Origin of the sequence: Geodermatophilus telluris (genome assembly GCF_900102745.1) — a bacterium.
GTDB classification, from domain to species: domain Bacteria; phylum Actinomycetota; class Actinomycetes; order Mycobacteriales; family Geodermatophilaceae; genus Geodermatophilus; species Geodermatophilus telluris.
Window position 1 is genome coordinate 115,344 of record NZ_FMZF01000003.1, and the last position, 55,891, is coordinate 171,234.

Below are 55,891 nucleotides of genomic sequence, written 5' to 3' on the forward strand. Positions count from 1 at the left end.
CCTCCGACAGCGCGAGCAGCTCCTCGAGCCGCGGCGCCGGCGGCCCGCTGGCCAGGTAGCTGAACAGGTTCATCCACCAGCCGGCGACGTCCTCGGCCTCCGAGCGCGGGGTGAGCCGGCCGGTGGCGGCGAGCGCGACCACCGTGCCGTGGCAGTGCAGCAGCGCGGTGAAGACCGCGGCGTCCGGGCTGTGCGCCGGGTCGGCGGCGCGGGCGAGGTCGGCGCGGACGTGGGCCCGCAGCCACGCCTGCAGCTCCCCGGCGTCGGCGAACCGACGGCCGGCCAGCGGGCGGTCGCGTCCGGCCAGGTCGAAGTGGTCGGCGGGGTCGGGGACGGCCTGCTCGGCCAGCGCGTCCACGCCGTCCGGGTCGGCGAGGAAGCGCTCGGCGAACCCGTCCCACGCCATCCGGGTCCGCTCCGGGTGGGCACGGAACAGCTCGGTGTAGTGCGCCCACGCGAGCTCGCGGGCGAGAACCGGGGCGAGGTCCGCGCGCAGGTCCAGCCGGCCGGGGCCGAGGGCCTCCTCGATCGCCGTCGGGGTGAAGAAGCGCAGCGGGACGGGCGGGCCCGGCCAGACGTAGCCGAGCTTGGAGCGGTAGGGCACGCCCCGGCGGGACCCGACGTGCAGCACCGGCTCCCGCCCGGAGGCCCGGTAGCGCAGCCGGCCGTCGTCGCCGCGCTCGAACTCCCCGCCCCGCCCGCTGGTGAGCAACACGACGAGGTCGACGAACGCCAGCCCGGCGCCGCGCACGAGCACGTCCTCGCCGGGCCGCAGCGCCGACAGGTCGAGGTCGGCGGTGTAGCCCGGGGGCACGTAGCTGAGCCCGCGGGCCGCGGCCCACCGCTCGGTGGCGCGCTCGGCGGTGGACGGCCGCGCGTCGAGGTGGCCCTGGGCCAGCAGGACGGCGTCGACGGCGAGCACCCGGCCGTCGGCGAGCACGACGTCGGCGCCGTCGGACCGGGGTCGCACGTCGACCGCCCGCTGCCGGTGGCGGTGCACCCGCACCTCCGGCTCGCCGGCGGCCACCACCTGCTCCAGCACCCAGCCGAGGTAGGCGTTGACCAGCGGCCGGGACGGGAAGGACGTCGGGGTCAGCCGCCGCGCCTCGGCGCCGACCGGGTCGTCCCCGGGCAGCCCGCGGCCGACCTGCTCGACCCACTGCCACAGCGTCGTCCCCTCCCCGACCGGCCCGTCGACGACGACCGAGCGGTCGGGCAGCACGGTGACGTCGGCGACCAGGGAGTTGGCCCACAGCAGGCGCGGCTGCTCGGCCCGCCAGACGCGGCCGCCACCGGGCGGGTGCGGGTCGACCAGGTGGACCTCGAGAGGCCGGCCGTCGCGCAGCTCGGCGGCGTTGGCGACCAGGCGCTCGAGCACGCCGACGGCGGTCGGGCCGGCGCCGACCACGCACAGGACGGCGGGGCGGGGGGACGGGAGGGGCATGGGGGGAGCTCCGGGCCGGGGGACGTCGCGGACGGGACGGCGGTCAGCGAGCCGGGCACAGGGCGCTGCTGGTGCGGCGCAGGTCGATGTGCCGGCGTCGCGACAGGGCCGGTCGGCGCACGCGTCCCCTCCCCTCCTCAGCCGGGACCAACAGCCGGCCGGCGCCCGGGCTTCCCGCGGTCACCGCGGGCCTCCGCACGCGGCAGCCCGGGCCGGCGCGGACGGGCCGGCGAGCGGGCGCGGGTCGTCGGCCGGCTGCCAGCGGCCGTCCCGGCGCGCGTAGGCCACCTGCGGGCCGGTGGCGAGGTGGGCGGCGAGGGCGGCGAGCAGCCGGTCGACGTCGGCCGCGGTGGTGCCCACGCCCACGCTGGCCCGCAGCGCGCCCTCCGGCACGCCCAGCCGGGCGAGCAGCGGGTGCGCGCAGAACCGGCCGTCGCGGACGCCGATGCCGTGCTCGGCGGACAGGAACGCGGCCACCAGTCCGGGGTCGGCGCCGTCGACGGTGAAGGAGACGACCCCGGTCGGCTCCGCCGAGTCGGCCCAGATCCGCAGCACGCGCACACCCGGCAGCGCGGCCAGGCCGTCGACCAGCCGCGCGCGCAGCGCCCGCTCGTGCCGCTCGAGGGCACCGGCCGGGAGCGCCGCCAGCGCGGCGCACGCCTCGGCCAGCGCCACCGCACCCAGCACGTTCGGCGAGCCGCCCTCGTGCCGGTGCGGCGCGGGTGCCCACACCACGTCGTCGACGGCGACCTCGGTCACCGCCCCGCCGCCGGCCAGGTGCGCGGGGGCGGCGTCGAGCCAGTCGCGGCGGCCGACCAGCGCGCCGGCGCCGAAGGGGGCGTAGAGCTTGTGCCCGGAGAAGGCCACCCAGTCCGCGGCGGTGGCGGCGAGGGAGAACCGGCGGTGCGGCACCAGCTGGGCGCCGTCGACGGCGACCCGGGTGCCGGCCGCGTGCGCCAGGGCCACGACCTCCGCGAGCGGCAGCGCCTCGCCGGTCACGTTGGACGCCCCGGTGACCGCCAGCAGCGCGTACCGCCCGCGGGACAGCGCGTCGGCCAGCGCGCGCAGGGTGGCGGTGACGGTGGCCCGCACCGGCAGCACGGTGGCCGGGCCGCGCCGCTGCCAGGGCAGCAGGTCGGCGTGGTGCTCGCCGTCGAGGACCAGCACGGAGGCACCGGCCGGCACCGCGCCGGCGAGCAGGTTGAGCGCGTCGGTGGTGTTCCGGGTGAGGACGCAGACGTCGTCCGCGCGGGCGCCGACGAAGCCGGCCACCGCCTCGCGGGCCGACTCGTACAGCGCGGTGGAGACCTGCGAGAGGTACCCGGCGCCGCGGTGGACGCTGGCGTAGAGCGGCAGCACCTCGGCGACCCGGTCGGCGACGGCGGCCAGCGCCCGGGTGCTGGCGGCGGAGTCCAGGTCGGCGTAGCGCACGCTGGCACCGGTCACGAGCGGGACGGTGGTGTCGGCGCCGACCAGCGGCAGCAGCGGGGACTCCCCCGCGGGGGCGACCGGACGGTCGAGGACGGCGGTGGGCACGCGGCACTCCTGGTGGGCCGGGGACCCGGGGAGCGGGTCCGCGCTTGCGGACTGCCGGGCGGCAGCCGCCTGGTCGTCACCCGGGGCACCCCGTCGCGGAGGAGGGTTGCCGGCCAGCGAGCCGGGGCTTCGCGCTGGCACTCTTGACCGAGGTCGAGCCTGCCAACCGGGATACATACCCGTCAAACCCGATCGGGATGGTGTAGTTCACTGTGCGGCATGGGCACGATCGCCGTCGTCGGCAACCCCAGGCCCCGTTCCCGCACCCGCGCCGCGGCCGAGCTGGTGGTCGAGCGGCTCACCGGCGCCCCGCCGGACGTCGTGGTCGACGTGGTCGACCTCGGCCCGGGGCTGCTCGGCCGGGGCGACCCCGCGGTCGGCGCGGCCGTCGAGGCGCTGACGGCGGCCGACGTCGCCGTCGTCGCCAGCCCCACCTACAAGGCCACCTACACCGGCCTGCTCAAGCTGTTCCTCGACCAGGTCGGCACCGGCGACCTGGCCGGCGTGGTCGCCGTGCCGCTCATGCTCGGCGGCGGGCCGACCCACGCCCTGGCGCCGGAGCTGCTGCTCAAGCCCGTGCTGGTCGAGCTCGGCGCGACCGCGCCCACCCGCGGGCTGTACCTGGTCGAGAAGAGCTGGGACGACCCGGCGGCGCTGGACCCGTGGCTGGCCACCGCCGCGCCGCAGGTGGCCGCGGCGCGGCGGCGCTGAGGTCCCGCGGGACCGTCAGGGCAGTGGCGCCAGGCCCAGGTGCTCGCGCAGGGTCGTCCCCTCGTACTCGGTGCGGTGCACGCCGCGCTCCTGCAGCAGCGGGACGACGCTGTCGACGAAGGGGTCCAGCCCGCCGGGCACCAGGTGCGGCACGAGGATGAAGCCGTCGCTGGCGTCGGACTGCACGAGGTCGTCGATCTCCGCGGCCACCGTGTGCGGGCTGCCGACGAACGACTGCCGGCTCTGCACCTCGGTCATCAGCTCCCGGATGGAGTAGCCCTTCTGCGCAGCGAGCTCGCGCCACTGCCGCGCGGTGGCCAGCGGGTCGCGGTACGTGCGCACCTGCGCCCGGCCCTGGGCCACGTGGGTCTCCCCCACCAGCGGGTCGACGTCGGGCAGCGGCCCGTCGGGGTCGTAGCCGGACAGGTCGCGGTTCCACACCTGCTCGAGGAACCGCAGCGCCGTCTGCCCGGACACCTGCTGGCGGCGGATCTCGTGGGCCAGCTCCGCGGCCTCGGCGTCGGTGTCGCCGACGACGAACGTGGCCGCCGGCAGGATGAGCAACTGGTCGGGCGTGCGCCCGTACCTCCCCAGCCGGCCCTTGACGTCGCGGTAGAAGGCCTGGCCGGCCTCCTTCGTGCCGTGCCGGCTGAAGATCGCGTCGGCCGACGACGCGGCGAACTCCCGCCCCTCCTCCGAGTCGCCCGCCTGGAAGACCACGGGCCGGTCCTGGGGGCTGCGCGGCACGGAGAACTGCCCGGCGATGTCGAAGTGCGCGTCGGTGTGCGCGAACGCGCCGGGGTGCGGGTCGCGCAGGAAGACGCCGGCCTCCTGGTCGGCCACGACCTCGTCGCCGCGCCAGGAGTCGAACAGCTCCCACGTCGTCTGCAGGAACGTGCGGGCCCGCTCGTAGCGCTGGTCCTGCGGCAGGAAGCCGCCCCGGCGGAAGTTCTCGCCGGTGAAGGCGTCCCACGAGGTGACGACGTTCCAGGCGGCCCGGCCGCCGGTGAGGTGGTCGAGGCTGGCGAACTGGCGGGCCACCTCGAATGGCTCGTTGAACGTCGAGTTGATCGTCCCGGTCAGCCCGAGCCGCTCGGTGACCGCGCCCAGCGCGGCCAGCACGGTGAAGGTGTCCGGCCGGCCGACGACGTCGAGGTCGTAGATGGCCCCGTTCTGCTCCCGCAGCCGCAGCCCCTCGGCGAGGAAGAGGAAGTCGAACCTCCCCCGCTCGGCGGTCTGCGCGAAGTGGACGAACGAGCCGAAGTCGATCTGACTGCCCGACGCCGGGTCGCTCCACACGGTGGTGTTGTTGACGCCCGGGAAGTGCGCGGCGAGGTGCACCTGCTTGGTCATGTCCGGTCCTCTCAGGCGGCGGCGTAGCGGTTGGCCGGGCGCGGCAGGCCGAGCAGCCCGCGCAGGGTGCCCGCCTCGTACCCGGTGCGGAACACGCCGCGGCGCTGCAGCTCGGGCACCAGGCCGCGGGTGACCGCGGTGAGGTCGTGCGGCAGGGCGCCGGGGCGCAGCCGGAAGCCGGTGAGCCCGGCGGCGGCCCACTCCTGCAGCAGGTCGGCCAGGCCCGCGGGCGTGCCGGTGAAGACGTGCGCGTCGCTGCGGAACTCCGCGCCCGCGCGCTCGTCGAGGCGGTCCCGGCGGGCGCGGGCGGCGGCCGCGTCGTCGTCGAGGAAGACGACGACGTCGCCGAACACGTGCACCGGCTCCCCGGCGCGGCCGGCGGCCTCCTGCGCCTGCCGCACCTCCGCGACGATCGCGCGGGCGTCGCCGGCGTCGCGCGGGGTGACGAAGCCGAGGTCGGCGGACGAGGCGACCAGCTCGTAGGGGATGCGCTGGTGCGCCAGCGCCGCGACCGGCGGCTGGCCCTGCGGTGGGCGGGGGGTGATCGAGGGGCCCTTGACCGAGAAGGAGCGGCCCTGGAAGTCGACGTAGTGCAGCTTGTCGCGGTCGACGAACCGGCCGGTGGCGACGTCGCGGATCTCCGCGTCGTCCTCCCAGCTGTCCCAGAGCCGGCGGACCACCTCGACCCAGTCGGCGGCCTCGTCGAACGCGTCGCGCAGCACCCGCTGCACCGCCGGGTCGTCGCGGTCGACGCGGGTCAGCTCGGGGAACTCCCGCCGGCCGACCAGCCGGGCCTCGTGCTGCGCCAGCGACACCCGCACCTGCACGCCGGCGCGCCCGCCGCTGACGAAGTCGAGGGTGGCGATCGCCTTGGACAGGTGGAACGGCTCGGTGTGGGTGACCAGGGCGGTCGGCACCAGGCCGACGGTGCGGGTGAGCGGCGCGACGCGGGCGGCCACGAGGACGGCGTCGAGCCGGCCGCGCACCCGGTCGGTGCGGTCGTCGGGCCGGAACCGGTCGTCGGACTGCAGCGCGAAGGAGTCCTCCAGGGTGACCAGGTCGAGCAGGCCGGCCTCGGCCTCGCGGACCAGGTCGGTCCAGTAGCCGGCGGTGAACAGCTCCGCCGGGCGGGCGTCGGGCTCGCGCCAGGCGGCCGGGTGCCAGCCGGCGCCGTCCAGGGCGACGGCCAGGTGCAGGGGGTCAGGCACGGGAGGTCTCCTCCAGCCGCTCGTCGGCGCAGGGCAGGTCGGTCGCCCGGGTGGGCTCCAGGGTGACCGAGCCGCCGGGGCCCGGCACGCCCGGGGACGGCGACCGGTCGGGGGCGGTGGGGGCGGCCCGCCCCGGCACCAGGCGGGGCGGGAGGACCGACCAGCGGGACGGCGGCCTGGTCGTCACCCGGGGCACCCCGTCCCAGCGGAGGGTTGCCGGTCAGCGAGCCGGGGCTCGCCGCTGACGCTCAGGACCCGGCCCACGACCCAGGACGGCGGCCGCCATCCCGTCAGTTCCGATCGACTTGGTGGGGATGAGAGGCGGCGCACACTCCCCCGCCGCCGTCGGGACGGTCCGGTGGCCGTGGCCGCAACCCTGGACCGCGCCGGGGCGGCACACGAGACTGGCCGGGCACCGGAACCTCCAGGAGGCGCGCGTGGAACTCGGCATCGACCTCGGCACGACGACGACGGTCGTGAGCGACGCCCGCCGCGGCGTCCTGTTCGAGGGACCCACCGTGATGCTGGTGCGGCGCGGGGCCGGCCGCCGGGACCGGGTCCTCGCCGTCGGCACCGAGGCCGCCGACCTCCTCGGCCGCGCCCCGTCCCGGTTCACCCCGGTGCGGCCCCTCGACGACGGCGTCGTCACCGACCTGGAGACCGCGCGCGTCTACCTGCGGGCGGTCCTGCACGCGGCCGGGCAGCGCCCGTGGCGGCTGCCGGTCCGCGCCGTCGTCACGGTGCCCGTCGGCTCCTCCGCGCTGGAGACCCGGGCGCTGCTCGAGGCCGCCGAGGAGGCGGGCATCCGCCCGGTGACCGCGCTCGACGCGCCGATCGCCGGTGCGGTGGGCTGCGGTGTCGACCCGATGGAGCGGCGCGTGCACCTGGTGGTCGACGTCGGCGGCGGGACCGCGGAGGCGGTCGCGTTCTGCTACGGCGGGGTCCTCGCCTCCCGCACCGGCCGGACCGGCGGGGAGGAGATGACGCTGGCCGTCGCGCGCTGGCTGCGCGAGGAGCACCAGCTGCACGTGGGCGACCTGGAGGTGGAGGCGCTCAAGGTCCGGTTCGGCTCCGACGGCGACGGGCCGCTGGTGGTGCAGGGCCGCGACGGCGTCGTCGGCCGCCCGCGGCTGGCCACGGTGCGGGCCGCCGAGGTGGCCGAGGCGGTCCGCCCGGTCACCGACCAGGTGGTCCGGACGCTCGCCCCCGTCCTGGACGACCTCCCCCCGCAGGCCCTCTCCGACGTGATGGCCGAGGGCGTGCTGGTGTTCGGCGGGGGCTCGCTGGTCCCGGGCCTCCCCCAGGAGCTGGAGCGCGCGCTGGGCCTGCCGGTGACGACGGCCGCGGAGCCGCTCACCTGCGTGGCCCAGGGCGCCGCCCGGGCGCTGCGCAACCGGCCGCTGCTGGCCGCCTACGGCCGCCGCTGACGCTCAGGGCGCCTGCACGGGCCCCGTGGCGAGCACGTCGGCACGGTGGTCGAGGTAGTACCGCAGCCCCTCCTGGGCCACGGTGGCCGCGTCGCCCTTGCGGGCCTCCGGCGCCTGCACCAGCGAGGTCACCACGATCTCGGGGGCGTCGCTGGGAGCCGCCGCCGTCATCCAGTAGTCGTACTCGTCGGGGCCGAGGCCGCCGTCCTGGGCGGTACCGGTCTTGGCGCCGACCGGCGCGGGCAGGGTGCCGAGGCGGGTGGCGGTCCCGCCGGTCACGACCTGGCGCATCCCCTCGCGGACGGGGCCGAGCGCGTCGGCGAAGGGCAGCGGCGCCGGGGCCGGCGCGGGGACGGCGGTCCAGCTCCCCTCCGCGCCGACCGCGAGGCCGAGCCGGGGGGTGACCAGGGCGCCGGTGGCGACGGCCGCCGTCCACCGGGCGTTCTGCAGCGGCGTCACCTGGATCTCGCCCTGCCCGATGCCGAGGATGACGGTCGACCCGCCGTACCAGGTGCCGCCGTCGGCCGCCACGGACTCCGGGGTGCCCAGGTAGCCGGCCGACTCCCCGGGCAGGTCGATGCCGGTCGGCTGCCCCACCCCGAGCGCCGCCGCGGTCTCGGCGATCGCCTCCGCGCCTAGCGCCAGCGCCAGCTTGTAGAAGTAGACGTCGTTGGACCAGGCGATCGACTCGACGAGGTCCATCGGCCCCATCGGCTTCCAGTTGCCGAACGTGTGGCCGCCGTAGGTGAAGTCGGCCCCGGTGGGCACGGCCCGGTACGGGTCGAGGACGCCGTGGGCCTGGTTGGCCGCGGCCACCACCAGCTTGAACGTCGACCCGGGCGGCAGCGCCGCCTGGGTGGCGTGCTCCAGCGTCGGGGAGCCCGGCGCCTCCGCCAGCGCCGTCAGCGCGCCCGTATCGGCCGGTGGCCCGTACACGCCGTTGTCGAAGGACGGCGCGCTCGCCATCGCCAGCACCTGCCCCGACCGGGGGTCCATCGCGACGGCGGCGGCGACGTGCCCGTCGGCCCGCCGCTGGGCGTCCAGCGCCGCGACCAGCCCGTCGTACAGCTGCCGCTGCAGCCCCAGGTCGAGGGAGAGCCGCAGGTCGGCACCGGGCACCGGCGCCACCCGCTCGGCCAGCGCGACCGGCACGCCCGACGGGTCGACGTAGAGGCACTGGCGGCCGTTGACGCCGCGCAGCACCGCGTCGTACTGCAGCTCCAGCCCGGCCCGCCCGACGAACTCCCCCGCCGGCAGTCCGGCCCAGCGCTGCTCGGACTCGGGCGTGGCCACCCCGACGAAGCCGAGCACCGGCCCCAGCGCCGCGCCCTGCGGGTAGGACCGGCGGGGCTCGGGGACGACGAGCACGCCGGTGATCCCGGCGGCGGTCACCGCCTCGCCGGTCGGGCGGGGCACCTCGGCCACCGGCAGCGAGAGGGTGGTGGGCTCCGCGGCGTCGATCTCGGCCTGCAGGTCACCGGGCACGCGGCCGGTCAGGGCGGCCAGCCGGTCGACGGCCGACGGGGTGTCGCGCAGCAGGGCCGGCACGACGAGCACCCGGTCCACCCCCGTGCCGGTGGCCGAGGCGTCCACGGCGAGGGGCGTGTCGTGCCGGTCGGTGATCGCGCCGCGGGGGGCGGGCAGCCGGACGCAGCGGGTCATCTGCTCCTCGCCGGCCAGCGTCAGCTCCTCGCCGCGGGTCACCTGCAGCCGCCAGCCGTAGACGCCGAAGGAGACCAGCAGCGCCGACAGGGCCAGCGCGGCCAGCCGGACCAGCCGCGGGCGCCTGCTGCGCCGGCCGGACCGCGCCCACAGCCGCCGGCGGGCACCGTCGCGGCGGACGCCGAGGACCACGCCGATGGCGGCCAGGTGCACCACCAGCGCCGTCCCGCCGTAGCTCAGCAGCGGGAACGGCACGCCGGCCAGCGGCAGCAGCCCGAGGTTGGCGCCCACGGAGACGACGGTCTCCACGCCCATGAGGACGGCCAGCCCGCCGGCGACGAGGGCGCCGTGCGCCGTGCGGGACCGCCGGCTGGCCAGCGCCAGCCGCCACACGAGGACGACGACGGCGAGCACCACCCCGGCGCCGGCGACCAGCCCCCACTGGCCGACGAGGCTGGCGGGGGCGAGGTCGGTGTGCCCCTCCGGGAGGTACTCCGCGCGCAGCTCCCGGAGCGGGTCGCCGCTGCGGCCGAACAGCCCGGCGGAGCCCAGGGTGATGTGCGCCTGGCGCAGCGCCCAGCCCGAGCCGGTCGGCGACTCGTGGGCGCCGACCAGGAAGGTGCCCAGGCGCTGCAGCTGGTAGGGCTGCAGCAGGCTGATCATCAGCGGTGCGGAGACCGCGACCGCGGCCACCAGCGGCACCAGGAAGCGGGCGGGCACCCGTCCGATGACCAGCATCGAGCCGGTGAGGACGACGAGCAGCATCGTCGTGCTCAGGTCCGGCTGCAGCAGCGTCAGCCCGGTGGGCGCGGCAGCCAGCAGCACGGCCAGCGCGAAGCGCTGCCAGGCCGGCCGGCCCGAGCCGAGGACGCCGGCGAGGACCAGCAGCAGCCCGAGCTTGGCCAGCTCCGAGGGCTGGAAGGTGAACGGGCCGACGACGATCCAGCGGGTGGCCCCCTTGGCGGACACGCCCGTCACCAGGACGCCGACGAGCAGCACCACGGCCGCGCCGTAGGCGACCCGGCCCAGGACGTCGAGGTAGCGCACCCGCACCCGCCAGCACGCCGCCAGGGCGACGATCCCGCCGACGGCGATGGCCGCCTGCCGCCCCGCGAGCTCGGTCTCGCCGATGAGCACCAGGTTGGCCAGCCCGAGGCCGACCAGGGCGAGCGCGGCGACGACGGCGAGCAGGTCGAACAGGGCGCTGCGGCGGTCCCGGCGCTCCTGCCGGGTCCGCCGCCGGCGACCGGTGTCCTCCCCCGGCTCGTCGGCGGTCTCCGGCGCGGCCCACAGGACGCGGCGCTGGCGGCGGGTCCACCGCCGGCTGCGCTCCTCGTCCACCGGCCCGCCGGCGTCCCACCCGTCCCGCACGCCCGTCCCCCCGTCAGCCGGTCGGTGCGTCGGTCCGGCAGGAGCCCACGGACAGCGGGGCGGACGCCGCGGCGGCGGGCTCCTCGGTGACGGCCAGCACCGCCACGGCGGGAGCGGCGGGCAGCGCGACGACCCCGACGGCCTCGGCCCGCGTGCCGGCGGCGGGGACGGCGACCGACCCGCCGGGCGCGGTCGACGTGGCGCCGGTGCAGCGGTCGACGAGGGTGTAGGTCCAGCTCACCTGCCGTTCCCCGCTGCCCGGCACGAGGCGCACCTGCACCCGCACGGTGCACGGCGCGCCGGGGGTGCAGGCGGCGAGGTTGCGCAGGTCGACGGCGGCGACGTCCCCGGCCGCCGCGGGCGCGGGCGGGGTCACCGGCAGGCCGTCGGGTTCCGGCGCGGCCGTCGGCTCGGCGCCGCTGCGGCCGGCGTCGAGCAGCACCTCGACGTCGGCGGCGATGTCGTCCCGGAGCACCACGACCTCGACGACCACCACCGCGCTGAGGAGCACCACGGACAGCAGCCACCCGCCGACCCGCCGCCACCCGCTGCCCGACGGCTCGAGGGAGGACCGGCGCGCCGGGACCGCGCGCCCCGGGGTCGCCGGAGGGAGGGCCCGTGCCGCTGCCGGGCCGGCCACGACGGCCCGCACCAGCGCGGCGAGCTCGGCGCGGACGGCGGCGCGGTCGGACCCGCGGGCCGCCTCCTGGAGCCGTTCGGCCGCGGCGGGGACGCCGGCCACCGGCAGGTCGGCCGCGGCGGCGTCGAGCCGGGCCAGCAGGTCCGCCGCCGCGCCCTCCGCCGGGCGGCCGCGGGGCCGCGCGGCCGCCGCGGTGCTGGCGAGCAGCTCGGCCAGGGCCGCCGGGGAGAGACCCGCGGTCGGGTCGAGGTGCACCCGCCCGTCGGTGTCGACGAGCACCCGGTCGAGCGGGTCGGGACCGCCCGCCCCGGCGTCCTCCGGGGCGCCCGCGGCCTCGGCCAGCAGGTCCGCGCCGAGCTCGACGGCCTGCGCGGGCGTGAGCCGGGCCAGGGCCGTCAGCCGGGCGAGCCGGACACCGGTGGGGTCGGGGTGCGGCGGGCCGTGCGGGCCGGGAGGGGGCGGGACGTGGTCGGGCGCGGGCTGGTGGGGTGCGGGCAGGTCGGGTGCGCGGTGGTCCTGCTCCTGCGCGCGGCGACCGGACGCCCGGTCGATCGTCAGGTCCGCCACCCGCCGTCACCCCACCGCGTCCGCTCCCGGGCTGTCAGGGGGCCCAATCTGGGACACCGGACCCGCGGCTGTCACCCGGTTCCGGCGCGCCGTCGGGCGGTTTCCCGGCGCGTCGCGACCACGGGCCCGGTGCACCTCCGACGGAGGTCCCGCCCGTCCAGCAAGCCGCGTAACGAACGGCGCGGACGGCGGACTCCGGGTGCATGACGCGCACCTCGCCGCCGGCGCTGGTCACCACGCGGCACAGCTGGCACCTCGTCGCCGAGCACGTCCTCGCCGCCGGGCAGTTCGCCGCCTCCGGCACCGTCCGGCTGCGCCCGCACCCCGGCGGCCTGGCCACCACCGCGGGGGTCGGGGGCCGGCAGCTGGCCGTCGTCGGCGACCGGCTGGTCGTCACCGACGGCGGCACCCGGCACCAGCACCCGCTCACCACGCTCGGCCGGGCGGCGGAGGACGCCGGCGTCGCCCTCGGCCTGCGCGGCAGCTACGCCCCGGCCACCGTGCCCGACCCGGACGCGCCGCTGCCGGTCGACGCGGCCGCCGCCCACCGGCTGGCCGGCTGGTACGCCCTCGGCGACACGGCCCTGCGCCGCCTCACCGCCGGGCTCGGCGCCCCGGCCGAGCCGGTGCTGTGGCCCGAGCACCTGGACCTCGCGCTCACCGTCGACGCCGTGAACCTCGGGGTCTCCCCCGGTGACGACGCGACGCCCGAGCCGTACCTCTACGTCGGCCCGCACGAGGGGCCCACGTCGGGCGACCCGTTCTGGAACGCCCCCTTCGGCGCCCTGGTCGGCGCCGACCGCATCCGCACCCCCGACGACGCCGTCGCCGCCTTTTCGGCGGGACGGGACCGGGCACTCACCGACAGGAGCAGGACGTGAAGGGTCTGCAGGGCAAGACGGCACTGGTCACCGGCGGCAGCTCGGGCATCGGGCAGGCCATCGCCATCCGCCTCGGCGAGGAGGGCGTCGACGTCGCGATCAACTACGTCGGCGCGCCCGAGGGCGCCGAGGAGACCCGGGAGGCGATCGAGCACGGCGTCGAGATGTGCGTGAAGGAGATGTCGGCGGCCGGCACCCACCCGATCCTGGTCGCCGCCGACGTGTCCTCCGAGGACCAGGTCGGCGCCATGTTCGAGCAAGTGCACCGCGAGTACGGCCGGGTCGACCTGCTGGTCAACAACGCCGGCATCCAGGTCGCCGCCGACAGCGAGGAGCTCGACGTCGCCGCCTTCGACCGGGTGCTCGCGGTCAACCTGCGCGGCGCGTTCCTGTGCAGCCAGCAGGCGATCCGCGGCTGGCTGCGCGCGGGCTCCCCCGGCTGCGTCGTCAACGTGTCCAGCGTCCACCAGGTGATCCCGAAGCCGCGGTTCGTCGGCTACTCGGTGTCCAAGGGCGGCATGCAGAACCTCACCCGCACCCTGGCGCTGGAGTACGCCGCGCGCGGCATCCGCGTGAACGGCATCGGCCCCGGCGCCACGGTGACCCCGATCAACCGGTCGTGGATCGACGACCCGGTCAAGCGGCAGATGGTGGAGAGCCACATCCCGATGCGGCGCGCCGGGGACGCCGAGGAGATGGCCGCGGTGACCGCCTTCCTCTGCTCGGACGAGGCCGCCTACGTCACCGGGCAGACCGTCTTCGTCGACGGCGGCCTGACGCTCTACCCGTCGTTCGAGACCACCTGGTCGTCGGAGTGACGACGCTGCACACCCCGCCGTCGGCCGAGGAGCGGACGGCGGGGTGGTTCCCCTCGCGCTGGGGCCCCGACGACGAGGCCGGTGCGCTCAACGAGATCACCCCCGAGGTCGTGCGCGCGGCGGTCGGGCTGGTGCGCACCGGCCGGGTGCTCGACCTCGCCCACGTGCTGCACGCCGACGTCCCCGCCTTCCCGGGACGCACGTTCCGCTCGTACCTGACCACGAACGCGCACTTCGTCAACCGCCGCCGGCCCGGCGGCGGCCCCGGGGGCTGGGGCCGCAACGCGGTGAACTGGGTGGTCGAGCAGGTGACCGCCACCCAGCAGATGGGCACCCACGTGGACGCCCTCAACCACCTGCAGGTCGGCGACCGCACCTACAACGGGCACCGGATCGCCGACGTCGCCGAGGAGTGGGGCACCAATCGCCTCGGCGTCGAGACGCTGCCGCAGGTGGTCACCCGCGGCCTGCTGCTCGACGTCGCCGCGGTCCGCGGGGCCGACGCCCTCGGCCCCGGCGACGTGGTCACCGTCGCCGACGCGCAGGCCGCGCTCGGCGACCGGTCGCTGCGCCCGGGCGACGCCGTGCTGGTCCACACCGGCTGGGGCCGCCTGTGGGGCGAGGACCCCGGCCGCTACTCCGCCGGGGAACCGGGCCCGGGGACGGCGCTGGCCGGCTGGCTGGCCGAGCACCGCGTCGCGCTCACCGGCTGCGACACCTGGAGCTACGGGCCGGTCCCGCCCGAGGACCCCGACGAGCCCTTCGTCGTCCCCCAGACGCTCAACGTCCGGCACGGCGTGGTCGTGCTGGAGAACCTGCGGCTGGCCGAGGCCGCCGCGGCCGGGCTGCGCGAGTTCTGCCTCGTCGTCAGCCACGCCAAGCTGCGCGGCGCCACCGGCGCCTGGGTCACGCCCCTGGCGATCAGCTGAGTCGCCGTTCCCCGAGGAGGTCACCATGGCCCAGCACGTCGACGTCGTCGTCATCGGGTCGGGAGCCGGCGGTGGTGCCGTCGCCTGGGCCCTGGCTCCCACGGGGAAGCGGGTCCTGGTCCTCGAGCGCGGCGACTGGCTGCCGCGGGAGGTCGAGAACTGGGACCCGCGGGCGCTGTGGGCGGACCGGCGCTACGCCAACAGCGGGCAGTGGACCGACGCCGCCGACGGGCGCCGGTTCACCCCCAAGCAGCACTACTACGTCGGCGGCAACACCAAGTTCTACGGCGCGATCCTCTACCGCTTCCGCGAGCGGGACTTCGGGCCCGTGCAGCACGTCGACGGCGTCTCGCCGGCCTGGCCGATCACCTACGCCGACCTCGCGCCCTGGTACGACCGCGCCGAGCAGCTCTACCAGGTGCACGGCACCCGCGGCGAGGACCCCGACGAGCCGCCGGCGTCCGGTCCCTACCCCTGGCCGGCGATCAGCGACGAGCCGCGGATAGCCCAGCTGCGCGCCGACCTGACCGCCGCCGGCCTGCACCCGTTCTCCCTGCCGAACGGCATCCTGCTCGACGAGGCGCACCCGCAGCTGTCGGCGTGCGTCCGATGCGCCACCTGCGACGGGTTCCCCTGCCTGGTGCACGGCAAGGCCGACGCCGAGGTGATGACGGTGCAGCCCGCGCTGCGGCACCCGAACGTGACCCTGCGGACCCGCGCGCGGGTGGTCCGGCTGGAGACCGACGCCGCCGGCCACCGGGTGTCGCGGGTCGTCGTCGACCGGGACGGCGAGCGCGAGGAGTACACCGCCGACGTCGTCGTCCTGGCGGCCGGGGCGATCAACTCCGCCGCGCTGCTGCTCGCCTCGGCGTCCGACCGCCACCCCGACGGCCTGGGCAACGGCTCCGGGCACGTGGGCCGGCACCTCATGCTGCACAACAACTCCGGGCTGGTGGCGTTCTCGAAGACGCCGAACCCGACCCGCTTCCAGAAGACGATCGGGGTGAACGACCTCTACTGGCGCGACCCGTTCGACCCGGACTGGGAGTACCCGGTCGGCTCGATCCAGATGAACGGCAAGAGCGATGCGGTGCTCATCGGCTTCGACGTCCCCGACGCCCGGGACCCCGCCGACCTGGCCCGCCACTCGATCGACTTCTGGCTCACCACCGAGGACCTCCCGCTGGACGAGAACCGGGTGACCCTGGACGCCGACGGCGGGATCCGGCTGGCCTACCGGCGCACCAACGCCGCCGAGGTCGCCCGGCTGCGGATGCGGCTCACGGGCCTGCTCGACGCGATCCGCTGCGAGCAGGACGTGTACGACAACCGCCAGTACGCCGGCGGGCAGCTCGGCATCGGCGGCGTGGCACACCAGAACGGGACGATCCGCTTCGGCCCGGACCCGGCCACCGCGCCGCTCGACCTCGACTGCCGGATGCACGAGGTCGAGGACCTGTACGTGGCCGACTCCTCGTTCTTCGTGTCGAGCACCGCCGTCAACCCGACCCTGACGATCATCGCGAACGCGCTGCGGGTCGCCGACCGGGTCGCCGAGCGGCTCGGGGTCCCGTCCGCGGCGCGCGCCGTGCCGCAGCCGCGGACGGAGCCGGCGCCGGAGTCCGCCGGGGCCGCGACGGCCTGACCGCGCAGGACCTCCCGAGGGACCTCCCGCGACGAGTCGTGCTCTGCCCACGGGGGGTGGGCAGAGCACGACGTCCCGGTCACGGACGGTGGGTCCCGGTCACGGACGGTGGGTCCCGGTCACGGACGGTGGGAGGTCCCCCCTCGGGGGGAGGTCAGGGCCACCCGCCAGCGTCAGGCCGGTGGCCGTCCCGGCACGCTCTGCGCCCGGCGCGGCGCCGGCACCCGGCCCGCTTCCGGGCCTGCCGCGTCCACGTCCGGGCCGGCCCGCCCGAGCAGGCCCAGGGCCAGGACCGGGTAGACCAGCACCGACAGCAGGCCGGCGCAGACCAGCGCCGCCCCGGTCACCGGGTCCAGCCGGCCGGTGGCCTCGCCGATCTGCACCGCGGTCACCAGGAAGGGCAGCGAGGTCGCCTGCAGCAGCCCGACCGCGGCCGCGCCCCGCCGGCCCAGCGCCGGGACGTGCAGCAGCGCGGGCAGCCCGCGCACCAGCAGCAGGACGGCGAGGAACACCGGCACCCGCAGCAGGGCGCTGGGCTCCTCGACCAGCCCGCGCAGGTCCAGCCGCACGCCGCTGGAGACGAAGAAGACCGGGATCAGGAAGCCGAAGCCGAGCGCCTCGAGCTTGGTGCGGAAGTGCGGGTGGGTGGCCGAGTCGCGGTCGAGGACGCCGACCAGCGCGCCGGCCAGGAACGCACCGAGCAGCAGCTCGAGTCCCAGCCGCTCGGCCAGCACGACGAAGGCGAACAGCAGCACGACCACCAGCCGCACCCGGATCTCCGCCGTCGTGTCCTGCAGCCGGACCAGGACGTCCCCCAGCCGCATCCCCATCCCGACCCGGCCCAGGACCACCGCGAGCACCGCCACGAGCACGCCGAGGCCGGCGAGCACGGCCGCCGTCGTCCCGGCTCCCCCGCCGGAGGTGGAGAACAGCAGGGTGAGCAGCACGATGGCGGAGAAGTCGGCCACCGAGGCGCCGGCGATCGTGGTCTGCCCGACCGGCGAGGTCACCGCCCCGGCGTCCTTGAGCACCGGGACGACCAACCCCAGGGCGGTGGAGGTCAGCGCGACGGCGAGGAAGAGCGGGCTCGCGGTCCAGCCGAGGGTGTGCGCGCCCAGCCCGACGAGCACGGCCAGCGCGAGGCCGACCGCGTAGCCCAGGCCGGCGGTCCCCAGCGACCGCCCGCGCAGCCCGCGCAGGTCGATCTCCAGGCCGGCGAGCAGCAGCAGGAACGCCAGCCCGACGAGGGCCAGCACCTGCACCGGCAGGTCGACCTCGACCCAGCCGAGCACCGACGGGCCGAGCACGACGCCGGCGACGATCTCCAGGACCACCGACGGGACGCGCAGCCGCGGCGCCCAGCCCAGCGCGAGCGGCACGGCCGCGGCCACCGCGGTGACGACCAGCAGGTTCGTGAACGACACGTCGGGCACGGTGGGCTCCTCAGATCCCCGCCGCCTCGAGGGCGTGCAGCCACACCTCGGCGACGGTCGGGAAGGACGGGACGGCGTGCGCGAGGTCGGCCAGCGGCACGCGGGCGACGAGCGCGACCGTGGCCGAGTGCAGCAGCTCCTGCACCCCGCTGCCGGTGATCGTGACGCCGACGAGGACGCCGGCGGCGTCGTCGACGACCAGCCGTGTCGTCCCGCTGAGCCCCTCGCCGAGTACGTAGGAGCCGGGGACCTCCCCGGTGTCGACGTCGACGACGCGGACGGTGAGGCCGCGCTCCCGCGCCTGCGCGGCGGTCAGCCCGACGGCGCACACCTGCGGGTCGGTGAAGGTCACCCGCGGGACGGCGTCGCGGCTGGCCCGGTCCCGGGTGTCGCGGCCGGTGACCACGTCGGCGGCGACGCGCGCCTGGTACTTGCCCATGTGGGTGAGCGGCGCCAGCCCGGTGCAGTCCCCGACGGCGTACAGCCACTCGCCCGGGACGCCGGCGGCGCGCATCCGGTCGTCCACCTCCACCGGGCGTCCCGGCTCCAGCCCGACCGTCTCCAGGCCGAGGTCGCCGGTCCGTGGGCGGCGGCCGGCGGCGACGAGCACCTCGTCGGCGGCCAGCTCCTCGCCGGTGTCCAGCGTCGCGCGCAGCGGCCCGTCGGAGCCCTCGCGGCGGACCGCGGTGAGCCGCGCACCGAGCCGGACGGCGATCCCCTCGGCCTCGAACGCGTCCCGCACCTGGTCCCCGGCGAACGGCTCCTCCCGGGCGAGCAGGCGGTCGGCGCCCTCGACGAGGGTCACCTCGGCCGCGCCCAGCCGCCGGAAGGCCTGGGCCAGTTCCAGGCCCACGGCGCCGCCGCCGAGCACCAGCAGCCGCCGGGGCACCTCCTTCGCCGCGGTGGCCGACCGGTTGTCCCACGGGCGGACGTCGGCCAGCCCGGGCACCGGGGGCAGCACCGCCGGGGACCCGGTCGCGAGCACCACCGCCCGGCGCGCGGTCACGGCCGGGCCGCCCGCGACCTCGACGCGGCGCGGCCCGGCGAGGCGGCCGGTGCCGCGCAGCAGCCGGACCCCGTGGTCGGCCAGCCACCGCTGCTGCCCGACGTCGTCCCAGGACGAGGTCATGGCGTCGCGGTGGGCGAGCACCGCGGCGACGTCGGGCGGTGCTCCGGCCCCGACGCCGGGCACCCGCGCCGCCGCGGCCCGCACGTCACCGGGCCGCAGCAGCGTCTTGCTGGGGATGCAGCCCCAGTAGGAGCACTCGCCGCCCACCAGCTCCTGCTCCACCAGCACGGTGTCCAGCCCGCGGTCGGCGCAGCGGCCGGCCGCCACCTCCCCCGCGGGACCGCCCCCGACCACGACGACGTCGACCTCGAGCACCTCGAGCACCTCGAGCACCTCGAGCACCTCGGACACGCGGACCTCCTCGACCGGTTCCCGTCCCGTCCGTCCCACGCCGCGGCCGGGCGTTACGCGTAACGGCACCCGGGTCGGCGCGACTGCACAGGCACGACCGCCGACCCCGGGAGACCGCCATGAGCTCCACCCCGATCGCCGACCTCGCCTTCCTCTCCGACCGGCACTCCTGCGCCCTGGTCGACCGCACCGGCACCGTGGAGTGGTTGTGCTTCCCGCGCTTCGACGGCCCGGCGGTGTTCGCCCGCCTGCTCGACGACGACGCCGGCCACTGGTCCGTGCACCCCGACGGCGACTGGACGGCGGCCCGCCGCTACGCCGGCCGCTCGCTGGCGCTGGAGACCACCTTCCGCACCGCCGGCGGCGAACTCGTGCTCACCGACGCGCTCGGGCTCGGGCCGGACAACGGCGGCCACCGCATCGGCACCGACGCCCCGCACGTCCTGGTCCGCCGGCTGGCCTGCACCGCCGGCGCGGTCGACGTCGTCGTCGAGTACCGGCCGCGGCCCGAGTACGGGCTGATCGTGCCGCTGCTCTCGCACCTCGACGGCGGGGTCGCCGCGCGCGGCGGCGCCGACTGGCTCGTCCTCACCCTCCCGGGGGCCGCGGCGCTCGAGGACGGGCAGGCCACCGCCCGGCTGCGGCTGCACGCCGGCGACGTCGTCCACCTCGCGCTGCAGCGCAGCACCCTCGGCGACCCCGAGCCCGCGCACGTGTGGTCCCAGCCGGAGCTCGCCGCGCTGCTCGACCGCACGCTGGAGGCGTGGGAGTCGTGGAGCGCGCTGCACCAGACCTACGACGGTCCCTGGGCCGACCTGGTGCACCTCTCGGGCCGGGTGCTGCAGGGCCTGTCCTACCAGCCCAGCGGCGCGGTGGTCGCCGCCGCGACGACGTCGCTGCCGGAGGGCGTGGGCGGGGAGCGCAACTGGGACTACCGCTACTCGTGGGTGCGCGACGCCAGCTTCACCATGGAGGCGCTGTGGGTGGCGGCCTGCCCCGACGAGGCCGAGGACTTCTTCGCCTTCATGACCACCGCCGGCGCCGGCGGCATCGGCCCGGACACCTCGCTGCAGATCATGTTCGGCGTCGCCGGCGAGCACGACCTCAGCGAGCGGACCCTCGGCCACCTGCGCGGCTGGCGGGACAGCCGGCCGGTGCGGGTCGGCAACGGCGCCTGGGACCAGCGCCAGGTCGACGTGTACGGCGAGCTGCTGGGCGCCGCCGCCCGGCTGCGCGACCAGCTCCCCGGGCTCGACGCGGAGACCCGCGCGTTCCTCGCCGCCTGCGCCGACACCGCCGCCGTCCGCTGGCGGGACCGCGACCAGGGCATCTGGGAGGTCCGCGGCGAGCCACAGCACTTCCTGTACTCGAAGGTCATGTGCTGGGTGGCGCTGGACCGGGCCATCGTGCTGGCCCCGCAGCTGGGCTGCGAGGACCGGGTCGACGCGTGGCAGAAGGCCCGCGAGGAGATCCGCGACACCGTCCTGCAGCAGGGCTGGAGCGAGGAGGCCGGCGCCTTCGGCCAGTACTTCGGCTCCACCGCGCTGGACGCCTCCAACCTCATGCTGCCGATCGTCGGGTTCCTGCCGGCCGACGACCCGCGGATGCTCGCCACCATCGACGCGATCGCCGACCGGCTCACCGACGACCGCGGGCTGGTCTACCGGTACCACACCGAGGAGGGCGTCGACGGGCTGGCCGGTGAGGAGGGCACCTTCCTGCTGTGCACCTTCTGGCTGGCCCAGGCCCTCGCGCTGGCCGGGCAGGTGGAGCGGGCGCGGGAGGTCTTCGAGCGGGCCGTCGGCTACGTCGGTGACCTGGGCCTGCTGGCCGAGGAGGTCGACCCGGCCACCGGCGAGCTGCTCGGCAACGTGCCGCAGGCGTTCAGCCACATCGGCCTCGTCAACGCGGCGTGGGCGATCGACCAGGCCGAGCAGGCCCGGAGGTGAGTGCCCTGACGGGACCTCCGTCCCTGACGCCGCCGCCCCTCGCTCACCAGGATGGCCGCAACGTCCTCCCGTCCCCGGTCGTCGTGGTGCGAGGAGCAGGTCCATGCAGCAGCAGCCGGGGCTACCGGCGGTCGTCGCCGCCGTCCGGGAGGGCGGCAGCGACGCCCAGGCGGAGCTGCTCGGCCGCCTGCGGGCCGGCGACCGGCAGGCGTTCGCCGAGCTGGTCGACGCCTGGTCGGGGGTGCTGCTGCGCGTGGCGCTGCTGTACGTGTCCACCCGGGCCTCCGCCGAGGAGGTCGTCCAGGACACGTGGCTCGCCGTGATCGGCCAGCTGGACCGGTTCGAGGGCCGGTCGTCGCTGCGCACCTGGGTGTTCCGGATCCTGGAGAACCAGGCCCGCAGCCGCGGCAGCCGGGAGGCCCGCACGGTGCCGTGGTCGACCGCCTTCCTCCCCGACGGCGACGGGGCCGACGGCGGCCCGACCGTCGACCCGGCGCGATTCCGCGGCAGCGAGGACCGCTGGCCGCGGCACTGGACCGACGCCGGCCTGCCACGGCCGTGGCAGCCGCCGCCGGAGGAGGCCGTGGTCGCCGGCGAGGTCCGCCGGGAGCTGCGGACGGCCCTCGCCGAGCTGCCCGAGCGGCAGCGGACCGTGGTGGAGCTGCGCGACGTCCTCGGCCTGACGTCGGAGGAGGTGTGCGAGCGGCTCGGGATCAGCGCCGGCAACCAGCGGATCCTGCTGCACCGGGGCCGCGCGCGGCTGCGGGCGCGGCTGGAGGACGTGTACCGCGGGGCACGGGGGGAACCGGACGATGGTGGCTGAGAACCCGGCACCGGCACCCCGCGCCGCTGCCGACGACGTCCTGGAGGTCGCCTGCCAGGAGTTCGTCGAGCTGGTGACCGAGCACCTCGAGGGCGCGCTGCCCGAGCCGGTCGACCGGGCGGTCCGCGCGCACCTGGAGCTCTGCGACCCGTGCGTGGTCTACCTCGAGCAGGTCCGCAGCACGGCCGCCGCGCTGCGGACGCTGCCCCTGCCGACGCTGCCCGCCGCGGCCCGCGAGCGGCTGCTCGACGTGTTCACCGCCCTGCACGGCGACCCCGCGGAGGGCGGCACCGGCTCCTCCTGACCACCACCACCGGTCCCGCGCCCCGGCGGCGCCGCTCCGGGCCGGGACGGGACGCACCCTCCGGCAGGGCCGGAGGACCCTGCCTGGCGACGCGCGGCAGGACTGCACTGGCCGGGTGAGCACCCGCACCGTCCCGGAGGGCCGGGCGGCCCCCGGCACCCGCCCGGGAGCCGGTCCCGTGCGGTCACGCCCGCAGCGGCTGACGACCGACCCGGTGCGCGTGGCGCTCGGTCTCGTGGTGCTCGGCACCGGCGTGCTCATCGCGCGGCGGGGTCAGCTGCCGGTCCTCGAGCGGGACCTGTTCCGACTCGTCAACGACCTGCCGGCCGCCGTGCTGCCCGCCGTCTGGGTGGTCATGCAGCTGGGCAACGTGCTCGCCGTCCCGGTGCTGGCGGTCGCGGCCGCCCTCGGACGCCGCCTCCGCGCCGCGCGCGACCTCCTGGTGTCGGGGCTGGCCGCCTACGTGGCCGCCGACCTGGTGAAGGCCCTGGTCGGCCGGGAGCGCCCCGGGGGCCTGCCGGTCGGCGCGGTGCTGCACGAGGGTCCGGCCGGTGGCGCCGGCTTCGTCTCCGGGCACTCCGCGGTGGCCGCGGCGCTGGCCACGGCCGCCGCCCCCTACCTGACCCGGCGGGGCCGCCGGGTGGCCTGGACCCTGGCCTGGACCGTCGCGGTGGCGCGGGTCTACGTGGGCGCGCACCTGCCCCTGGACGTCGTGGGGGGCGTGGCCCTCGGCTGGGCGATCGGCTCGCTGGTGCACTGGCTCGCCGGGGTCCCGACGCGGCAGGTGCGGCCCGCACGGGTCGAGGCGGTGCTGCGGCGCTTCGGGCTGCCGGTGACCGGCGTGGCGCCCGCCGCGGTGCGGGCCCGCAGCTCGCAGCCCTTCGAGGCGGTCGACGCCGACGGGCGCCGGCTCTACGTCAAGTACCTGGCGCCGGACAGGCACGAGCGCGACCGGCTGTACCGGTGGTGGCGGGTCTTCGCCGTGGGGGACGTGAAGGACGCCGACGCCCTGGCGCCGCTGCACCACCAGGCCGAGCACGAGGCGGTCGCCGCCCTGACGGTCGAGCGGCGCGGGGTCCGGGTGCCCTCGGTGCTGCTGGCCCGCGGCGCGGACCGGGACGCCGTCGTCGTCCAGGAGTACGTCGTGGGCCGGCCGCTCGACGAGCTGGCCGCCGGCGAGCTCACGCCGGGCCTGCTCCGCGAGGTGTGGGGGCAGGTCGCCCGCACGCACGCCGCGCGCGTCGCGCACCGCGACCTGGTGGCCGCCAGCGTGCTGGTGGACCCCGCGGGCCGGCCGTGGCTGGTCGACTTCGGCAACGCCCGGACCGGCGCCACCGACGACGAGACCGCCGTCGACGTGGCCGAGCTGCTCGCGTCGTTGGCCGCCGCGCCCGGCTCCCCGGCCGAGCCGGCCGTGCTGGTCGCCACGGCGGTCGACGTCCTCGGCGACGCCGCCGTCGCGGCCGCACTGCCCTCGCTCACCCCGCTGGCGCTGTCGTGGGAGACCCGGCGGCGGCTGCACGACGACCCCGCCCGGCTCCGCGCGGTGCGGACCGCCGTCCACGCCCGACTGGACCTGCCCGACCCGGACCGTCCCGCCTTCCCGCCCGCGGGACCGGCCGCACGGGTGCTCGTGACCGCCGGGTGTGCCGTGGCCCTCGCGGGGCCCGTGCTCGTCGCCGGGGCGGGGGCCACGGCCGGCAGCATCGGCCCCCAGGGCTGGCGGTGGCTGGGCGGTGCCCTGCTGCTGGCCGGGGCGGCGTCCCTCGCCCGCGCGACCGCCGTCCGGCACGCCGCCGACCGGCGGGTGTCGGTCGGCCGGGCACTCGTGCTCACCCTCGTCGCGCGCAACGTGGGGCTGGTCCGCGGCCGCGACGGCGAGCGCCGGGCCCGGGCGCGGCTGCTGGAGCGCGCCGGGCTGCTGCCGCCGGACGCGCACGCGGCGGCGGTCCGGACGGCGCTGGCCGGCCTCGGCGGGTCGGCCGTGGTGGCGGTGACGGCACTCGCGCTGGCCGCCGTCGACGGCTCCGTCCCCACCTGGCGGTCCCCGGCCACGGTCCTGGCGGCGGCCGCCACGGGCGCGGCCGCGTGGGTGCTGACCGGCGCCGGGCAGCTCGCGGCCCGCCGCGCCGGCTCCGACCCCGCCCCGCCGCGGGTGCCGCGGCCAACGGGGCCGCGCGAGGACCGGGCGGCCCTGTTCGGCTGGGCGGCCCTGGCCACGGCGCTCGAGGCCACCGTGCTGGCCTGCGCGCTGTACGCGGCCGGCGGCCGGGTACCTGTCCTCGCCGTCGTGGCCGGCTACGCCGCCCTGCGGCTGCTGTGGACGGCGCTGCCGGCGGCCGGCCTGCCCGGCGCGCCGGAGGTCCTCCTCCTGCTGCTCCTCGGGGGACTCGGCACACCGGTGGCCGCCGCGTGCGCCGCCGTCGTCGTCACCCGCTCGCTGACCACCTGGCTGCCGGCCGCCGTCGGCCTGGCGATCGACCGGCGGGCGCGCCCCCACGTGCTCCCCACCTCTCCGTGACCCGGCGCGCCGGGCCGGTCGCCCCTCCGCCCACGCCGCCTCTCCGGGTGCGCCGAGGGCACGACGCCCCTGACCTGCGGTTTCTGTCGTACCCCGGTCGTAGGTTCGGTTCGTGGAGCAGATCGGGGAGGACGTGCCGCCGTGCGAGGGTGATCTCCTCGGCCTGCTCGTCGCCGAGCGGCCCGAGCTGCGCCGGCTGCCGGCCGGGCTGCTCACGCGTGAGCACAAGGCCGCCGAGCTGGAGCACGTCGCCGTCCTGAAGGCCCGGCTGGCCGCCTACGAGGCGGAGCTGGTGCTGGGGCTCGCCGACGAGACTCCCGACGATCTCGACCCGCCGTCCGGTGGCACTTCCACATGACCGCCGACGGCGTGCTGACGGTGACCGCCCCGTCGGGCACCACCCGCGCGACGCGTCCACCGGGCGTGCGACCACTACCGCCACCCGCCCAGAGCCCACCACCGGAGGACCCGGCCGACCCCGACGACGAACCGCCGCCGTTCTGACCGAGCGGCCACCGGCGGACCAGCCGCTGAGGGTGCGGACGCGACGCCGGCGGCTCGGGGACGGGGTCAGTCGTGACGGCTGCGCGTGCCGTCCGGTCCGGCCGGGTGTCCTCGGCCGGCCCGCACCAGGTCGAGGAAGTCACCGACGCGCACGTGCTCCTCGAGCGGGTGCCGGAAGTGCCGGTCGTGGACGACGACGTAGCGGTCGTGGCGGCCGGCCTGCTCCCGGACGACGTAGCCGGCGCGCTCCAGGTCCGCGACGATCATCTGCACCGACCGCTCGGTGATCCCGACCCGCGTGGCGACGTCCCGCACGCGCACCTCGGGGTCCATCGCCAGGCTGACGAGCACGTGCCCGTGGTTGGACAGGAAGGTCCACGCCGTCGTGGAGGCGGTCATGCGGTGCAGGCTACGGACGGCCCCGGCCGCCGCGGGCGAGCCCGGGCGCCCCGGGTCGGCCGCGGGTCGGTAACGACCCCTCTCCGTTCCTTGACGCCGCGTCGAGCGGGGACGCACGATGCGCCCTCCGTGCCACCTGCACTCCGACGACGACGTCGAAAGGGCCCACCCGTGCGCTCCTCCTCGAAGGTCCTGGTCACCTCAGCGGTCTGCCTCCTCGCCACCGCGTGCACGGGACAGTCGTCGTCCTCCGGGGGTGACGGCGGCGGCGGGGACGGCGAGCGGCTGGTCTACCTGGTCGAGCAACTCGAGGACGCCGACTCGCTGAGCCGGCTCGAGGACCACCTGGCCGACTTCACCGAGTCCTCGGGCATCGAGGTCGAGGTGCAGCAGCTCGACATCGACACCATGCGCACCGTCCTGCAGACCCGGCTGCGGGCCGAGGACGGCCCGGACGTCATCAGCTGGGGCTCGGGGCCCTCGTTCGCCGGGGCCCTCGCCGAGGCGGGGCTGCTCTACGACCTCACCGACGCCTACGAGGAGAACGGCTGGGAGGTCTACGACTTCGCCAAGGAGCGGGTCACCTACGACGGCAAGGTCTACGGCATCCCCGGGGAGATGGAGACCGTCGGCCTCTTCTACAACACCCAGGTCCTCGCCGACCTCGGCATCGAGCCGCCGCGGACGCTCGACGACCTGCGCGCCGCGTGCGAGGCGATCAGCGCGGCCGGCGTGGTCCCCATGGCCTTCGGGGACCAGGACGCCTGGCCGGGCAGCCACCTGCTGAGCATGGCGCTGTCGAGCGCCGTGGGCGCCGACGGCATGGAGGCGCTGCTCGCCGGCGAGGGGTCCTGGGAGTCGCCGGAGGTCGTCGACGCGCTGACCTTCTGGCAGGAGGCCAACCAGAACGGCTGGCTGGGCGAGTCACCGGTGTCGATCGACTACGACACGATGACCGCGCAGTACCTCTCCGGCGAGGCGGCGATGATCCCCACCGGCAGCTGGTTCATCAACGACCTGGCCGTCGGCGCCGACTTCGAGTCCGGCTACGTGCCCTTCCCCGCCCCGGACGGCGAGGGCGTCTTCGCCGCCGGCCTCGGTTCCGGCCCGCTGATCAGCGCCAACACCGACGACCCGGAGGGGGCCATCGAGCTGCTGGACTTCTTCGCCTCCGAGGAGCACGGCGAGTGGTCGGTGGAGAACCTGCAGACCATCCCGCCGCGGCCGGTCGACACCGAGGGGCTGGAGATCGAGCCGCTGCTCGCCCAGGTGCTCGACGACGTCTCCACGCTGTCGGAGGGCGGCGGCCAGCTCGGCTACAACATCGACGTCCTCATGCCCGAGGCCTTCAACGAGGCGATGTTCGACGGCATCCAGGCGCTGCTCACCGGCCAGTCGACCCCGGCCGAGGTGGCGGCGGCGATGCAGGCGGCGTCCCAGGCATGAGCCGGGGGACGGTCGCCGTCCGCGGCCGGGGGCCGGCGTGACCGCCGCGCCGGCGCCCGCCGCGGCACCGACGGTCCCCGGGCCGCGGCGGGGGCGCCGGGCGCGGTCGGGGGTCTCCGAGGCCACCCGGCGCCAGCAGGCGCGCCTCGGGGTGCTCCTGGTCGCGCCGGCCGTCGTCCTCATGTCGGTCTTCCTCGTCTTCCCGGTGCTCAACGCCGTCTACTACGTCTTCGTCGACTTCGACGGCCTGGACACCACCCCGCCGTTCGTGGGGCTGGACAACTTCACCGAGCTGGCCCGGGACCGGGACATGTGGGCGGCCGCCTGGAACAACGTCATCTGGATCGTCCTGGGCACGATCGGTCCCCTCGTCCTGGGGCTGGCGATGGCACTGCTGCTGTGGGGTGTGCGGCGGGGCTCGACGTTCTACCGGGTCGTCTTCTTCCTGCCCTACGTGCTGCCGCAGGTCGCGGTCGGGGTCGTGTGGGGCTGGATCTACGCGCCCACCCGCGGGTGGCTCAACCGCGGCCTCGAGGCGGTCGGGCTCGGCGGCCTGGCGCGGGGCTGGCTGGGCGACCCGCACACCGCGCTCTACGCGGTGCTCGGGACGGCGATCTGGACGGCCACCGGGTTCGTCTTCGTGATCGTCCTGGCGGCGCTGCGCAACGTCGCCGCCGAGCTCGTCGACGCCGCGATGCTCGACGGCGCGAGCTACCTGCAGCGGCTGCGCTACGTGGTGCTGCCGCAGATCATGCCGGTGTTCCTCATGGTCACCGCGCTCACGCTGATCGGCGGCTTCGCCGTCTTCGACATCGTCTTCGTGATGACCGGGGGCGGCCCGGCGAACGCCACCGAGGTGCTGGGCACCTACGCCTACAGCAACGCCTTCCAGCTCAGCCGGATCAGCTACGGCACCACCCTGGCCCTGGTGGTCACCGCGCTCGCCGTGCCCGTGGCGGTGTGGCTCAACCGGCTGCAGCGGCGGGCCTCCACCGAGGGGCTCGGCGCGTGAGCCGGCGGGGACGGGCCTACGCGCCCGGCCGGCCGGGGATCGGCCGCCACCTGACCCTGGCGCTGCTGGCCCTGATCACCCTGTTCCCGGTGGTCCTGGTCGTGTCCACGACCCTGAAGAGCACCCAGGACGTGCGGGCCAACCCGTTCGGCCTGTTCAGCTCCTTCTCGCTGGAGAACCTCGACACGGCCTGGACCGTCGGCGACTTCGACAGCTACCTGCTCAACAGCGTCCTGCTCAGCGTCCCCAGCACGCTGATCGTCGTCGTCGCCTCGACCATGGCGGGCTACGCCTTCGCGCGGCTGCCGTTCCCCGGGCGCACCGTGGCGTTCTACCTGGTGGTCTTCGGGCTGCTGGTGCCGTTCTTCGCCTACATGGTGCCGCTGTACTTCCAGATGCGGTCGATGGGCCTGCTCGACAGCCTGATCGGCGTCAACCTCGTGCTGGCCACGACGCAGCTGTCGTTCGGCACGTGGTTCATGCGGGCGTTCTTCGCCGACCTCCCGACCGAGCTGGAGCAGGCGGGCCGGATGGACGGCGCCAGCGAGTGGCAGTTGTTCCGGCAGGTGATGGTGCCGCTGGTGACCTCCGGCATGGGTGCGCTGGCGGTGTTCACCTTCCTGCAGCAGTGGAACAACTTCCTGGTGCCGCTGCTCTACATGCCCGGCGGGGGCTACCGGCCGCTGACCCTGGGCCTGTACCTGTTCATCGGCGGGCGGTCGGTCGACATCGGCCCGCTCGCCGCCGGCACGCTGATCACCATCCTCCCGGTGGTCGTGCTCTACGTGGTCCTGCAGCGGCAGGTGACCGCGGGCTTCCTGTCCGGCGCGGTCAAGGGCTGACCCGGCCGGCCCCCGGGGGTCAGTCGGCGAAGACGGTCGTCAGCGCGGCGGCCACGTCGGAGTGGGTGCGCACGGGGCGGCAGTGCCCCCGGCCGGCCCGCGCCAGGTCGCGGCCGAGCTCCAGGTCGTGCTCCCCTGCGACGTCGAGCAGCACGTCGAGCCGGGGCAGCCGCGCGGCGACCGACCGGGGGTCGGGACCGGCGTTGTGCACGGCGTCGGAGAGCAGGACGACCCGGGCGTCGTGCGTCCGGACGCCGGCCAGCTGGCGGCCGGCCACCTCCAGGGCGAAGGAGACGTTGGTCAGCCCCTGCGTGGGGACGCGCAGCAGCAGGTCCAGGACGGCGACCGGCGCCACCTGCTCGCCGAGGCGCACGAGCACCGCCGCGTCGGACCAGAAGGCCACCACGGCCAGCCGGTCGCGGCCGAGCTCGCCGGCGAGGGCGCCCACCGTGGCCGCCGCCGTCCGGGCCCGCTCACCGCGCATCGACCCCGAGACGTCGACGACGAGGACGACCGACCGCCGGCGCCGCAGCCGCTCGCGCACGACGACGTCCTCGTCCTCGAGCAGCGGCTTGCCGACCAGCACGTCGAGGGTCCGCTCCAGGTCCAGGTCGTCGGAGCCGCCGCGCCACGGGACGCTGGCCAGCTCACCGGCGCCCCGGTGGGCGCGGTGGTCGCGGGGCGGGTGCGGGACGGACAGCCTCCGGGCGATCTCCCGCGCGCGCTGCCGAGTGACCAGGTCGACCGGTCCGCCGTCGGCCAGGTCGGCCAGGGCGATCAGCTCGGCCGGCTCGTCCGTCGTCCCCGACGGCGACCCCCCGGGACGGCCCGGTGCCGCGCGCGCCCGGCGCCGGTCCCCCGCCGACAGTGCCAGTCCCCCGCCCGCGGAGGGCTGGTACAGCGACGGCGGCTCGGTCAGCTGCTTGGGCCGGCGGCGCAGCGGACGGGTGCCGCGGTGCCGGGCGGCCGCCGGCCGGCCCCGCCGCTGCACCGGCGAGTCGGCCTCGACCGCCCTTCAACCGGGGTCGGCCGCCGCGGGCTCGAGCAGGAAGTGGTCCTCCCAGATCTCCCGGAGCACGCTCTCCGGCGTGGCCTCCATCGTCTCGTCGAGGAAGACCCGGCCGGAGAGCGCGAGCAGCACCGCGTCCAGCACGACGGCGGTGTAGTCCTCCGGCAGCCCCCGCGGCGGGGCCACCGACGGCTCGTCCGGCAGCGCCACGCCGCGCATGGCGGCCAGCTGGGCGGCGACCAGCGCGAGGTCGATCGCGCCGCGCACGCTGCTGCCCTGCCGGATGTCGTCGCGCTCCCGCGTCGCCCGCGTCAGGGCGACCGCGTCGGCGACCAGCCGGGGCGAGTCCACGCCGGTGCGCAGGGCGACGACGTCCCGCTCGGCCGCGTCGTCCTGGTAGTCGATGGCCAGCCGGCACAGCCGGTCGTACACCGACGTCGACAGCCGCGTCGTCCCGATGTTGTCGTAGGGGTTCATCGAGGCGACCAACCGGAACGTCGGTCGCGCCGCCACGGTGCCCACGCGGGGCACCGCGATGCGCCGCTCGGCCATGGCGGTGAGCAGGGTGTTGATCGTGTCCTCGGGCGCCCGGTTGAACTCCTCCACGTAGAGGAAGCCGCCGGTCCGCATCGCCTCCACGAGCGGGCCGGGGACGAAGTTCTCCGGCGTGTAGTCCTCGCGGAGCACCCGGGCGGGGTCGTGGTGGCCCACCAGCCGGGTGGGGGTGAGGTCGGCGTTGCCCTCCACGAAGACCAGCGGGATGCCCCACTCCCCCGTGACGGCGTGCAGCAGCGTGGACTTCGACGTCCCCGGCGGGCCCTCGAGCAGCACGTCGCGGCCGGCGGCGACGGCCGCCAGCAGGAGGTCCAACTCGTGCTCGCGGCCGACGACCCGGGCGGCGACGCGGCCGCGCAGCTCCCGGACGGTGCCCGCGTCGTCGCCGGTGGGCCGGCCGTCGGCGGCGGGGCGGAGGTCCCGGTCGCTCACCGGATGGTGTAGCCGGCGTCGACCGGCAGCGTCACGCCGGTGACGTAGCGCGCCTCGTCGGAGACGAGGAACAGGATCGCGTTGGAGATGTCGACCGGGTCGATGTAGGGCACCGGCAGCGGGTGCAGCGTCTCGAACAGCTCGGCGAACTTCTCCCGCGTCGGGTTCGGGTCGTCGGGCGTGAACAGGCCCCAGGTCTTCTCGTTCTGGATCATCACGGTGTCCACCCCGGTCGGGTGCACGGTGTTGACCCGGATGGACTGCTTGCCGAACTCGTTGGCCAGCGTGCGCATGACGCCGACGACGCCGTGCTTGGCCGCCGTGTAGTGGATGGTGTTCGGCGTCCCCTTGAGCCCGGCGGTCGAGCTGGTGATCACGATCGACCCACCACCGGACTCGATCAGGTGCGGCAGCGCCACTCGGCAGGTGTTCCACACGCCGGTCAGGTTGATGTCGATCATCTCCTGCCAGGCGTCGTCGGTGAGCTCGAGCGACGGCTGGATCTCGAAGACCCCGGCGTTGGCCAGCACGATGTCCAGCCGGCCGAGCTGCGCGACGCCGTCGTCCACGGCGGCCCGCAGCGCGGCCGGGTCGCGGACGTCGGCCTTCGTCGCCACGATCCGCCGGTCGAGGGCCTCCACCTGGCGCACGGTCTCGGCGAGGTCCTCCTCGGTCGCCGGTGGGTACATCCGGATCGACTCGACCGGTGCGCAGACGTCGACCGCGATGACGTCGGCGCCCTCCTGGGCCAGGCGCAGCGCGTGACTGCGGCCCTGGTTGCGGGCGGCTCCGGTGATGAAGGCGACCTTGCCCTCGACGCGTCCTGCCACGCCGTCCTCCTCGTGTGCTCGGTGAGTGGGGTTACTTGGTGATCCAGCCGGCGTCGACCCGGTGGGTGGTCCCGGTGACCCAGCGGCCGGAGTCGTCGGCGGCGAGGTAGAGCACCGCCTCGCTGACGTCCTCGGGCTGCACCCACGGCGTGGGCAGCAGGTTCAGGTCCTGGAAGACGCCGCTGACGTCCTCGCGGGTGGGGTGCTCGAGGTCGGGCCGGAACAGCCGGTAGACGTTCTCGTTCTGGATGAGCGGCGTGTCGACGTTGGTCGGGTGGATCGAGTTGACCCGGATCCGCTCGGGTGCCAGCTCCAGGGCCAGCGACCGCATCAGCCCGACGACGCCGTGCTTGGCCGCCACGTAGGAGGCGACGTTCGGCATGCCGCGCAGCCCGAGCGCGGAGCTGACCAGGACCAGCGACCCACCCTCGCCGTGGGCGCGGACGTGCGGGATCGCGGCCTTGGCGGTGAGGAAGACGCCGGTCAGGTTGGTCTCGAGCATGTCCCGCCACTCCTGGGCGGGGGTGTCGGCCACCTCGTGCGGGGGGACGCCGATGCCGGCGTTGGCGACCGCGCAGTCGAGCCGGCCGAGCTGGGCGACGCCGTCGGCCAGGCCGGCGGTGAGTGCCTCCTCGTCGGTCACGTCGGCCTGGAAGGTCACCATCCGCCGGTCGAGCCGCTCGACCGCCCGGACGGTGTCGGCGAGGTCCTCGGGGGTGGTGACCGGGCCGGTGGCGCTGGGGATCGGGCCGCAGGCGTCCATCCCGACGACGTCGGCACCCTCGCGGGCCAGCCGGATCGCGTGGCTGCGGCCCATGCCGCGTCCGGCACCGGTGACGAAGACGACCTTGCCGTCGAGCCTGCCCATCGGTGCCTCCACCGTCCGCGTGACCTGGACGACAAACTATGCGAATCGTATGGAGGGTGACAACGGGGGCCGGCTGTCGTCGCGGCGGCAAACATGATAAGGATTACGACCGATGAGGAGCACCCGCGGGGCGCCGTCCCGGCCGGCCGTCCTCGCGGTCAGCACGCTGGCGATGGGCCTGGGCGCCGCGCCGATGCCGATCGTGGGCTACCTCGGCGCCGCGCTCCGGGCCGACCTGGGCCTCACCGGTGCCCAGCTGGGCCTGGTCGTCGGCCTCTTCTACGGGGCCACCGGCGTCACGTCGCTGCTCGGGTCGCGGCTCGTCGACCGGCTCGGCGCCCGCTGGTGGGTGGCCGGCGACCAGGCGCTCACCGCGGCCGGGCTCGCCGGCGCGGCCCTGGTCGGCTCGTTCCCGGCGCTGCTGGTCGCGAGCCTGGTGACCGGCTGCGGTTACGCCTTCGTCAACGCCGGCACCAGCGTCGCGGTGACCAGCGCGTCCCGGCCCGACCAGGCGGCCGCCGCGGTCGCGGTCAAGACGGCCGGCATCCCCGGGCTGCTCACCGTGGTGGCCCTGGCGGGACCGCCCGCGGCCGGGGTGGTCGGCTGGCGCGGCGTCGTGCTGGTGCTGGCCGGGCTGGCCGCGGTCAACGCCGTGCTGGCGCTGCTGTGGGTGCCCAGCCGCCGGCCCGCGCCCGGCCCGGCCGGTGACAGCGGACCGGCTCCGCTGCCGCGGGGGTTCGGGTGGGTGCTGCTGGCGGCGACCTGCTTCGTCGTCGGCACCAACCCGCTGTCGTCGTTCCTGGTGGTGAGCCTGGTCGACGGCGGGGTCTCCCCCGTCACCGCCGGCCTCGTCTCGGCCGCGGGCACCGGGGCCGGCACGGTGGCGATGGTGGTCGTGGCCCGCCGCAGCGACCGGCGCGGTCCCCTGCCCCGGGCCGCGACGGCCGCCCGGGTGTGCCTGGTCGGCCTCACCGGCACGCTGCTGCTGTGGGCGGGGACCCACCTGGGGCTCGCGGTGGTCGCCGTCGGCGCGGTGGCCGGCCTGCTGTGCGCGATGGTGGGCGCCGGGTTCGCGCACGCCGTCACCGTCGACCGGGCCCCCCACGCGGTGGGGCGGGCGACGGCGGTGATGTCGTGCGGCTACTACCTCGGCGCGCTGGTCTCCCCCCTGGCCTTCGGCGCGCTGGCCGACCTGACCGGTGGCTACGACGTGCCGTGGGCGGTCACCGCGGCGGCCATGGCGGTGGCGGTGGCCTCCTACGCCGTCGTCCAGCGCCGCGTCCCCCCGGCCGTGGCCGTCCCTCCCACCGCGCCGGTCGCCGTCCGGCGGTGACCGTGCCGTCTAGGCCGCGGCGAGGGCCTCGTCCCAGCCGGCGCCGGCGAGGAGCAGCTTGCGGAAGGGCAGCAGCGCCTTGAGCGCGCCGAAGCCGACCGCCGCGCGCAGCCGCCCCTCGCTGCCGGAGATGGCGACGAAGCCGTCCTCGAGGTCGCCCACGACCACCCGCAGCTCGTCGCCGGGCCGCACCCGGCCGAACACCTGCAGCCGCGCGCCGAGCTGGTCGCTCCACACGTAGGGCACCGCGTCGTGCACCGTCGGCGTCCCGGTCAGGTTGGCCGCCACCACGCCCGCGGTCTCCACCGCGTTCGTCCAGTGCTCCACGCGCACGTCCTCCCCGGCGCGCGGGTGCCGCCACCGGGCGACGTCGCCGACCGCCCACACGTCCTCGGCGCCGACGGCGGCCAGCCGCTCGTCGCAGACGACGCCGTCGCGCAGGTCGAGGCCGGACGAGGCCAGCCAGCCGGTCTCGGGCACCGTGCCCAGGCCGAGGACGACGAGGTCGGCAGGCAGCAGCGCGCCGTCGGTGAGCCGCACCCCGGTCACCCGGTCGCCGCCCTCGAGCGCGGCCACCCCCGCTCCCATGTGCAGGTCGACGCCGGCCGCGGCGTGCCGGCGGGTGAGGGCCGCGCCCAGCTCGGGGCCCAGCCCGCGCACCATGAGCGCCGGCAGCGGCTCGACGAGCGCGACGGACCGCCCGAGCCCGTGCAGGGTCCAGGCCACCTCGGCACCGATGAACCCGCCGCCGACGACGACCACGCGGGCGCCCTCGGGAGCCGCGGCGCGGATCGCCGCGGCGTCGGCGGCGGTGCGCAGCGTCCAGACCCCCGCCCGCGGCTCCAGGCCCGGGACGGTGCGCGGGGTGGAGCCGGTGGCGACGACGAGCCGGTCGTAGGCGATCGACTCGCCCCCGTGCAGTCCCACCCGGCGGCGGTCGCGGTCGAGGTCGACCGCGCGGCCGTGCACCAGCTCGACGCCGAGCGCGCCGAGGCGCTCCCGGTCGGTCAGCGGGCGGGCCTCCACGGCGGCGTCGGCCAGGAACGCCTTCGACAGCGGCGGCCGGTCGGCGGCCACCCCGTCGGCGGAGCCGGGCTCGGCCCCGACGAGCACGACGTCGGCGTCGCTGCCCCGGCGGCGCAGGGCCTCGACAGTCCGGACGCCGGCCAGCGAGGCCCCGACGACGACGATGCGCACGGACCGGCGCCCCTCAGGTGAGGACCGTGATGGCCCGCTCGGGGCAGCTGTCGGCGCCCAGCTGGGCGTCGGCCTCCAGCTCCGCGGGCACCGGGTCCTGCACGACGATCGCGTGGCCGTCGGTCTCGTCGAGTTCGAACACGTCCGGAGCACTCATGTGGCAGACGCCGTGACCCTGGCAGGCTCCCAGGTCGACCGTGACGCGCATCTCGAACACCTCCGGGGGACGGCGGCGGCCCGGTTGGGACACCGACCCTGTTGACACGACAAAACCAGGATAAGCATTATCACACTGTGACGGTGATCAGAGACGAGGACCACATGAGCACCTCCGGCCGGTGTCCCGTCGTCCACTTCGACCACCACTCGCCGGAGCACGCCGACGACACCGTCGGCGCCTACCGGCGACTGCGTGAGACCCATCCTGTCGCGTGGAGCGAGCTCTACGGCGGCTTCTGGGTGCTCACCGACTACGAGTCGGTGTTCGAGGCGGCCCGCGACGACGACGTCTTCTCCTCCCAGCGCCTCGACCAGTACGGCGGGCCGGGCCTGTCGGTGGTCATCCCGAAGACCCCGATGCACAAGCACATCCCGATCGAGCTCGACCCGCCGGAGTTCCGGTCCTACCGCAAGGTGGTCAACCCGATCGCCTCGCCGGCCGCCGTCGCCAAGGTCGAGGACATGATCGTCACGTGGACGACGTGGTTCGTCGACGAGCTCATCGAGTCCGGCGAGGCCGACCTCGCGCAGGTCATCGGCGTCCCGGCGATCTGCACCATCGACTGGCTGGGCCTCGACGTCGCCGACTGGCAGGTCTACGCCCGCTCGCACCAGGCCACCCTGGCCGAGCCCACCGACAGCCCGGTGTACCGGCGCGCGGTCGAGGTCGACCTGCCCTACTGCTCCGAGCAGATGCGCCGGACGATCGCCGCCCGCGCCGCCGAGCCGCGCGACGACGTCATCAGCTACCTGGTGCAGCAGCAGGTCGACGACCGGCCGATCACCCAGGAGGAGGTCTTCTCGATCGTCGAGCTGCTGGTCAGCGGCGGCGTGGGGACGACGGCCTCGCTGGTCAGCCAGGCGCTGGTGTGGCTCTACGAGCACCCCGACGTCCGCCAGGAGCTCATCGACGACCCGTCGCTGCTCGACCGCGCCATCGAGGAGTTCCTCCGCTACTTCTCCCCCACCCAGGCGCTGGCCCGCACGGTGCTGCAGGAGACCGAGTTCCACGGCTGCCCGATGCACGTGGGCGACCGGGCGCTGCTCGCGTGGTCGTCGGCCAACCGCGACCCCGCGCAGTTCACCGACCCCGACGAGGTCGACATCCACCGCTGGCCCAACCGGCACCTGGCCTTCGGCGTCGGCGTGCACCGCTGCGCGGGCTCGCACTTCGGCAAGCGGATGGCCAAGGAGATGCTCGCCCAGGTGCTGGAGCGGATGCCCGACTACGCGGTCGACCTCTCCGGCCTCAAGCGCTACCCGCGCCAGGGGGTCAACAAGGGCTGGCAGCGGATCCCGGCCACCTTCACCCCGGGCGAGCGCCGGCTGCCGCCGGGCGCGGTGCCCGCGGGCGTCTCCGCGGCCAGCGCCCGCAGCTGACGCCGGGCGCACCCCCCACCCCCCACCCGCCCACCGCGACGGCGCGGTGGCACCGAGCAGGCCCGAGCAGAGGAGCCCGGTCATGGCAGGTCGCATGGAAGGCAAGGTCGCGTTCATCACCGGCGCGGCGCGCGGGCAGGGGCGGGCGCACGCGCTCCGCCTGGCCCAGGAGGGCGCCGACGTCGTCGCCGTCGACATCTGCGCCGACATCGACACGGTGACGCCGTACTACCCGCTGGCCACCGAGGAGGAGCTGGCCGAGACGGTGCGCCAGGTCGAGGCCCTCGACCGGCGGATCGTGGCGCGCAAGGCCGACGTCCGCGACCTCTCGGGACTGCAGGCGGCCTTCGACGAGGGGCTGGCGGAGTTCGGCCACGTCGACACCGTCGTCGCCAACGCCGGGATCGCCACCTACGGCAAGGCGTGGGAGCTGACCGGCGAGCAGTGGAAGGACATGCTCGACGTCAACCTCACCGGCGTCTTCCACACCGCCAAGGTGGCCATCCCGTCGATGATCGAGGCGGGCCGGGGCGGCAGCATCCTGTTCACCAGCTCGATCGGCGGGCTCAAGGGCATCCAGAACGTCGCCCACTACGTGGCCTGCAAGCACGGCATCGTCGGCCTGATGCGGACCCTGGCCAACGAGCTGGGGCCGTACTCGATCCGGGTGAACACCATCCACCCGACCAACGTCGACACGATCATGATCCAGAACCCCGGCACCTGGGCGATGTTCTCGCCGGGCGACCCCGAGCCCAGCCAGGAGAAGGCGATGCCGGGGTTCCTGTCGCTCAACACGCTGCCGGTGCCGTGGATCGAGCCGGTCGACATCAGCAACGCGGTGCTCTTCCTCGCCAGCGACGAGGCCCGCTACGTCACCGGCGTGACCTTCCCCGTGGACGCCGGCGCCTTCGTGAAGTAGCGGCCACACCTTGTGGTCGGCGTCACACCCTGAGCACCATGTGCAGGAATCGTGACGCCGACCCCAGGGAGCCCGACGTGACCTCGACCGCGACCCCGCAGGCGCCGGACATCCTCTCCCCGGAGTACCTCGCCGACCCCTACCCGTTCCACCGGGTGCTGCGCGACGCCCACCCGGTGACCTTCCACGAGCCGACCCAGAGCTGGCTGCTCAGCCGGTACGCCGACGTCGCCGGCGCCTTCCGCAGCCCGGCGTTCTCCAGCCGCAACTACGAGTGGCAGCTCGAGCCGATCCACGGCCGCACCATCCTGCAGATGGAGGGCAAGGAGCACGCCACCCACCGGGCGCTGCTCAACCCGTTCTTCCGCGGGAAGGGCCTCGAGGCGTTCCTCCCCGTCGTCACCCGCAACGCGGCGGAGCTGGTCGACGGGGTGGTGCAGCGGGCGGCCGGCGACCTGGCCGACGGGTTCGCCGGGCGCGGGCGGGCCGACCTGGTCGCGGAGTTCACCACCTGGTTCCCGATCAACGTGATGGTCGACATGCTCGGCCTGCCCAAGAGCGACCACCAGCGCTTCCACGGCTGGTACCACTCGATCATGGCGCACCTGAACAACCTGGCCGGCGACCCCGCGGTCACCGCCCGCGCCGACCAGACCCGCGAGGAGCTGCGCGACTACGTGCTCCCGATCGTCCGGGAGCGGCGCGAGGGCGACGGCGACGACCTGCTGTCCCGGCTGTGCCGCGCCGAGGTCGACGGCGAGCGGATGAGCGACGAGGAGATCAAGGCCTTCGTCAGCCTGCTGCTGGTCGCCGGCGGGGAGACGACGGACAAGGCGATCGCGAGCATGGTCCGCAACCTGCTCGACCACCCCGACCAGATGGCGGCCGTGCGCGCCGACCGGTCGCTGGCCGACGCGGTGATCGCCGAGACGCTGCGCTTCTCCGGCCCGGTGCACATGATCATGCGGCAGACCGAGGAGGCGGTGGAGCTCTCCGGCACCACGATCCCCGCCGGGGCCACCTGCATCCTCATGCTCGCCGCGGCCAACCGGGACGAGCGCCGCTTCCAGCGTCCCGAGCAGTTCGACGTGCGGCGGCCCGACCTCGACGTCGGCCGGGCCTTCTCCGGCGCGGCCGACCACGTGCAGTTCATCCTGGGCCGGCACTTCTGCGTCGGCTCGCTGCTGGCGCGCAGCGAGATGACCGTGGCGCTGGACCTCGTGCTCGACCGGCTGCCCGGCCTGCGCTACCAGGAGGGGTTCACCCCGCGCGAGGCCGGCCTCTACACCCGCAGCGTGGAGAGCCTGCTCGTCGAGTTCGACGCGCCGGCCGCGGCCTGAAGAAGGACCCCGTCCCACTCACGCCTCGCACGCTCGGCGCGAGCCTCCGGACGGGGCCACCGGAAGGCTGGAGGTCGTGGTCGGCGCAGAGGGTCTGGTCAACCAGGCGAAACATGCATAGGGTAACCGCGGTCACATCCACCCCCGACGAGGACCGTCGGACATCCCGAGGAGACCCGCCATGTCGGCTCGCGGCGCCATCGAGAACGTGCTCAACCGGTACTCCATCGCCTACGACGACAACGACATGGCGGAGATGGCCGACACCTTCACCGAGGGCGCCGTCCTGACCATGCGCATCGCCGGCGGCGACCTCATCGGCCCCTTCGAGGGCAAGACCGCGGTGATGAAGCTGATGACCGACAGCCTGGCCAGCCAGACCGACCAGCGCCGGCACGTGACCACCAACGTGGCCATCCGCAAGGAGACCGAGGACGCCGCGACCGTCACCTCCTACCTGACGCTGATCTCGGTGCAGGACGGGAAGGCCACCCTGCTGTCCACCGCGAAGTACGAGGACGAGCTGGTGCGCGAGGGCGACGGCGCCTGGCGGTTCACCAAGCGGCACATCGAGCTGGACCTCCCCTACTGAGCCGCGGCCCCGGACGAGGAGCACACCCGTGAACCAGGGCCTGGTCCCCGCCAAGTGGGCGGCACTGACCCCGCGCGCCGAGGCCGTCGTCGACGTCCCCAACAGCCGGCGGATGACCTACGCCGAGTTCGACTCCCTCGTCCGGCGCGCGGCCAACGGGCTGCGCGGCCTGGGGCTGGAGAAGGGCGACCGGTTCGCCGTCCTGTCGCGCAACTGCGCCGAGTACATGGCGCTCTACTACGCCGCCGGCCGCGCGGGGCTGGTCCTGCAGCCGCTGAACTGGCGGCTGGCCGGCGAGGAACTGGCGACCATCGTCCGCGACGCCGCCCCGAAGGCGGTGGTCAGCGCCGACGAGTGGGCCGAGACGGTCGAGCAGCTGCAGCGCGACGTCGACGTCCCGCACTGGCTGCAGTTCGGCGACAAGAGCGACGGCTCGTTCCTGCGCCTGGTCGAGGCCGCCAGCGACGAGGAACCGGTGTGGACCGCGCAGGCCCGCGACGACGACCCGTTCTTCATCCTCTACACCGGCGGCACCACCGGGAAGAGCAAGGGCGCGATGCACACGCACCGCAGCACCGGGGCGATGATGCTGGCGCAGACCGTGGCCGAGCGGATCGTGCCCACCGACGTCTACATGCTGACCGGGCAGATGTACCACATCCCCACGGTGCTGGCGATGAACTACAACCGGCACGGCTGCCCGCTGGTGCTGGTGAACTTCGAGGCCAAGCAGGCCCTGGAGGTCATCCAGGAGGAGCGGGTCTCGGCCTTCCTCGGCATCACCACGATGATCAACTGGATGATGGCCGTGCCCGACTTCGCGAGCTACGACCTCTCCAGCCTGCGCAACTTCCAGTACGGCGGCGGGCCGATGCCCTCCTCCGTGGTGCGCGCGGCGATGGACGCCTTCCCCTGCACCATGATCCAGGGCTACGGGCAGACCGAGGGCGCCGGCATGACCTTCCTGTCGCAGGAGGACCACGTCCGGGCGGTCAACGGCGACCACCCCGAGCGGCTGCGCTCCTGCGGCCGGGAGGGCTTCACCGCGCAGATCCGGGTGGTCGACGAGTACGGCCGCGACGTGCCGCAGGACGGGCGGACGGCCGGGCAGATCGTCGTCCGCGGCGAGCAGAACATGATCGGCTACCTCAACCAGCCCGAGCTCACCGCGCAGACCATCCGCGACGGCTGGATGTGGACCGGCGACATGGCCACCTGGGACGACGAGCGGTACGTGTTCATCGTCGACCGCGCCAAGGACATGATCATCTCCGGCGGCGAGAACATCTACTCGGTGCAGGTCGAGGAGGCCATCAACCAGCACCCGGCGGTGCTCGAGTGCGCGGTGTTCGGCGTCCCCGACGACGAGTGGGGCGAGGCGGTCAAGGCCGTCGTCGTGCTCAAGCCCGGCACGCAGGCCACCGAGCAGGACATCGTCGAGGAGGCGCGCAAGCACCTGGCCGGCTACCAGAAGCCGCGCTCGGTCGACTTCGTCTCCCAGCTGCCGAAGGCGCCGACCGGCAAGATCCTCAAGCGCGAGCTTCGCCAGCCCTACTGGGCCGAGCGCGACCGGGGCGTCTGAGTGGCCTTCGCGGAGGCCGAGCTGCAGTCCGTCGTCGGCCGCCGCTTCCCCGGCGGCACGTACACCGTCGAGCCGTGGCGGGCCTGGCTGCTCGCCGACTGCGTGCTCGCCGACCCGCCGTCCCTGCAGGACGGCGACCAGGTCGCCCACCCGCTGTTCGCCTGGATGGCCGCCACCGGGGCCATGGGCGTCACCTGGGACGAGCTGTTCGCCTGGTTCGGCGCCACGGCCGCCGACGGGCCGGTGTTCGGCGAGCACGAGACGACGCTGCACCGGCCGCTGCGGGTGGGCGCCGGCTACCGGGTCAGCGGGGGCATCGAGTCAGCGGAGCGCAAGGTCGGCCGGCGCACCGGCGTCTTCGACGTCGTCGGCTACGCCATGGACCTGCACGACGCCGGCCTGCCGCCCGACGACCCGGCCGCGCACGTGGCCCGCTGCTGGAACTCCATCGTCTTCCCGAGGAGGGGCGCATGACCGTCGGCACCGAGCTGCCCGTCTACGAGGTCGCCTCGGTGAGCGCCGAGAAGATGAAGACGATGGCGGCGCTGCTGAGCGACCCCACGCCCATCCACTGGGACGTGGCCACGCTCCAGGCCCTCGGCATGGGCGACCGGCCGGTCAACCAGGGTCCGCTGAACATGGGCTACGTGATGAACGCCGTCACCGCCTGGGCCGGCGGCCCGGGGTCGCTGCGCCGGCTGCGGGTGCGCTTCCTGGGCACCGTGCTGGCCGGGCAGCACCTGCGGGTGCGCGGCACGGTGAGCGCGCTGCGCGAGGAGGACGGCGTGCGGCTGGCCGACTGCGACGTCGTCCTGGAGGTGGTCGACGGCGAGCCGGTCGTCTCCGGCAGCGCGACGGTGGTGCTCGCATGAGCCACCAGCCGCTGCGCTTCCAGCTGGCCTACGGCGACTGCGACGTCGTCGGGATCGCCTACTTCGCCGTCTACTACCCGTGGATGGAGCGCGCGCAGACGCTGTGGCTGCACTCCCACGGCCTGCGCAGCGGCGAGCTCGTCGAGGACCTCGGTGTGCTCACCGTCGGCGTGCACTCCGAGTGCACGTACAAGCAGATGGTGCGGGTGTTCGACGAGCTGACCATCGGGATCACCCTCGACCGGGTCGGCACGTCGTCCTACACCCTCGGGTTCGACTTCGTCCGCGACGGCGCGGTGGTCACCCACGGCGCGATGACCTTCGTGTGCCGCACGCCGGAGGGCGGCAAGGCGGCGATCCCGCAGCGGCTGCTCGACGTGCTGCGCACCCTCCCGACCCCGGCGGAGGTGACCTCGTGAGCGAGCTCGCGAGTTCACGCGCTGGCACAGCAGGCTGCCTCACGCGGCTGACGAGCGCCAGCGAGGAAGCCTCGTGAGGCTCGACCTGCCGGCGGTGACCGCGGACCTGACCGCGGCCGCACCGGCCGACGGCGGCCTGACCGCCCTCGCCGCGGCGGTGCGCGCGCAGGCCGACCGCCAGGCGATCGCCGACCTCGGCGTCCTCTACGCCCGGGCGGTCGACGACCACGACGTCGACAGCGTGGTGGCCATGTACACCGCCGACGGCGTCTTCGAGCGGCGGGGCGTGGCCGCCACCGGGCCGGCGGCGATCCGCGCGGCCTACGTGTCCAGCTTCGACACCTACCGCACGATGCTGCACACCCCGCACCCCGGCGTCGTCCGGCTGCACGGCGACGGGACGGCGTCGGGCTGGTCGCACGGCCACGCGGAGCTGGCCACGTCGAGCACGCTGGTGCTCGCGTCCTTCCGCTACGAGGACGACTACCGCTGCGAGGACGGCCGCTGGCGCTTCGCCCGCCGCGCGATCACCTTCATGTACGCGGTGCCGGCCGACCAGCTGGCCACGAGCTTCGGCTCGGTGCAGCGCATGCGCTGGCCGCGCACCGCGCCGGAGGCCGCGGACTACCCGGAGACCTCCCCCACCTGGGAGTCCTACCGGGACTGAGACCACCGGGGCACCCGCGCCCCGGGGAGTGGACGGAGGACCCGTGTACCGGATCGTCGTGAACTACAACCACCCCGAGGACCCGCAGGCCTTCCTCGAGTACTACCGCACCACGCACGCGCCGCTGGCCAAGAACCTCTCGGGCCTGTCGGGCTACACCTGGGGCGTGGCCGAGAGCCTGGACGGGTCGCAGCCCCCGTACTTCGTCAGCGCCGTCCTCGACTGGCCGTCGAAGGAGGCCGCGCTGGCCGACCTCGGGTCCGCGGAGGGGCAGGCCGCCTCGGCGGACATGGCCAACTTCGCGCAGGCCGGGGCCTCGATGTACGCCCTGGACCTCGAGACCGTCGTCTGACCCCTCGCGCGCTCCCGCGGACCTGCCCGGTGCGGGTCCGCGGGAGTGCGCGGGGTCGCCCGGCGCCGCACGGCAGACAGGACACCCCTCGTGACCGCAGTGCCGACCACCCCCGACCTCGCCGCCCGGCTGGCCCGGGTCGAGGACACCCTGGCGGTGCACGACCTGGCCGCCCGGTACGCCCTGGCCGTCGACGACCGCGACTGGGCGGCCCTGCGCACCCTGTTCACCGCCGACGCGGTCTTCGCCGGGGTCACCGACCGGGTGCGGGGACGCGACGCCGTGCTCGGCTACCTCGAGCGGCGGCTGGCCGTCTCCGGGGCGAGCGCCCACTCGCCGCACGCGCACGTCGTCGACTGGGGCCGCCCCGGCGAGGCCACGGGCACGGTGTCGATGCACGCCGAGCAGGCGGTCGACGGGACGGCGATGGTGCTCGCCTTCCGCTACGCCGACGCCTACCGCCGGGAGGGCGACGGGCGGTGGCGGATCGCGTCGCGCGAGCTCCGCTTCCTCTACGCGGTGCCCGCCGCGGAGTACCCCGTCGCGGTCACCGCGTCCCGGCCGCTGCGCTTCCCGGGCGCCGACCCGTCCCCTGCCCAGCTGGGACCCCGGGCCCTCACCTGACCTGGGGCAACTCCGCGGAAGTGCACCGGGCAACTCCGCGGAAGTGCACCGGGTCAGGGGCGGTCGGCGGCGGGCTGCACGGGGGCGGGGTTGTAGCCGGGGAGGGCGAGGTGGCCGGCGTCGACGGGGATCGCCTGCCCGGTGACGCCGGACGCGCCGTCGGCGGCCAGCCACACCGCGGCGTCCGCGACGGCCTCCGGGGCGAGCGCCCCCTGCCCGCCGAGGACGCCGTAGTGCAGGGCCGAGGACTCGAAGTCCGCCCGCGTGCCGCCGGGCCGGCCGGCCATCTGGTCGTACACGCCCGGCCAGTTCGTCATCGGGGTGTCGACCAGGCCCGGGCAGATCGCGTTGACCCGGACGCCGTGCGGGCCCAGCTCGAGCGCGGCGCTGCGCATCAGCCCGAGCACCCCGTGCTTGCTCGCCGCGTAGTGCGCCGCGCCCGCGTTGCCGCGGACGCCGTTGACCGACGAGATGAGCACCATCGACCCGCGGCGCTGCTCGATCATGTGCGGGGCGACGGCCTTCATCGACCGCCAGACGCCGAGCAGGTTGACCTCCAGGACGTCGCGGAACTGCTGCTCGCCCATCTCCCAGAACGGCGCCTGGGAGAAGACGCCGGCGTTGGCCACCAGCGCGTCGAGCCGGCCGAACGTCTCCAGCCCCTCGGCGACGGCGGCCTCCAGCGCGGCGCCGTCGCGGACGTCGGCGGTGCGCGCCACGATGCGCCGGTCCAGCGCCTCCACCTGCGCCGCGGTCTCGGCCAGGTCGGCGGCCCGCGCCGTCGGGTAGGGCACCGACCCGATGCCGCCGGTGTCGCTGTCGATGTCGACGGCGACGACGTCGGCGCCCTCCCGGGCGAACGCGACCGCGTGCGCCCGCCCCTGCCCGCGCGCGGCCCCGGTGACCAGCACGACCTTGCCCTGCAGCCGGCTCACGGCATGCGCACCTCTCCGCCGAGGGCCGTGACCAGCACGACCGGGTCGAAGAACTCGGCCAGCCGGGTGATCCGCCCGTCACGGACGCTGAACCGCGAGATGTAGGTGTTCCGGTAGGGCCGGCCGGTGGGCAGCACGGTCGTGTCGCTGGTGTACTCCGCGACGAACTCCCCGGGCCGGCCCTCCAGCGCGTCGATCCGGTAGTCGGCGAAGCGCATCGGCTCCATGACGCCCTCGGGGTAGACCTCCATCGCCTTCGTGCGCCCGTGGGACACCTTGGGGAAGCCGGGTGGGGCGTAGGGCAGCACGAGCTCGACGTCCTCGGCGAAGGTCGCCTCGATGGCCGGCAGGTCCAGCCGGCCGACGGCGTCCAGGTAGGCCACGACGACGTCGCGCCCCTCGGTTGCGGTCACGTCTCCTCCTGCGTGGGTCGGCGGCCGCGGGCGGCCCGGAAGGCGGTGACGGCGTCCCGGTGCTCCGGGGTGCCGAACAGCAGCGTGATGGCCTCGACGGACTCGCTGAAGCCGCCGACGGCGTCGCGGTTGACGAAGGCCTTGCCGACGCGCACGGCCAGCGTCGAGTGCGCGGCCATCTCGGCGGCGAGCGCGACGGCGGCGGGCAGCAGCTCGCCGTCGGGGTGCACCTCCTGCACCAGGCCGGCCCGCTCGGCGCGCGCGGCGTCGACCTCGCGGCCGGTGAGCGCCAGGTAGCGGGTCCAGTGCCGGCCGAGGACGTCGGGCCCGCGGACGATGCCGTAGCCGGGCATCAGCCCGACGGTGGCCTCCTTGAAGGAGAACCGCGCCGACTCCGCGGCCAGCACGACGTCGCAGGCCAGGGCCAGCTCGGCGCCGCCGCCGAAGGCCAGCCCGTTGACCGCGGCGACCACCGGGACGGCGCACCGCTCCACCGCGGAGAAGGCGTCGTAGACCAGCTTCAGGTGCGGCCGCACCCTCGCGACCTCACCGGCCAGCCCGGCGAACATGTCCAGGTCCCCGCCCGCGGAGAACGCCCGGCCCCCGCCGGTGAGCACCACGGCCCGCACGTCGTCGTCGACGCCGATCGAGCCCATGACCGAGGCGAGCTCGCGGAACCAGGTCTCGTCCATCGCGTTGAGCTTCTCCGGCCGGCTCATGGTGAGGACCGCGACGCCGGGCCGCGGGTCGGTGCGGGTGAAGCGCTCCATCAGCGGGCCTCCCGGTCCCACGTGCCGGGCGGGACGCCGTCGGCGCGCAGCTTGTACTTCTCCACCCGCTGGCTGGGGGTCAGCGGCAGCGCGTCGAGGACCCGCACGTAGCGCGGGACGGCGAAGGAGGTCAGCCCGCGCAGGCAGTGCTCGACGAGCTCGGCGGGGTCGACGGCGGCGCCCTCGGCGGGGACGACGGCTATCGCGACGTCCTCCTCCGACAGCTCCGAGGGCAGGCCGTAGGCGGCGACCTGCGCCACCGAGGGGTGCTCGGCGACGACCCGCTCGACCTCCCAGGAGGAGACGTTCTCGCCGCGGCGGCGGATGGTGTCCTTCATCCGGTCGAGGAAGGTGAGGAAGCCGTCGGCGTCGAGCACGCCGCGGTCGCCGGTGTGGAACCACAGGCCGCGCCAGCTGGCCGCGGTCGCCTCCGGGTCGCCGGCGTAGCCGTCGAACATCCAGCCGGTGTGCTTCGGTCGGACGACGATCTCCCCCGGGGTGCCGGCGGGTACCGGCTCGTCGGCCTCGTCGACGACCCGCACCGCGTAGTTGGCCGACTCGCGGCCGGCGGTGCCGATGCGCCGGGCCGAGGGGGGCATGTCGCAGACGATCGAGACCTCGGTGCTGCCGTAGATCTCGGTGAGCCGGATGCCGAAGCGCCGCTCGGAGGACGCGAACACCTCCGGCGGGCACGGGGCGCCGAAGGCCACCCGCACCGGGTTGTCGGCGTCGTCGTCCCGGGGCGGCTGCTTGTGCAGGATCGACATCATGGCGCCCTGGTAGTTGAACGCCGTGATCCCGTGGGCGCGGCAGGTGTCCCAGAACCGGCTCGCGGAGAAGGCGCGGTCGAGGACGAGGTCGGCGCCGGCCTCGGCGGCGGTCATCACGCTGCAGTAGCGGGCGTTCGAGTGGAACAGCGGGAAGACGCTGTAGAGCCGGTCGGCGGCGGTGTAGTCCATCAGCGCGACGGTGTGCCGGGTCAGGTTGACGTTGGCCCGGTGCGAGAGGACCGCGCCCTTGGGCGGCCCGGTGGTGCCGGAGGTGTAGAGGACGACGGCGGGCGCGGCCGGGTCGACCGGCGGCAGCGGCTCCGGGGCGGCGGCGAGCAGGTCGGCGAGGTCCACCTCCCCGCCTCCCCCGTGCACGACCAGGGTGCGCACCGTGTCGGGCGCGGCCGCGCGGACGGCGTCGAGGAACTCGGCGTCGCACACGACCACCGGCGCGCCGGAGTGCCCGAGCAGGTAGCGCAGCACGGTCGGCCCGCTCGCCGGGTTGAGCGGCACCTCGACCAGGCCGGCGCGGGCCAGGCCGAACCAGACGGCGAGCGTCGCGACGCTGCTGCGCATCAGCACGCAGACCCGGTCGCCGGGGCGCAGCCCGAGGGCGCGGAAGCCGGTGGCGGAGCGGTCGGCGCGGGCGTCGAGGTCGTGCCAGGTCACCGCCTCCCCCGCCACGAGCGCGCCGGCTGCGGGGGCGGCCCGGCCGGCGGCGGCGGCCAGCCAGTCCCCGATCGACGGCGCGACGGTCATGTCCCTCCCCGGCTGGAGCCTGTGCCACCATCCAGCCAGACCATGCGCACGATGACAAGGGTTGTGGGGTGATCGGTCGTGGCGGATCGGGTGCAGGTGGGTGTGCGGGACATCGAGGACCTGCGGGGCACGCACCTGGCGCGCGCCGACCAGGACGACCTGCTGGCGGCGCAGACCGAGTGCACCGTCGCCTACACCTCCCGGGAGGGGTGGCCGGCCGCCGTCGTGATGAGCTTCCTGCGCCACGACGGGCGGTTCTGGCTGACCGCGGTCGCCGGCCGCGACCACCTGGAGTCGCTGCGGCTCGACGGGCGGCTGACCCTCGTCGTGGACAACCGCGGCACCGGCCTGCCGGGGCGCCGGATGCTCGCCGTCCAGGGCACCGCCGTCGTCCACGACGACCGGGAGACCAAGGACTGGTTCTACCCGGCGTTCACGGAGCGGATGGCCGCCGCCGACCCGGCCGCTTTCGTCCGGCTCCTGGACAGCCCGAACCGCGCGGTGCTCGAGGTGACGCCGACCGGACGGCAGAAGAGCCACGACAGCCGCCGGATCGCCGGCGACGGCCGCGGTGGCGCCGGGTCGTGAGGGGGTCCTCCCTCAGGCGTCGGGGGCGGGGAACCGCGGGCGGCGCTTCTCCAGGAACGCGGTCGCGCCCTCGGCCATGTCGGGGCTGCCGATCGCCTGCACCAGCATGCCCAGTCCCGTGGTGAAGGAGTCCCGCGCTGCGTTCCACCAGACGTTGGAGCTCACCTTGGCGATCTCCAGGTAGCGCGGGCTGAGCACCGACAGCTCCTCGACCAGGGCGTCGACGGCGGCCACCAGCTCGTCGTCGGGGACGACGGCGTTGACCAGGCCGAGCTCGAGGGCCTGCGCGGCGGAGTAGCGCCGGCAGAGGAACGCCATCTCCTTGGCCCGCTTCTCCCCGATCTGCACGCCCAGCACGTTGGTGGCGCCGGTGACCGGGGCGCTGCCCACCCGCGGGCCGGTCTGCCCGAAGGTGGCCGACTCCGCCGCGATCGCCAGGTCGCAGGCGATCACGAGCTCGTTGCCCCCACCGGCCGCCGGGCCGTTCACCGCGGCGACGACCGGCCGCGGGTGGTTGCGGATCGCGTCGAACAGCCGCAGCGACGACCGGTAGAGCCCGCGCATGCTCGTCACGTCGGGGGCGGACAGGTTGGTCAGCGCGCCGCCGGCGCAGAACGAGCCGGGCACCCCGGTGATCACGACGGCGCGGCTGCGGGTGCTGCCGTCGAGCGCCTCCACGACCGCCTCGGCCATCTCCGGGTCGTACGCGTTGCGCCGGTCGGGCCGGTTGAGGGTGATCCAGGTGGCGTCGCCGCGCTGGTCCACGAGCACCGAGTCAGCCACGGGCGGCCTCCATCGGCCCGGGCAGCGGCTGGTCGTCCGACAGCCCCATCAGCCGGGAGAAGTTGCCGCCGAGGATGCCCGCGGTGGTCTCCTCGTCGTAGCCGAGCGCCCGGATCGCGGCGATCTCGCGGGCCGGGTCGGCCATCGGCCAGTCCGAGCCGAACACGATCCGGTCGGCGCCGTGCCGGTCGATGATCGAGCGCACCCGCTCGGGCGCGAGCTCGGCCATGGTCGGCGGCCACGACGTCTCCAGGTGCACCGGGAGCCCCAGCAGCTCCTCCTCGGCCTCCTCCAGGCGGTGGTAGCCGCCGAAGTGGCAGGCGATCAGCCGCAGGTCGGGGAAGCGCCGCACGATGTCGCGGACCATGCCCGGCGTCGCCCGCTCGTTGCTCTCCGCGTCCCCGCCCCGGCCGACGTGCGCGATGACGGCGATCTCCGAGCCGAACGCCTCCAGCAGGTCCCACACCCGGGGGTCGTCGTAGGCGAACCCCTGGAACAGCGAGTGCAGCTTCACGCCGGGGATGCCGTTGCGGCGCAGCGACGCCAGGTTCTCCTCGAGCGGGAGGTCGGGGTGGACGGTGCCGAAGCCGAGCAGCGAGCCGCCGCGCGAGCGGGCCACGAACCGGTTGGTGCCGTCGACGTACTTGGCGCTGTCGGCGATGCCCAGCAGCACCCCCCGGTCGACGCCGGAGCGCTCGAGCACGCCGGGCAGCGTGGAGATCTTGCCGTCGCCGACCCGCGGCAGCTGGGGCACCCGCGGGCCGAGTGCCCGCTCGGCGATCTGGTCGGGCCAGGCGTGGCAGTGCACGTCGGTGATCACGGCTGTCCTCCGTCGACGGTGACGATCGATCCGGTGGTGAACGACGACCAGTCGCTGGCCAGGTACAGCGCGGTCCCCACGACCTCCGAGGGCTGCCCGCCCCGGCCCAGCGCGAACGTCGCCGCCCGCCGGCCGAAGGCGGCCATGTCCCAGGCGGCCGACACGTCGGTGAGGAAGGTGCCGCACATGATCGCGTTGACCCGCACGGTCGGCCCGAAGGCGTGCGCCAGGCCCACGGTGACCGCGTTGAGCCCGGCCTTGGCCGCGGCGTAGGGCACGATGTCGGCCCGCGGCCGCACCGCGCCGGTGCTCGACACGTTGATGATCGAGCCGCCCTCGCCGGCGGCCATGCGGGTGCCGACCAGGGCGGCCAGCCGGAACGGGCCCTTGAGGTTGACGCCGAGGACCTTGTCGAAGAGCACCTCGGAGACGTCGGCGACGGTGTCGTAGCGCGGGCTCATCCCGGCGTTGTTCACCAGGACGTCGACCTTCCCGAGCTCGCCGTAGACGGTCTCCACCAGCTCCTCGAGGCCCTCCCAGCGGCCCACGTGCGCCGACACCGGCAGCGCCCGCCGTCCGGTGGTCTCCCGGACCTCGGCCGCGGTCTTCTCGCAGCTGGCCAGGTCCCGGCTGGCGACGACGACGTCGGCGCCGGCCGCGGCCAGCCCGAGCACCATCTCCCGGCCCAGCCCGCGGCTGCCGCCGGTGACCAGCGCGACCTTCCCCGACAGGTCGACCGCGACGCTCATGCCGCGCGCACCGGCGCCGGCCCGACCACGTCGCTGCTGCCCAGCCGGGCGATCTCGTCGGCGGTGAGGCCGAGCAGCCCGGTGAGCGCGGACTCGGTGTGCTCGCCGATGGCCGGCACGCCCTCGTACACCGGGCCCGCGTAGCTGCCCAGGTGCAGCACCGGGCCGGGCACGAGCACGCGGCCCAGCCGCGTGCCGGCGAGCTCGACCAGCGTGCGCTCGCGGAAGTGCGGGTCCTCGACGATGTCGCGGGCGTCGTTGACCGGGGCGGCGACCACCTCGTGCGCGTCGAGGTCGGCGAGCACCTCGGCCCGCGGCCGCTGCGCCACCCAGTCCTTGACGTGCTGCTGCAGCTCGTCGTTGTTCGCCATCCGGGCGACGTTGGTGGCGAAGCGCGGGTCGTCCTTGAACTCCGGGCGGCCCATCGCGTCGAACAGCCGCAGCGCGATCGTCTGGTTGGACGCCGCGATCGACAGCCACTGCCCGTCGGCGGCCTGGTAGATGCCGCGCGGGGACGCCGAGCCCGATCCGTTGCCCACCCGCTCCTGGATGAAGCCGGTGGCGGTGTAGTTCACGATCAGGTCGCCGAGGATGAACATCAGCGGCTCGTAGAGCGCCACGTCGACGACGTCGCCGCGGCCGGTGCGGGTGCGGTTGAACAGCGCCGTCGTCGTCCCGAAGGCGGCCGACAGGCCCGCGATGGAGTCGGCGAAGCCGAACGGCGGCGAGGTCGGCGGGGTCTCGGGCCAGCCGTTGACGAACGCGTAGCCGCTGGCGGTCTCGGCCACGGTGCCGAAGCCCGGCCGCTCGCGGTAGGGCCCGGTCTGGCCGAACCCGGAGACGCGGGTGAGCACCAGCCCGGGGTTCTCCGCCGAGAGCACGTCGTAGCCCAGCCCCCAGTCCTCCAGCCGGCCCGGCCGGAAGGACTCGACGACGACGTCGACCCTGGCGGCCAGCCGGCGCACCAGGTCGCGGCCCTCGGGCCGGCGCAGGTCGATGCCGATGGACTCCTTGCCGCTGTTGAGCCGGGCGAAGCCGAGGGAGAGGCCCTCGTGCTGCGGCGTCCACTGCCGGGCGAAGTCGCCGGTGCGCGGGTCCTCGACCTTGATGACGCGGGCGCCGAAGTCGCGCAGCATCCGGCCGGCGGTCGGGGCGGCGTACATCGTCCCCAGCTCGAGGACGGTGACCCCCGCCAGCGGCGGCGTGCCCGGATCGGTCGTCATGTCGTTCCCCCTGCTGGTCACGGCCGCCACTGCACGTGCTGCGGCTCGAGGTACTCGCGGATGCCCCACTCGCCGATCTCGCGGCCGACGCCGGAGAGGCCGAACCCGCCGAAGGGCGCGTCGGGGCGCATGTTGCCGCCGCCGTTGACCCAGACGGTGCCCGAGCGCAGCCGCGCCGCCAGCGCCCGGCCGTGCTCCACGTCGGGGGTGTAGACGTTGGCCGCCAGGCCGTAGGCGGTGTCGTTGGCCAGCGCGACCGCCTCCTCCTCGGTGGCGAAGGGGACGACGACGCCCACCGGGCCGAACACCTCCGTCTGCACCAGCCGGTTGTCGTGCGGCAGCCCGGCGAACACGACCGGGTTGACGAAGTACCCGCGGTCGGGCACCGGGGTGTCCAGGGACAGCACGATCTCCCCGCCGTCGGCCAGGCCGCCGTCGATGAACGACTGCACCCGCTGCCGGTGGTCCTCGCGGATCATCGGGCCGACGTTGACCTCGCGGTCCCACGGGTCGCCGACCTTGAGCGCGGTGAACGCCTCCCGGGAGGCGGTGAGGAAGTCGTCGACCAGGCTCTCGTGCACCAGCATCCGGGCGAGCGCCGCGCAGCCCTGCCCGCCGTTGCGCGCCCAGCGCAGGTGGATGTCCCGCGCCAGCGTCGCGACGTCGGTGCCGGGCAGCAGGATGTTCGGCGACTTGCCGCCGAGCTCCAGCGTCACGCCCTTCAGCCCGCGGGCGGCCTGCTCCATGATGCGCGCGCCGACGGCGTCGGAGCCGGTGAACGACACGCGGTCGACGCCGGGGTGGGTGGTGAGGTGCTGCCCGACCGACGGCCCGTCGCCGACGAGGACGTTGATGACGCCGGCGGGGATGCCGGCCTCCTGGAACAGCTCGCCCATCCACAGCGTGGTCAGCGGGGTCCGCGGGGAGGGCAGCAGCACGGTGGTGCACCCGGCCGCGAGCGCCGCCCCGAACTTGAAGACGGCGAGGTTGATCGGGTAGTTGTAGCCGGTGATGCAGGCCACCACGCCGGCCGGCCGGTAGGCCACCTCGGAGTAGCTGAGCACCGGGTCGTGCCAGGGCCCGAGCTGCTCGGTCCGGTCCACCAGCGCCGCCTCGGCCATCCAGCGCAGGTGGGTGATGCCCAGCCGCACCTGCATGACCTCGGCGAAGGCGACCGGGGTGCCGACCTCGTTGACGATCGAGGCGGTGAGCTTCTCGACGTTGGCCTCGAAGACGTCGGCCAGCCGGGAGATCGCCGCGCTGCGCTCCTGCGGGCCGGCCTGCGCCCACGCCGGGAAGGCGCGGCGGGCGGCGTCGACGGCGGCGTCGACCTGCGCGGTCGACGCCGTCGGCACGGTGGCGGTGACCTCCTCGGTGGCGGGGTTGACCGCCTCGATCACCGGCCCCTCGCCGGGGACCAGCCGACCGTCGACGAGCAGCTCGCGGGTGGTCGGGACCCAGGTGCGCAGGTCCGGCTGGGTGGCGGTCATGCCTGCTGCTCCTCGCGGACGGGGGTGTCGTCCCCCAGCACGCGGGGGTTGGAGCCGCCGTGCTCCGGGCTCCTGGCCATCAGGCCGACGCGGGTGCACCGCATGACCAGCACGTCGTCCTGGTTGTAGCCGCGGTGCTCGAACCAGACGATCCCGCTGTCGGTGCGGCTGCGGCTCTCGCGCTTGTCGAGGATGGTGGTCTCCCCGCGCAGGGTGTCGCCGTGGAAGACGGGGTGGGGGAACTCGACCTTGTCGTAGCCGAGGTTGCCCAGTGTGGTGCCGAAGGTCAGCTCCAGCACGTGGAAGCCGCCGACCAGGGCCAGGGTGAACAGGCTGTTGAACAGCGGCCGCCCGTGGATGGTGCCCTTGGCGAACTCGTGGTCGAGGTGCAGCGGCTGGGTGTTCATCGTCAGCGACGTGAACAGCACGTTGTCGCTCTCGGTGACGGTGCGGGTGAACGGGTGCCGGTACACCCGGCCGACCTCGAACTCCTCGAAGTACAGACCTCGCACGTCAGTGCCCTCCCTCGGGCGCGTCGATGGTGGGGACGGTCGGCGCGGCCGCGCCGGGCAGGGACCGCGCGTGGGCGAGCCAGTCGCGGGCGGTGTCGGCGTGCGCCTTGTCGATGTGCACGCCGCGGTAGCGGACCGCCCCGGAGCCGGCGGCGGCAGCGGTCCGGTAGGCGGCGAGCAGGCCCTCGTGGAACTCGACCTCGTCGGCGGTGGGGGTGAACGCCTCGTTGACCACCGGCACGTGGCTCGGGTGGATGGCGATCATGCCGCGGAAGCCGAGCTGGCGGCCCTTCTCGGCGAAGGTCTTGAGGCCCACGAGGTCGTCGAGGCGCTCCCACAGCCCGGTGAGCGGGTGGATGCCCGCCTCGCGGCAGGCCAGCAGCACCCGGCTGCGCAGGTAGAGGGTCTCCTCCCCCTCCGGCGTCCACCGGTAGCCGACGGCGCGGGCGATGTCGGCGTGCTCGGCGGTGGGGCCGATCATCGCGCCCACCCGCGGCGACGCCGTCGCGATCTCGCGGGCGTTCTGGATGGCGGCCACCATCTCCACCGGGACGATGTACTCCAGCCCCTGCGCGCCGTTGCGCGCCTCGAAGTGGTCGAGCAGCGCGTCGTAGCGCAGCACGTCGGTGGCGCTGTTGATCTTCGGCGCGAACACCCCGGTCAGCCCGGGGACGACGACGGCCTCGAGGTCTGCCCCGGTGAGCCGGGTGTCGAGCGGGTTGACCCGGACGAACAGCCCGACGCGGGGGTCGCGCGCGCGGACGGCGCGGACGGAGGCGGCGACCGTCTCGCGGGCGCCGGCCTTGAGGTCGGCGGGCACCGAGTCCTCGAGGTCGAGGACGACGCAGTCGGCGCCGGCGGCCAGCGCCTTGTCGACCCACTGCGGCTTGTGGCCGGGGACGAACAGGATCGAGCGGTACGGGACCATGCTCAGTAGCTCCGCGGGAGACCGAGCACGTGCTCGGCGGTGTAGTTGAGGACCATCTCCTGGCTGATCGGGGCGATCCGCATCAGCCGCGCCTCGCGGAAGTACCGCTCGACGTGGAACTCCTTGCCGTACCCGAACCCGCCGTGCACCTGCAGCGCGACGTCGGCGGCGAGGAAGCCGGCCTCGGCGCAGAGGAACTTCGCGGCGTTGGCCTCGCGGCCGCAGGGCAGCCCGCGGTCGACCAGCCAGGCCGCCTTCTGCACCACCTGCTCGGCGGCGTCGAGGCGGATGGCGGCGTCGGCGAGCTGGAAGCTGATGCCCTGGTTCTGCCCGATCGGGCGGCCGAACACCTCCCGCTGCCGGGCGTACTCGACGCCGCGGCGCAGCGCCGCCCGGCCGATGCCGAGCGCGGCGTTGGCGCTGATCACCCGCTCGGCGTTGAGCCCGCCGAGGATGGTGCGGAACCCGTGCCCGACCTCGCCCACGACGTCCTCGTCGGCGACGAAGAGGTCGTCGATGAACAGCTCGTTGGTGTCGACGGCGTTGCGGCCCATCTTCGGGATCTCGCGGATCTGCACGCGCTCGCGGTCGACCGGCGCGAAGAACAGCGTCAGGCCCGCGGTCTTCCTCGCGCCCGGCTCGCGCGGGCTCGTGCGGGCCAGCAGCAGCATCCGCTGGGCCTCCTGCGCCTTGGTGATCCACACCTTCTTGCCCGACACCAGCCAGCCGCCGTCGACCTTGCGCGCGGTGGTGGAGATGTTGGTGGTGTCGGTGCCGGCGTCGGGCTCGGTGACGGCGAAGGAGACGTGCAGCTCCCCGCTCGCCGCCTGCGGCAGGAACCGCTGCTTGAGCGACGCCGAGCCGTGCTCGATGACCGGGTGGAAGCCGAAGATGCCGATGTGCACGGCGCTGCAGCCGCCCATGCCGGCCCCCGAGGCGGAGATCTCGTACTCGACCAGCGCGGCCTCGGTGACGCCGAGCCCGCCGCCGCCGTACTCCTCGGGGATGGTCAGGCCGAGCCAGCCGGCGTCCTTGACCGCGTCGTAGAACTCCCAGGGGAACTCGTGCGAGGTGTCGTGCTCCATCCAGTACTCGTCCGGGAAGGCCTTGCAC

At 75.3% G+C, this 55,891-nt stretch carries 56 protein-coding genes and 2 riboswitches (2 of these 58 only partly in view); of the genes, 27 read left to right on the forward strand and 29 right to left on the reverse strand.

Annotation, left to right across the window (positions count from 1 at the left end; translation table 11 throughout):
* The 3 genes in view from BLQ97_RS11020 to BLQ97_RS11025 are tightly spaced (at most 43 nt apart) and all read right to left on the reverse strand, a layout consistent with a single transcriptional unit that may run on beyond the window.
* A protein-coding gene (locus BLQ97_RS11020; RefSeq protein WP_091365936.1) for an FAD/NAD(P)-binding protein crosses the window boundary here: on the reverse strand, positions 1–1,444 show its 5' portion. 431 nt of this gene lie to the left of the window's left edge; only the first 1,444 of its 1,875 coding nucleotides appear in the window; its start codon is at positions 1,442–1,444; its stop codon lies off the left edge, out of view.
* A 43-nt stretch (positions 1,445–1,487) separates the two neighbouring features.
* Positions 1,488–1,643, reverse strand: a complete 156-nt coding sequence (locus tag BLQ97_RS24405) for a putative leader peptide (protein ID WP_425402613.1) — start codon at positions 1,641–1,643, stop codon at positions 1,488–1,490.
* Positions 1,625–2,980, reverse strand: coding sequence for an aminotransferase class V-fold PLP-dependent enzyme (locus tag BLQ97_RS11025; RefSeq protein WP_091365937.1), 1,356 nt, complete (start codon positions 2,978–2,980; stop codon positions 1,625–1,627). Before BLQ97_RS11025 ends, BLQ97_RS24405 begins: the two co-directional genes overlap by 19 nt.
* Before the next feature lie 35 nt (positions 2,981–3,015).
* Positions 3,016–3,129: riboswitch (SAM riboswitch) on the reverse strand.
* A 70-nt stretch (positions 3,130–3,199) separates the two neighbouring features.
* On the opposite strand from BLQ97_RS11025, the gene BLQ97_RS11030 reads away from it, so the two are divergent.
* Entirely contained in the window at positions 3,200–3,691 is a 492-nt protein-coding gene (locus BLQ97_RS11030) for an NADPH-dependent FMN reductase (protein ID WP_091365938.1), read from the forward strand.
* A gap of 15 nt (positions 3,692–3,706) precedes the next feature.
* Here BLQ97_RS11030 and BLQ97_RS11035 read toward each other — a convergent pair whose 3' ends face one another.
* From BLQ97_RS11035 to BLQ97_RS22895, 3 genes are all read right to left on the reverse strand, one after another.
* Positions 3,707–5,044 carry an NtaA/DmoA family FMN-dependent monooxygenase gene (locus BLQ97_RS11035; RefSeq protein WP_091365939.1) on the reverse strand — a complete coding sequence of 446 codons (1,338 nt, stop codon included), beginning with the start codon at positions 5,042–5,044 and terminating at the stop codon, positions 3,707–3,709.
* An 11-nt stretch (positions 5,045–5,055) separates the two neighbouring features.
* On the reverse strand, positions 5,056–6,252 hold the full coding sequence (locus BLQ97_RS11040; RefSeq protein ID WP_091365940.1) for an LLM class flavin-dependent oxidoreductase: 1,197 nt from the start codon (positions 6,250–6,252) through the stop codon (positions 5,056–5,058).
* Positions 6,245–6,439 (reverse strand): hypothetical protein, encoded by a 195-nt coding sequence (locus tag BLQ97_RS22895; protein WP_139173581.1) that lies wholly within the window; start codon positions 6,437–6,439, stop codon positions 6,245–6,247. Before BLQ97_RS22895 ends, BLQ97_RS11040 begins: the two co-directional genes overlap by 8 nt.
* A riboswitch (SAM riboswitch) is annotated at positions 6,431–6,508 on the reverse strand. Its footprint overlaps the gene before it by 9 nt.
* A gap of 181 nt (positions 6,509–6,689) precedes the next feature.
* Between BLQ97_RS22895 and BLQ97_RS11045 the strand changes: the two genes are divergently transcribed.
* On the forward strand, positions 6,690–7,679 hold the full coding sequence (locus tag BLQ97_RS11045) for a rod shape-determining protein (protein ID WP_217637149.1): 990 nt from the start codon (positions 6,690–6,692) through the stop codon (positions 7,677–7,679).
* Between the two features lie 3 nt (positions 7,680–7,682).
* Here BLQ97_RS11045 and BLQ97_RS11050 read toward each other — a convergent pair whose 3' ends face one another.
* Both BLQ97_RS11050 and BLQ97_RS11055 read right to left on the reverse strand, forming a co-directional pair.
* Entirely contained in the window at positions 7,683–10,712 is a 3,030-nt protein-coding gene (locus BLQ97_RS11050; RefSeq protein ID WP_245692077.1) for an FtsW/RodA/SpoVE family cell cycle protein, read from the reverse strand.
* A gap of 13 nt (positions 10,713–10,725) precedes the next feature.
* Positions 10,726–11,919 carry a hypothetical protein gene (locus BLQ97_RS11055; protein WP_091365941.1) on the reverse strand — a complete coding sequence of 398 codons (1,194 nt, stop codon included), beginning with the start codon at positions 11,917–11,919 and terminating at the stop codon, positions 10,726–10,728.
* 203 nt (positions 11,920–12,122) lie between these two features.
* On the opposite strand from BLQ97_RS11055, the gene BLQ97_RS11060 reads away from it, so the two are divergent.
* The 4 genes from BLQ97_RS11060 to BLQ97_RS11075 are packed head-to-tail and all read left to right on the forward strand — an operon-like array spanning position 12,123 to position 16,192.
* A complete protein-coding gene (locus tag BLQ97_RS11060) occupies positions 12,123–12,800 on the forward strand; it encodes a hypothetical protein (protein ID WP_091365942.1) in 678 nt (225 codons plus the stop codon).
* The gene (locus BLQ97_RS11065; RefSeq protein ID WP_091365943.1) at positions 12,797–13,618 is read left to right on the forward strand and encodes a glucose 1-dehydrogenase; all 822 of its coding nucleotides are present in this window, start codon (positions 12,797–12,799) and stop codon (positions 13,616–13,618) included. Before BLQ97_RS11060 ends, BLQ97_RS11065 begins: the two co-directional genes overlap by 4 nt.
* On the forward strand, positions 13,615–14,547 hold the full coding sequence (locus tag BLQ97_RS11070) for a cyclase family protein (protein WP_175471685.1): 933 nt from the start codon (positions 13,615–13,617) through the stop codon (positions 14,545–14,547). The genes BLQ97_RS11065 and BLQ97_RS11070 overlap by 4 nt, the downstream gene beginning before the upstream one ends.
* Positions 14,548–14,572: 25 nt before the next feature.
* Positions 14,573–16,192: a GMC oxidoreductase gene (locus tag BLQ97_RS11075; protein WP_091365945.1), complete on the forward strand. Its 1,620-nt coding sequence runs from the start codon at positions 14,573–14,575 to the stop codon at positions 16,190–16,192.
* Positions 16,193–16,365: 173 nt separating this feature from the next.
* Here the strand turns inward: BLQ97_RS11075 and BLQ97_RS11080 are convergent, their stop codons facing one another.
* Positions 16,366–17,625 carry a cation:proton antiporter gene (locus tag BLQ97_RS11080; protein ID WP_091365946.1) on the reverse strand — a complete coding sequence of 420 codons (1,260 nt, stop codon included), beginning with the start codon at positions 17,623–17,625 and terminating at the stop codon, positions 16,366–16,368.
* A 10-nt stretch (positions 17,626–17,635) separates the two neighbouring features.
* Entirely contained in the window at positions 17,636–19,045 is a 1,410-nt protein-coding gene (locus BLQ97_RS11085; protein ID WP_217637150.1) for a dihydrolipoyl dehydrogenase family protein, read from the reverse strand.
* A 119-nt stretch (positions 19,046–19,164) separates the two neighbouring features.
* Here BLQ97_RS11085 and BLQ97_RS11090 point away from each other — a divergent pair, with 119 nt between their 5' ends.
* The 5 genes from BLQ97_RS11090 (at position 19,165) to BLQ97_RS11110 (ending at position 25,000) form a co-directional block, all read left to right on the forward strand.
* Entirely contained in the window at positions 19,165–20,994 is a 1,830-nt protein-coding gene (locus tag BLQ97_RS11090; RefSeq protein ID WP_091365947.1) for a glycoside hydrolase family 15 protein, read from the forward strand.
* Between the two features lie 103 nt (positions 20,995–21,097).
* Positions 21,098–21,817, forward strand: coding sequence for an RNA polymerase sigma factor (locus BLQ97_RS11095; RefSeq protein WP_091365948.1), 720 nt, complete (start codon positions 21,098–21,100; stop codon positions 21,815–21,817).
* Positions 21,807–22,121, forward strand: a complete 315-nt coding sequence (locus BLQ97_RS11100) for an anti-sigma factor family protein (RefSeq protein ID WP_091365949.1) — start codon at positions 21,807–21,809, stop codon at positions 22,119–22,121. Before BLQ97_RS11095 ends, BLQ97_RS11100 begins: the two co-directional genes overlap by 11 nt.
* A gap of 115 nt (positions 22,122–22,236) precedes the next feature.
* A complete protein-coding gene (locus BLQ97_RS11105) occupies positions 22,237–24,642 on the forward strand; it encodes a phosphatase PAP2 family protein (protein WP_091365950.1) in 2,406 nt (801 codons plus the stop codon).
* A 112-nt stretch (positions 24,643–24,754) separates the two neighbouring features.
* Positions 24,755–25,000 (forward strand): hypothetical protein, encoded by a 246-nt coding sequence (locus tag BLQ97_RS11110; RefSeq protein WP_091365951.1) that lies wholly within the window; start codon positions 24,755–24,757, stop codon positions 24,998–25,000.
* A 212-nt stretch (positions 25,001–25,212) separates the two neighbouring features.
* On the opposite strand, the gene BLQ97_RS22905 is transcribed toward BLQ97_RS11110, so the two are convergent.
* Positions 25,213–25,545, reverse strand: a complete 333-nt coding sequence (locus BLQ97_RS22905; RefSeq protein WP_139173583.1) for a winged helix-turn-helix domain-containing protein — start codon at positions 25,543–25,545, stop codon at positions 25,213–25,215.
* A gap of 171 nt (positions 25,546–25,716) precedes the next feature.
* On the opposite strand from BLQ97_RS22905, the gene BLQ97_RS11115 reads away from it, so the two are divergent.
* From BLQ97_RS11115 to BLQ97_RS11125, 3 genes are read left to right on the forward strand one after another with little or no spacing between them, the layout of a single operon-like run.
* Positions 25,717–26,991 (forward strand): ABC transporter substrate-binding protein, encoded by a 1,275-nt coding sequence (locus BLQ97_RS11115; RefSeq protein ID WP_175471686.1) that lies wholly within the window; start codon positions 25,717–25,719, stop codon positions 26,989–26,991.
* Between the two features lie 37 nt (positions 26,992–27,028).
* Positions 27,029–28,003, forward strand: coding sequence for a carbohydrate ABC transporter permease (locus BLQ97_RS11120; protein WP_091365953.1), 975 nt, complete (start codon positions 27,029–27,031; stop codon positions 28,001–28,003).
* Positions 28,000–28,845, forward strand: a complete 846-nt coding sequence (locus BLQ97_RS11125) for a carbohydrate ABC transporter permease (RefSeq protein WP_091365954.1) — start codon at positions 28,000–28,002, stop codon at positions 28,843–28,845. Before BLQ97_RS11120 ends, BLQ97_RS11125 begins: the two co-directional genes overlap by 4 nt.
* 19 nt (positions 28,846–28,864) lie before the next feature.
* Here the strand turns inward: BLQ97_RS11125 and BLQ97_RS11130 are convergent, their stop codons facing one another.
* The 4 genes from BLQ97_RS11130 to BLQ97_RS11145 are packed head-to-tail and all read right to left on the reverse strand — an operon-like array spanning position 28,865 to position 32,539.
* Positions 28,865–29,836 (reverse strand): vWA domain-containing protein, encoded by a 972-nt coding sequence (locus tag BLQ97_RS11130; RefSeq protein WP_217637151.1) that lies wholly within the window; start codon positions 29,834–29,836, stop codon positions 28,865–28,867.
* 24 nt (positions 29,837–29,860) lie between these two features.
* Positions 29,861–30,841, reverse strand: coding sequence for an AAA family ATPase (locus tag BLQ97_RS11135; protein ID WP_091365955.1), 981 nt, complete (start codon positions 30,839–30,841; stop codon positions 29,861–29,863).
* Entirely contained in the window at positions 30,838–31,671 is an 834-nt protein-coding gene (locus BLQ97_RS11140; RefSeq protein WP_091365956.1) for a mycofactocin-coupled SDR family oxidoreductase, read from the reverse strand. Before BLQ97_RS11140 ends, BLQ97_RS11135 begins: the two co-directional genes overlap by 4 nt.
* 31 nt (positions 31,672–31,702) lie before the next feature.
* Positions 31,703–32,539 carry a mycofactocin-coupled SDR family oxidoreductase gene (locus BLQ97_RS11145; RefSeq protein WP_091365957.1) on the reverse strand — a complete coding sequence of 279 codons (837 nt, stop codon included), beginning with the start codon at positions 32,537–32,539 and terminating at the stop codon, positions 31,703–31,705.
* A gap of 112 nt (positions 32,540–32,651) precedes the next feature.
* Between BLQ97_RS11145 and BLQ97_RS11150 the strand changes: the two genes are divergently transcribed.
* Positions 32,652–33,872 carry an MFS transporter gene (locus tag BLQ97_RS11150; RefSeq protein WP_091365958.1) on the forward strand — a complete coding sequence of 407 codons (1,221 nt, stop codon included), beginning with the start codon at positions 32,652–32,654 and terminating at the stop codon, positions 33,870–33,872.
* Positions 33,873–33,881: 9 nt separating this feature from the next.
* On the opposite strand, the gene BLQ97_RS11155 is transcribed toward BLQ97_RS11150, so the two are convergent.
* Together BLQ97_RS11155 and BLQ97_RS11160 are read right to left on the reverse strand one after the other, a co-directional pair.
* Positions 33,882–35,069, reverse strand: a complete 1,188-nt coding sequence (locus BLQ97_RS11155; RefSeq protein ID WP_091365959.1) for an NAD(P)/FAD-dependent oxidoreductase — start codon at positions 35,067–35,069, stop codon at positions 33,882–33,884.
* Positions 35,070–35,082: 13 nt separating this feature from the next.
* Entirely contained in the window at positions 35,083–35,277 is a 195-nt protein-coding gene (locus BLQ97_RS11160; protein ID WP_091366395.1) for a ferredoxin, read from the reverse strand.
* Positions 35,278–35,369: 92 nt separating this feature from the next.
* Between BLQ97_RS11160 and BLQ97_RS11165 the strand changes: the two genes are divergently transcribed.
* From BLQ97_RS11165 to BLQ97_RS11215, 11 genes are all read left to right on the forward strand, one after another.
* Positions 35,370–36,668 carry a cytochrome P450 gene (locus BLQ97_RS11165; RefSeq protein ID WP_217637152.1) on the forward strand — a complete coding sequence of 433 codons (1,299 nt, stop codon included), beginning with the start codon at positions 35,370–35,372 and terminating at the stop codon, positions 36,666–36,668.
* 82 nt (positions 36,669–36,750) lie between these two features.
* Positions 36,751–37,590, forward strand: coding sequence for a mycofactocin-coupled SDR family oxidoreductase (locus BLQ97_RS11170; RefSeq protein ID WP_091365961.1), 840 nt, complete (start codon positions 36,751–36,753; stop codon positions 37,588–37,590).
* Between the two features lie 77 nt (positions 37,591–37,667).
* Positions 37,668–38,930: a cytochrome P450 gene (locus BLQ97_RS11175; protein WP_217637153.1), complete on the forward strand. Its 1,263-nt coding sequence runs from the start codon at positions 37,668–37,670 to the stop codon at positions 38,928–38,930.
* Between the two features lie 181 nt (positions 38,931–39,111).
* Entirely contained in the window at positions 39,112–39,522 is a 411-nt protein-coding gene (locus BLQ97_RS11180) for a nuclear transport factor 2 family protein (protein WP_091365963.1), read from the forward strand.
* Positions 39,523–39,550: 28 nt separating this feature from the next.
* Positions 39,551–41,104, forward strand: a complete 1,554-nt coding sequence (locus BLQ97_RS11185; RefSeq protein ID WP_091365964.1) for an AMP-binding protein — start codon at positions 39,551–39,553, stop codon at positions 41,102–41,104.
* Positions 41,105–41,578, forward strand: coding sequence for a hypothetical protein (locus tag BLQ97_RS11190; protein ID WP_091365965.1), 474 nt, complete (start codon positions 41,105–41,107; stop codon positions 41,576–41,578).
* A complete protein-coding gene (locus BLQ97_RS11195; RefSeq protein ID WP_091365966.1) occupies positions 41,575–41,976 on the forward strand; it encodes a MaoC family dehydratase in 402 nt (133 codons plus the stop codon). Before BLQ97_RS11190 ends, BLQ97_RS11195 begins: the two co-directional genes overlap by 4 nt.
* The gene (locus tag BLQ97_RS11200) at positions 41,973–42,395 is read left to right on the forward strand and encodes an acyl-CoA thioesterase (protein WP_091365967.1); all 423 of its coding nucleotides are present in this window, start codon (positions 41,973–41,975) and stop codon (positions 42,393–42,395) included. Before BLQ97_RS11195 ends, BLQ97_RS11200 begins: the two co-directional genes overlap by 4 nt.
* Before the next feature lie 73 nt (positions 42,396–42,468).
* Entirely contained in the window at positions 42,469–43,062 is a 594-nt protein-coding gene (locus tag BLQ97_RS11205; protein WP_175471687.1) for a nuclear transport factor 2 family protein, read from the forward strand.
* A 43-nt stretch (positions 43,063–43,105) separates the two neighbouring features.
* A complete protein-coding gene (locus BLQ97_RS11210; protein WP_091365969.1) occupies positions 43,106–43,414 on the forward strand; it encodes an EthD family reductase in 309 nt (102 codons plus the stop codon).
* Between the two features lie 90 nt (positions 43,415–43,504).
* Positions 43,505–44,038: a nuclear transport factor 2 family protein gene (locus BLQ97_RS11215; RefSeq protein WP_175471688.1), complete on the forward strand. Its 534-nt coding sequence runs from the start codon at positions 43,505–43,507 to the stop codon at positions 44,036–44,038.
* A 53-nt stretch (positions 44,039–44,091) separates the two neighbouring features.
* On the opposite strand, the gene BLQ97_RS11220 is transcribed toward BLQ97_RS11215, so the two are convergent.
* Genes BLQ97_RS11220 through BLQ97_RS11235 form a run of 4 tightly spaced genes read right to left on the reverse strand, consistent with a single transcriptional unit; the run spans position 44,092 to position 47,685 of the window.
* Positions 44,092–44,973 (reverse strand): mycofactocin-coupled SDR family oxidoreductase, encoded by an 882-nt coding sequence (locus BLQ97_RS11220; RefSeq protein WP_091365971.1) that lies wholly within the window; start codon positions 44,971–44,973, stop codon positions 44,092–44,094.
* A complete protein-coding gene (locus BLQ97_RS11225) occupies positions 44,970–45,386 on the reverse strand; it encodes a nuclear transport factor 2 family protein (protein WP_091365972.1) in 417 nt (138 codons plus the stop codon). The genes BLQ97_RS11220 and BLQ97_RS11225 overlap by 4 nt, the downstream gene beginning before the upstream one ends.
* A complete protein-coding gene (locus BLQ97_RS11230) occupies positions 45,383–46,156 on the reverse strand; it encodes an enoyl-CoA hydratase/isomerase family protein (RefSeq protein ID WP_091365973.1) in 774 nt (257 codons plus the stop codon). The genes BLQ97_RS11225 and BLQ97_RS11230 overlap by 4 nt, the downstream gene beginning before the upstream one ends.
* Positions 46,156–47,685 (reverse strand): AMP-binding protein, encoded by a 1,530-nt coding sequence (locus tag BLQ97_RS11235; protein ID WP_091365974.1) that lies wholly within the window; start codon positions 47,683–47,685, stop codon positions 46,156–46,158. The genes BLQ97_RS11230 and BLQ97_RS11235 overlap by 1 nt, the downstream gene beginning before the upstream one ends.
* 78 nt (positions 47,686–47,763) lie before the next feature.
* Here BLQ97_RS11235 and BLQ97_RS11240 point away from each other — a divergent pair, with 78 nt between their 5' ends.
* The gene (locus BLQ97_RS11240) at positions 47,764–48,273 is read left to right on the forward strand and encodes a pyridoxamine 5'-phosphate oxidase family protein (protein WP_217637154.1); all 510 of its coding nucleotides are present in this window, start codon (positions 47,764–47,766) and stop codon (positions 48,271–48,273) included.
* Between the two features lie 12 nt (positions 48,274–48,285).
* Here the strand turns inward: BLQ97_RS11240 and BLQ97_RS11245 are convergent, their stop codons facing one another.
* The 8 genes in view from BLQ97_RS11245 to BLQ97_RS11280 are tightly spaced (at most 17 nt apart) and all read right to left on the reverse strand, a layout consistent with a single transcriptional unit that may run on beyond the window.
* Entirely contained in the window at positions 48,286–49,056 is a 771-nt protein-coding gene (locus tag BLQ97_RS11245) for an enoyl-CoA hydratase/isomerase family protein (protein WP_091365976.1), read from the reverse strand.
* Positions 49,049–49,876, reverse strand: a complete 828-nt coding sequence (locus BLQ97_RS11250; RefSeq protein WP_091365977.1) for an amidohydrolase family protein — start codon at positions 49,874–49,876, stop codon at positions 49,049–49,051. The genes BLQ97_RS11245 and BLQ97_RS11250 overlap by 8 nt, the downstream gene beginning before the upstream one ends.
* Positions 49,873–50,625, reverse strand: coding sequence for an SDR family NAD(P)-dependent oxidoreductase (locus BLQ97_RS11255; protein ID WP_091365978.1), 753 nt, complete (start codon positions 50,623–50,625; stop codon positions 49,873–49,875). The genes BLQ97_RS11250 and BLQ97_RS11255 overlap by 4 nt, the downstream gene beginning before the upstream one ends.
* Positions 50,622–51,848: a CaiB/BaiF CoA transferase family protein gene (locus BLQ97_RS11260; protein WP_091366397.1), complete on the reverse strand. Its 1,227-nt coding sequence runs from the start codon at positions 51,846–51,848 to the stop codon at positions 50,622–50,624. Before BLQ97_RS11260 ends, BLQ97_RS11255 begins: the two co-directional genes overlap by 4 nt.
* A 17-nt stretch (positions 51,849–51,865) precedes the next feature.
* Positions 51,866–53,338, reverse strand: a complete 1,473-nt coding sequence (locus tag BLQ97_RS11265; protein ID WP_091365979.1) for an aldehyde dehydrogenase family protein — start codon at positions 53,336–53,338, stop codon at positions 51,866–51,868.
* Positions 53,335–53,850, reverse strand: a complete 516-nt coding sequence (locus BLQ97_RS11270; protein ID WP_091365980.1) for a MaoC family dehydratase — start codon at positions 53,848–53,850, stop codon at positions 53,335–53,337. Before BLQ97_RS11270 ends, BLQ97_RS11265 begins: the two co-directional genes overlap by 4 nt.
* A gap of 1 nt (position 53,851) precedes the next feature.
* Positions 53,852–54,778: an HpcH/HpaI aldolase/citrate lyase family protein gene (locus BLQ97_RS11275; protein WP_091365981.1), complete on the reverse strand. Its 927-nt coding sequence runs from the start codon at positions 54,776–54,778 to the stop codon at positions 53,852–53,854.
* A gap of 2 nt (positions 54,779–54,780) precedes the next feature.
* Positions 54,781–55,891, reverse strand: partial view of an acyl-CoA dehydrogenase family protein gene (locus BLQ97_RS11280; RefSeq protein ID WP_091365982.1) — the 3' portion only. The gene runs 56 nt beyond the window's last position; only the last 1,111 of its 1,167 coding nucleotides appear in the window; its start codon lies off the right edge, out of view; the stop codon is at positions 54,781–54,783.

Excerpts from the sequence above, each read along its gene's own strand:
- BLQ97_RS11030 (WP_091365938.1), top strand. The coding sequence starts at position 3,200 with ATGGGCACGATCGCCGTCGTCGGCAACCCCAGGCCCCGTTCCCGCACC.
- BLQ97_RS11035 (WP_091365939.1), bottom strand. The coding sequence starts at position 5,044 with ATGACCAAGCAGGTGCACCTCGCCGCGCACTTCCCGGGCGTCAACAAC.
- BLQ97_RS11060 (WP_091365942.1), top strand. The coding sequence starts at position 12,123 with ATGACGCGCACCTCGCCGCCGGCGCTGGTCACCACGCGGCACAGCTGG.
- BLQ97_RS11075 (WP_091365945.1), top strand. The coding sequence starts at position 14,573 with ATGGCCCAGCACGTCGACGTCGTCGTCATCGGGTCGGGAGCCGGCGGT.
- BLQ97_RS11090 (WP_091365947.1), top strand. The coding sequence starts at position 19,165 with ATGAGCTCCACCCCGATCGCCGACCTCGCCTTCCTCTCCGACCGGCAC.
- BLQ97_RS11095 (WP_091365948.1), top strand. The coding sequence starts at position 21,098 with ATGCAGCAGCAGCCGGGGCTACCGGCGGTCGTCGCCGCCGTCCGGGAG.
- BLQ97_RS11100 (WP_091365949.1), top strand. The coding sequence starts at position 21,807 with ATGGTGGCTGAGAACCCGGCACCGGCACCCCGCGCCGCTGCCGACGAC.
- BLQ97_RS22905 (WP_139173583.1), bottom strand. The coding sequence starts at position 25,545 with ATGACCGCCTCCACGACGGCGTGGACCTTCCTGTCCAACCACGGGCAC.
- BLQ97_RS11145 (WP_091365957.1), bottom strand. The coding sequence starts at position 32,539 with ATGGGCAGGCTCGACGGCAAGGTCGTCTTCGTCACCGGTGCCGGACGC.
- BLQ97_RS11150 (WP_091365958.1), top strand. The coding sequence starts at position 32,652 with ATGAGGAGCACCCGCGGGGCGCCGTCCCGGCCGGCCGTCCTCGCGGTC.
- BLQ97_RS11160 (WP_091366395.1), bottom strand. The coding sequence starts at position 35,277 with ATGCGCGTCACGGTCGACCTGGGAGCCTGCCAGGGTCACGGCGTCTGC.
- BLQ97_RS11170 (WP_091365961.1), top strand. The coding sequence starts at position 36,751 with ATGGCAGGTCGCATGGAAGGCAAGGTCGCGTTCATCACCGGCGCGGCG.
- BLQ97_RS11180 (WP_091365963.1), top strand. The coding sequence starts at position 39,112 with ATGTCGGCTCGCGGCGCCATCGAGAACGTGCTCAACCGGTACTCCATC.
- BLQ97_RS11195 (WP_091365966.1), top strand. The coding sequence starts at position 41,575 with ATGACCGTCGGCACCGAGCTGCCCGTCTACGAGGTCGCCTCGGTGAGC.
- BLQ97_RS11200 (WP_091365967.1), top strand. The coding sequence starts at position 41,973 with ATGAGCCACCAGCCGCTGCGCTTCCAGCTGGCCTACGGCGACTGCGAC.
- BLQ97_RS11230 (WP_091365973.1), bottom strand. The coding sequence starts at position 46,156 with ATGGAGCGCTTCACCCGCACCGACCCGCGGCCCGGCGTCGCGGTCCTC.
- BLQ97_RS11235 (WP_091365974.1), bottom strand. The coding sequence starts at position 47,685 with ATGACCGTCGCGCCGTCGATCGGGGACTGGCTGGCCGCCGCCGCCGGC.
- BLQ97_RS11255 (WP_091365978.1), bottom strand. The coding sequence starts at position 50,625 with ATGAGCGTCGCGGTCGACCTGTCGGGGAAGGTCGCGCTGGTCACCGGC.
- BLQ97_RS11260 (WP_091366397.1), bottom strand. The coding sequence starts at position 51,848 with ATGACGACCGATCCGGGCACGCCGCCGCTGGCGGGGGTCACCGTCCTC.
- BLQ97_RS11265 (WP_091365979.1), bottom strand. The coding sequence starts at position 53,338 with ATGACCGCCACCCAGCCGGACCTGCGCACCTGGGTCCCGACCACCCGC.
- BLQ97_RS11275 (WP_091365981.1), bottom strand. The coding sequence starts at position 54,778 with ATGGTCCCGTACCGCTCGATCCTGTTCGTCCCCGGCCACAAGCCGCAG.